The sequence below is a fragment of the Streptomyces olivaceoviridis genome (genome assembly GCF_014650115.1).
Taxonomy (GTDB): Bacteria; Actinomycetota; Actinomycetes; order Streptomycetales; family Streptomycetaceae; genus Streptomyces; species Streptomyces olivaceoviridis.
Map to the genome: position 1 here is coordinate 1 of NZ_BMUI01000045.1, position 46169 is coordinate 46169.

The 46169-nt window shown below is 72.5% G+C and carries 46 protein-coding genes and 1 pseudogene; 31 read left to right on the plus strand and 16 right to left on the minus strand.

Features of this window, described 5'->3' with window-relative positions:
• The first annotated feature begins 394 nt into the window (after positions 1-394).
• A complete protein-coding gene (locus IE273_RS40095) occupies positions 395-1117 on the plus strand; it encodes a dienelactone hydrolase family protein (RefSeq protein WP_189820037.1) in 723 nt (240 codons plus the stop codon).
• Between the two features lie 18 nt (positions 1118-1135).
• Here IE273_RS40095 and IE273_RS40100 read toward each other — a convergent pair whose 3' ends face one another.
• A complete protein-coding gene (locus IE273_RS40100; RefSeq protein WP_189820038.1) occupies positions 1136-1771 on the minus strand; it encodes a TetR/AcrR family transcriptional regulator in 636 nt (211 codons plus the stop codon).
• A 460-nt stretch (positions 1772-2231) separates the two neighbouring features.
• On the opposite strand from IE273_RS40100, the gene IE273_RS40105 reads away from it, so the two are divergent.
• The 5 genes from IE273_RS40105 (at position 2232) to IE273_RS40125 (ending at position 6034) form a co-directional block, all read left to right on the plus strand.
• Positions 2232-3068 (plus strand): alpha/beta fold hydrolase, encoded by an 837-nt coding sequence (locus IE273_RS40105; protein WP_189820039.1) that lies wholly within the window; start codon positions 2232-2234, stop codon positions 3066-3068.
• A gap of 682 nt (positions 3069-3750) precedes the next feature.
• Positions 3751-3936: a helix-turn-helix domain-containing protein gene (locus IE273_RS44385; RefSeq protein ID WP_229888065.1), complete on the plus strand. Its 186-nt coding sequence runs from the start codon at positions 3751-3753 to the stop codon at positions 3934-3936.
• Positions 3933-4676: a helix-turn-helix transcriptional regulator gene (locus IE273_RS40115; RefSeq protein ID WP_189820040.1), complete on the plus strand. Its 744-nt coding sequence runs from the start codon at positions 3933-3935 to the stop codon at positions 4674-4676. The genes IE273_RS44385 and IE273_RS40115 overlap by 4 nt, the downstream gene beginning before the upstream one ends.
• Before the next feature lie 207 nt (positions 4677-4883).
• Positions 4884-5117: a hypothetical protein gene (locus tag IE273_RS44390; RefSeq protein WP_229888066.1), complete on the plus strand. Its 234-nt coding sequence runs from the start codon at positions 4884-4886 to the stop codon at positions 5115-5117.
• 80 nt (positions 5118-5197) lie between these two features.
• Positions 5198-6034, plus strand: a complete 837-nt coding sequence (locus tag IE273_RS40125) for an alpha/beta fold hydrolase (protein ID WP_189820041.1) — start codon at positions 5198-5200, stop codon at positions 6032-6034.
• Positions 6035-6068: 34 nt separating this feature from the next.
• Here IE273_RS40125 and IE273_RS40130 read toward each other — a convergent pair whose 3' ends face one another.
• Entirely contained in the window at positions 6069-8789 is a 2721-nt protein-coding gene (locus IE273_RS40130) for an AAA family ATPase (RefSeq protein ID WP_229888067.1), read from the minus strand.
• 111 nt (positions 8790-8900) lie between these two features.
• Positions 8901-9746: an alpha/beta fold hydrolase gene (locus tag IE273_RS40135; RefSeq protein WP_189820042.1), complete on the minus strand. Its 846-nt coding sequence runs from the start codon at positions 9744-9746 to the stop codon at positions 8901-8903.
• Between the two features lie 499 nt (positions 9747-10245).
• Here IE273_RS40135 and IE273_RS40140 point away from each other — a divergent pair, with 499 nt between their 5' ends.
• Positions 10246-11511 (plus strand): flavin-dependent oxidoreductase, encoded by a 1266-nt coding sequence (locus IE273_RS40140; protein ID WP_189820043.1) that lies wholly within the window; start codon positions 10246-10248, stop codon positions 11509-11511.
• A 161-nt stretch (positions 11512-11672) separates the two neighbouring features.
• Complete coding sequence (locus IE273_RS40145; protein ID WP_189820044.1) at positions 11673-11921, plus strand: DUF2630 family protein; 249 nt, start codon at positions 11673-11675, stop codon at positions 11919-11921.
• Positions 11922-12111: 190 nt separating this feature from the next.
• Here the strand turns inward: IE273_RS40145 and IE273_RS40150 are convergent, their stop codons facing one another.
• Positions 12112-13500, minus strand: coding sequence for a dihydrolipoyl dehydrogenase family protein (locus tag IE273_RS40150; protein ID WP_189820045.1), 1389 nt, complete (start codon positions 13498-13500; stop codon positions 12112-12114).
• A 351-nt stretch (positions 13501-13851) separates the two neighbouring features.
• Here IE273_RS40150 and IE273_RS40155 point away from each other — a divergent pair, with 351 nt between their 5' ends.
• The 5 genes from IE273_RS40155 (at position 13852) to IE273_RS40175 (ending at position 19247) form a co-directional block, all read left to right on the plus strand.
• On the plus strand, positions 13852-15864 hold the full coding sequence (locus IE273_RS40155; RefSeq protein ID WP_189820046.1) for an AfsR/SARP family transcriptional regulator: 2013 nt from the start codon (positions 13852-13854) through the stop codon (positions 15862-15864).
• Positions 15865-16004: 140 nt separating this feature from the next.
• Positions 16005-16847 carry an alpha/beta fold hydrolase gene (locus tag IE273_RS40160; protein WP_189820047.1) on the plus strand — a complete coding sequence of 281 codons (843 nt, stop codon included), beginning with the start codon at positions 16005-16007 and terminating at the stop codon, positions 16845-16847.
• A 27-nt stretch (positions 16848-16874) separates the two neighbouring features.
• The gene (locus IE273_RS40165; protein WP_189820048.1) at positions 16875-17594 is read left to right on the plus strand and encodes a hypothetical protein; all 720 of its coding nucleotides are present in this window, start codon (positions 16875-16877) and stop codon (positions 17592-17594) included.
• 160 nt (positions 17595-17754) lie between these two features.
• Positions 17755-18777 carry a zinc-binding alcohol dehydrogenase family protein gene (locus IE273_RS40170; protein ID WP_189820049.1) on the plus strand — a complete coding sequence of 341 codons (1023 nt, stop codon included), beginning with the start codon at positions 17755-17757 and terminating at the stop codon, positions 18775-18777.
• Positions 18778-18962: 185 nt separating this feature from the next.
• Positions 18963-19247, plus strand: coding sequence for a hypothetical protein (locus tag IE273_RS40175; protein ID WP_189820050.1), 285 nt, complete (start codon positions 18963-18965; stop codon positions 19245-19247).
• Positions 19248-19622: 375 nt separating this feature from the next.
• Here the strand turns inward: IE273_RS40175 and IE273_RS40180 are convergent, their stop codons facing one another.
• Entirely contained in the window at positions 19623-20195 is a 573-nt protein-coding gene (locus IE273_RS40180) for a TetR/AcrR family transcriptional regulator (RefSeq protein WP_373309489.1), read from the minus strand.
• A 161-nt stretch (positions 20196-20356) separates the two neighbouring features.
• Between IE273_RS40180 and IE273_RS40185 the strand changes: the two genes are divergently transcribed.
• Together IE273_RS40185 and IE273_RS40190 are read left to right on the plus strand one after the other, a co-directional pair.
• Positions 20357-20782 carry a universal stress protein gene (locus IE273_RS40185; RefSeq protein ID WP_189820052.1) on the plus strand — a complete coding sequence of 142 codons (426 nt, stop codon included), beginning with the start codon at positions 20357-20359 and terminating at the stop codon, positions 20780-20782.
• A gap of 9 nt (positions 20783-20791) precedes the next feature.
• Positions 20792-21502 (plus strand): hypothetical protein, encoded by a 711-nt coding sequence (locus IE273_RS40190; RefSeq protein WP_189820053.1) that lies wholly within the window; start codon positions 20792-20794, stop codon positions 21500-21502.
• A 195-nt stretch (positions 21503-21697) separates the two neighbouring features.
• Here IE273_RS40190 and IE273_RS40195 read toward each other — a convergent pair.
• Together IE273_RS40195 and IE273_RS40200 are read right to left on the minus strand one after the other, a co-directional pair.
• Positions 21698-22081, minus strand: a pseudogene (locus IE273_RS40195) (glycosyl hydrolase); the annotation flags it as partial.
• Positions 22080-23540, minus strand: a complete 1461-nt coding sequence (locus tag IE273_RS40200) for a DHA2 family efflux MFS transporter permease subunit (protein ID WP_189820073.1) — start codon at positions 23538-23540, stop codon at positions 22080-22082. The pseudogene IE273_RS40195 and the gene IE273_RS40200, both read right to left, overlap by 2 nt.
• Positions 23541-23631: 91 nt before the next feature.
• Here IE273_RS40200 and IE273_RS40205 point away from each other — a divergent pair, with 91 nt between their 5' ends.
• Positions 23632-24063 carry a MarR family winged helix-turn-helix transcriptional regulator gene (locus tag IE273_RS40205; RefSeq protein ID WP_189820054.1) on the plus strand — a complete coding sequence of 144 codons (432 nt, stop codon included), beginning with the start codon at positions 23632-23634 and terminating at the stop codon, positions 24061-24063.
• A 148-nt stretch (positions 24064-24211) separates the two neighbouring features.
• On the opposite strand, the gene IE273_RS40210 is transcribed toward IE273_RS40205, so the two are convergent.
• Positions 24212-24967 carry a helix-turn-helix domain-containing protein gene (locus tag IE273_RS40210; protein WP_189820055.1) on the minus strand — a complete coding sequence of 252 codons (756 nt, stop codon included), beginning with the start codon at positions 24965-24967 and terminating at the stop codon, positions 24212-24214.
• A 235-nt stretch (positions 24968-25202) separates the two neighbouring features.
• On the opposite strand from IE273_RS40210, the gene IE273_RS40215 reads away from it, so the two are divergent.
• Positions 25203-25868: a DUF4097 family beta strand repeat-containing protein gene (locus tag IE273_RS40215; protein WP_189820056.1), complete on the plus strand. Its 666-nt coding sequence runs from the start codon at positions 25203-25205 to the stop codon at positions 25866-25868.
• Positions 25869-26051: 183 nt separating this feature from the next.
• Here IE273_RS40215 and IE273_RS40220 read toward each other — a convergent pair whose 3' ends face one another.
• Complete coding sequence (locus tag IE273_RS40220) at positions 26052-26576, minus strand: DinB family protein (protein WP_373309490.1); 525 nt, start codon at positions 26574-26576, stop codon at positions 26052-26054.
• A 252-nt stretch (positions 26577-26828) separates the two neighbouring features.
• On the opposite strand from IE273_RS40220, the gene IE273_RS40225 reads away from it, so the two are divergent.
• From IE273_RS40225 to IE273_RS40240, 4 genes are all read left to right on the plus strand, one after another.
• The gene (locus IE273_RS40225) at positions 26829-29675 is read left to right on the plus strand and encodes an ATP-binding protein (RefSeq protein WP_189820058.1); all 2847 of its coding nucleotides are present in this window, start codon (positions 26829-26831) and stop codon (positions 29673-29675) included.
• Positions 29676-29779: 104 nt separating this feature from the next.
• Positions 29780-30772, plus strand: a complete 993-nt coding sequence (locus IE273_RS40230; protein WP_189820059.1) for an AraC-like ligand-binding domain-containing protein — start codon at positions 29780-29782, stop codon at positions 30770-30772.
• Positions 30773-30820: 48 nt separating this feature from the next.
• The gene (locus IE273_RS40235; protein WP_189820060.1) at positions 30821-31438 is read left to right on the plus strand and encodes an alpha/beta fold hydrolase; all 618 of its coding nucleotides are present in this window, start codon (positions 30821-30823) and stop codon (positions 31436-31438) included.
• 84 nt (positions 31439-31522) lie between these two features.
• Entirely contained in the window at positions 31523-32182 is a 660-nt protein-coding gene (locus IE273_RS40240; RefSeq protein ID WP_189820061.1) for an RNA-binding protein, read from the plus strand.
• A gap of 27 nt (positions 32183-32209) precedes the next feature.
• On the opposite strand, the gene map is transcribed toward IE273_RS40240, so the two are convergent.
• Together map and IE273_RS40250 are read right to left on the minus strand one after the other, a co-directional pair.
• A complete protein-coding gene (gene map, locus IE273_RS40245) occupies positions 32210-32977 on the minus strand; it encodes a type I methionyl aminopeptidase (RefSeq protein WP_189820062.1) in 768 nt (255 codons plus the stop codon).
• Between the two features lie 74 nt (positions 32978-33051).
• A complete protein-coding gene (locus IE273_RS40250; RefSeq protein ID WP_189820074.1) occupies positions 33052-33852 on the minus strand; it encodes an alpha/beta fold hydrolase in 801 nt (266 codons plus the stop codon).
• 161 nt (positions 33853-34013) lie between these two features.
• Here IE273_RS40250 and IE273_RS40255 point away from each other — a divergent pair, with 161 nt between their 5' ends.
• Positions 34014-34904, plus strand: coding sequence for a helix-turn-helix domain-containing protein (locus IE273_RS40255; RefSeq protein ID WP_189820063.1), 891 nt, complete (start codon positions 34014-34016; stop codon positions 34902-34904).
• Between the two features lie 12 nt (positions 34905-34916).
• Here IE273_RS40255 and IE273_RS40260 read toward each other — a convergent pair whose 3' ends face one another.
• Genes IE273_RS40260 through IE273_RS45430 form a run of 4 tightly spaced genes read right to left on the minus strand, consistent with a single transcriptional unit; the run spans position 34917 to position 38150 of the window.
• Complete coding sequence (locus IE273_RS40260) at positions 34917-35810, minus strand: class I SAM-dependent methyltransferase (RefSeq protein WP_229888068.1); 894 nt, start codon at positions 35808-35810, stop codon at positions 34917-34919.
• Positions 35789-36487: a cysteine hydrolase family protein gene (locus tag IE273_RS40265; RefSeq protein WP_189820064.1), complete on the minus strand. Its 699-nt coding sequence runs from the start codon at positions 36485-36487 to the stop codon at positions 35789-35791. Before IE273_RS40265 ends, IE273_RS40260 begins: the two co-directional genes overlap by 22 nt.
• Positions 36484-37617, minus strand: coding sequence for an isocitrate/isopropylmalate family dehydrogenase (locus IE273_RS40270; RefSeq protein ID WP_229888069.1), 1134 nt, complete (start codon positions 37615-37617; stop codon positions 36484-36486). The genes IE273_RS40265 and IE273_RS40270 overlap by 4 nt, the downstream gene beginning before the upstream one ends.
• The gene (locus IE273_RS45430; protein WP_189820065.1) at positions 37614-38150 is read right to left on the minus strand and encodes an EF-hand domain-containing protein; all 537 of its coding nucleotides are present in this window, start codon (positions 38148-38150) and stop codon (positions 37614-37616) included. Before IE273_RS45430 ends, IE273_RS40270 begins: the two co-directional genes overlap by 4 nt.
• Positions 38151-38583: 433 nt before the next feature.
• Between IE273_RS45430 and IE273_RS40280 the strand changes: the two genes are divergently transcribed.
• The 8 genes from IE273_RS40280 to IE273_RS40315 all read left to right on the plus strand — a co-directional run bounded on the left by IE273_RS40280 (position 38584) and on the right by IE273_RS40315 (position 45100).
• Entirely contained in the window at positions 38584-39783 is a 1200-nt protein-coding gene (locus tag IE273_RS40280; protein WP_189820066.1) for a serine hydrolase domain-containing protein, read from the plus strand.
• Between the two features lie 168 nt (positions 39784-39951).
• Positions 39952-40509, plus strand: coding sequence for a pyridoxamine 5'-phosphate oxidase family protein (locus IE273_RS40285; RefSeq protein ID WP_189820067.1), 558 nt, complete (start codon positions 39952-39954; stop codon positions 40507-40509).
• A 398-nt stretch (positions 40510-40907) separates the two neighbouring features.
• Positions 40908-41492: a dihydrofolate reductase family protein gene (locus tag IE273_RS40290; RefSeq protein WP_189820068.1), complete on the plus strand. Its 585-nt coding sequence runs from the start codon at positions 40908-40910 to the stop codon at positions 41490-41492.
• 85 nt (positions 41493-41577) lie between these two features.
• Positions 41578-42492: an EamA family transporter gene (locus tag IE273_RS40295; protein WP_229888070.1), complete on the plus strand. Its 915-nt coding sequence runs from the start codon at positions 41578-41580 to the stop codon at positions 42490-42492.
• 111 nt (positions 42493-42603) lie between these two features.
• The gene (locus IE273_RS40300; protein WP_189820069.1) at positions 42604-43068 is read left to right on the plus strand and encodes a pyridoxamine 5'-phosphate oxidase family protein; all 465 of its coding nucleotides are present in this window, start codon (positions 42604-42606) and stop codon (positions 43066-43068) included.
• 73 nt (positions 43069-43141) lie between these two features.
• On the plus strand, positions 43142-43735 hold the full coding sequence (locus IE273_RS40305; RefSeq protein ID WP_189820070.1) for a DinB family protein: 594 nt from the start codon (positions 43142-43144) through the stop codon (positions 43733-43735).
• Between the two features lie 115 nt (positions 43736-43850).
• The gene (locus IE273_RS40310; protein WP_189820071.1) at positions 43851-44258 is read left to right on the plus strand and encodes a hypothetical protein; all 408 of its coding nucleotides are present in this window, start codon (positions 43851-43853) and stop codon (positions 44256-44258) included.
• Between the two features lie 194 nt (positions 44259-44452).
• Positions 44453-45100, plus strand: a complete 648-nt coding sequence (locus IE273_RS40315; RefSeq protein WP_229888071.1) for a DUF3566 domain-containing protein — start codon at positions 44453-44455, stop codon at positions 45098-45100.
• Positions 45101-45172: 72 nt separating this feature from the next.
• Here IE273_RS40315 and IE273_RS40320 read toward each other — a convergent pair whose 3' ends face one another.
• Positions 45173-45337, minus strand: coding sequence for an RNA polymerase subunit sigma (locus IE273_RS40320; protein WP_229888072.1), 165 nt, complete (start codon positions 45335-45337; stop codon positions 45173-45175).
• A 570-nt stretch (positions 45338-45907) separates the two neighbouring features.
• Between IE273_RS40320 and IE273_RS40325 the strand changes: the two genes are divergently transcribed.
• Positions 45908-46169, plus strand: a 262-nt coding sequence (locus tag IE273_RS40325; RefSeq protein WP_189820079.1) for an LLM class flavin-dependent oxidoreductase, incomplete at its 3' end; no start/stop codon positions are given.

Consider the following 46169-nt stretch of genomic DNA (forward strand, 5'->3'; position numbering starts at 1 on the left):
GGCCGGGTGGAACGCTTCCAGCGGCGCTACGGCCGTACCACCGCCGACCGCCACTGACTCCACGCGCCACGGCCCGGCACCGCACCCGCGGTGCCGGGCCGTTCCCGTACCCCGCGCGTACGCCTGCCCCCAGCGCCCCGGGGCCTGACGCTGCCCCACAGGTCACCGGATGCCGGGCCGGCCGCCCGCGGTGCTCCAGCGAAGCCACTGGGCCTGAACCCGTGAAAACCCTTTGGCGGACCACGGCGACCGTTGCTAGCCTCCCGGAGGCCGTGCGAAGGAACGAGGAGGTGGTACCCGTGAACGTATCGACATGGGTGCTCCCCTCCGGGGTCACGGTCGGGCGATAGGTCGTCCGGGAGCGCCGTTCCAGAGCCTCCCGAAAGGCACGACCGTGCACTTCACCTCCGAACAGCGCCTCGACGACGGAGTCGTCGAGCGCGCATTCACCCTCGGCGAGATCCCCGGCACCCTGTGGACGTCTGGATCCGCACCGGCCCCGCTGGTGCTGATGGCCCACAACAACGGCCTGCCCAAGGCGGAACCCCGGCTGGTGGCCCGGGCCCGGTACACCGCGGCGCGCGGCTACGCGGTGGCCACCATCGACGCCGCCGGGTGCGGTGACCGTCCCCGTTCCGCCGCCGACGAACAGGCCCGTGCCGACCTCCGGCGGGCGATGCGGGCCGGCGAACCGGTCGACGAGATCCTGGAGTCCTTCATCGGCCCGTTGGTCGAGAACGCGGTCCCGGAATGGCGGACCACTCTGGACGCCCTCCTCGAACTGCCCGGGATCGGCGGCCCGGTCGGGTACTCCGGGGGGTGGACCGCCCTCGGCATCCGGCTGGCGGTGGTCGAGCCGCGCATCACGGCCGCGGGCTTCTTCGCCGGGGGATACGTGCCCCGCGCCCAGCGCGAGGAGGCCCGGCAGGTCACCATTCCGCTGCTGTTCCTGCTGCAATGGGACGACGAGGGGAACCCCCGGCAACGGGCCCTGGACCTGTTCGACGCCTTCGGCAGCAAGGAGAAGACGCTGCACGCCAATCCGGGCGGGCACACCGGCACCCCGTGGTTCGAACTGGAGGACGGCTGCCGGTTCCTGGACCGGCACCTGAAGTGAGGCCGGGCCGTCCGGCCGTCACCGTCCCCGGCCCTGCCCGACGGGCGGGTTCTCGGCGCCGGAATCCCCGTGGAGCAGGGCGTCGAGGGAAGCGGTGAGGTCCGCGGTCAGTTGTTCCGCGCTCATGTCCGCCAGGGCTCCGGCGCGCACGACGTACCGGCTGAACGTGACGCCGACGAGCAGGGCGGCGACGAACGGCAGCCGGTGCCGCAGGTCGTGCTCGTCCAGGAGCCGGCGGTACACCTCGTCGGTGCGTTCCTGCATCGCCACGTACAGGGCGGCGGCGCTGCCGGTGTCGTCGGCGGCGCTGCGCAGCAGCGCCACGAACGTGTCGTTGCCGTCGGCGCTCTCCAAGCGGTGTACGTAGCCGCGGGCGATGCGCGCCGCGAGTGGTTCCCGGGTGTCCTCGGCCAGGGCGTCGACGTCCCGGGTGCCCGGGACGGCCGCGAGGAACAGGCTCTCCTTGGAGCCGAAATGGCGCAGCACCGATCCGTGGGTGACGCCGGCGCGCCGGGCGATGTCCCGCAGGGTGGCCCGGTGGTAGCCGCGCTCGGCGAAGGCCTGTGAGGCGGCCTCCAGAATGGCTCGGCGGTGCAGTTCCGGGTTGCGCGTACGGCGGGGTGGCGCGGGCGGGTCGGTGTCGGGTGCGGCCATGGGCCGAGCCTATCGTCACGGTCGTTCCCGTCGCCGTCGCCGACCGCTCCCCCGCTCGCGGTGACCGTTGCGCCGGTGTGATTCCGGGCCGGCCGCCGGGCCGGGGTGAAGCCGGCCGAGCCGGACGCGGCGAAGGAGTGGCGGGGAGCGACACCGGTCAGCGGGGAGCGGCATAGGTCATGTGACCGACCCAGGGCTCCCGGGCCGTACCGGGGCCGCCACCGACGGCCCCGGCGACGCGTCGACGCGGCCGAAGTCCGTCCTCGCCGGCGGGAGACACCCCTGGCACCGCGAGGGTCGGACACGTATCGCCGGCCTGCTGCGCGGGCCGCGATGTGGGCCGGGGGTCCGAGAGATAAGTCAATAGACGGATTCGGCCGTGCCCGCTGCCGGGAGACGGTGGGTTCGTCGCCCGGCGTGCGGTTCCCTCGCACCGCCCCACACCCGAAAGGCCACCACCATGCCCTACATCACCGTCGGCCAGGAGAACACCACCGACATCGAGCTCTACTACGAGGACCACGGCACCGGCCGACCCGTCGTCCTCATCCACGGCTACCCCCTCGACGGCCACTCCTGGGAGAAGCAGACCACCGCCCTCCTCGCCGCGGGCCACCGCGTCATCACCTACGACCGCCGCGGCTTCGGCCAGTCCAGCCAGCCCACCACCGGCTACGACTACGACACCTTCGCCGCCGACCTCAACACCCTCATCGAAACCCTCGACCTCCACGGCGCCACCCTCGTCGGCTTCTCCATGGGCACCGGCGAGGTCGCCCGCTACCTGGCCACCTACGGCTCCGCCCGCATCGCCCGGGCCGCCTTCCTCGCCTCCCTCGAACCCTTCCTCCTCAAGACCGACGACAACCCCGACGGCGCCGCCGACCAGGCCTTCTTCCAAGGCGTCTCCGACACCGCCAAGAACGACCGCTACGCCTACTACACCTCCTTCTACAACGACTTCTACAACCTCTCCGACAACCTCGGCACCCGCATCAGCGAAGAAGTCGTCCGCAACAGCTGGAACGTCGCCGCCAACGGCAGCGCCCACGCCGCCTGGGCCGCCCCCCTCACCTGGCCCACCGACTTCCGCGCCGACATCCCCGAGATCGACGTCCCCGCCCTCATCCTCCACGGCACCGCCGACAACATCCTGCCCATCGACTCCACCGCCCGTCCCTTCCACAAGGCCCTCCCGCACGCCGACTACGTCGAGATCGACGGCGCCCCCCACGGCCTGCTGTGGACCCACGCCGAGGAAGTCAACGACGCCCTCCTCACCTTCCTCGCCAAGTAGTCACCGCCGACGCCACGGTGGCCCACTCCGCGACCCGGCGGTGCGGGCCACCCGGGCACACCGCCGGGCCGCCCGGAGCCGGCACGGGCGGACAGTGGAACACGCCATCGAACGAACCGGAGATACGGCATGGAGCCGGACACCCCCCTCTGCGGCGCGCGCGCCGTGAGCGCGCCCCCGTTCGGCGACGGCGGTACGGCACGCCACGGAGGCGACGACCCGTTTCCCGCTGCCCTCGGCGGGCGGCCCGCGTCGACTCGTGCCCCGGGTGTCCACCGGTCGACGGTGGATCTCCGTGCCGCGCCGCGCACCCCCTCGGTGTCGGACGGCGCCCGGCACGCCGACATGGCGGGCGGGGGCGGTGACCTCGACACCTGCCGGCGCGCCCTCGGCCGGGCCGCGCAGGGCCAGGGGGCCGCGGTGGCGGTGCGGGGCGAGGCCGGCCTCGGCAAGAGCACGCTTCTGGCCGCCCACGACGGCCGGGACGACACGGGGGCGCTGATCCGCGCCGCCGCCGAGGCGGCCACGGCGGCCTCCCGCCCCTTCGCGCGTGGCAGACTCGCCCTCGACCACGGGACATGGCCGAAGCGGCAACGGGAGACGGCGGCGGCGCAGAGTCAACTGCGGTACGCCTACGACCTGTTCACCCGGCTGGGAGCCATCCCCTGGCAGGAGTCCGCGCGTGCCGAACTGCGGGCGGATCGTCCGGATGGCCGCCCGCGGGCTGTCCCACCAGGAGATCGCGGACCGGCTGGCCATCTCGCCACGGACGCTGGCTTCCCATCTGTACAAGGTGTTTCCACGGCTGGGCATCGGCTCCCGACGGGAACTCGACCGCGCGTCGCAGGAACTCGGTGATCACACATGACACGAAGTGCCGTCGAGGCACCGGTGCGGGAGCGTCCGGGGCCGGCTGCCGGCCGGCTGCGTGTGACGTCCGTGCCGGACGCGCCGGCGATGCGGGCCCCGGGAGGGGGTGAGGACCGGGACGCCCTCCCGGTGACGCTCACCCTGACGGCGAGCGACGTGCTGACGGAGGAGGGCGCGCGGGCCTGCCTCCGTGGGGCGTCGGGTGTGCGCGTGGTGCCCTGGGAGGACCGGCACGTTGCCGACGTGGCGGTGGTACTGGCCCACGAGGTCTCCCTGGCGACGCTCAAACGTGCCGAGGAGGCCGCCGGGCCGGACCAGGGGCGGGGAGTGCCGGTGCTGCTGGTGGTGGACTCGATCAGCGAGCGGCACCTGTTGTACGCGGTCGACCGCGGCGTGGTGGGTGTGCTGCTGCGCGGCGAGGTCGGTCACGCCGACATCGTGCGGGCGAGCCGCAGGGCTCTGCGCGGGGAGTCGCCGCTGCCGCCCACCCTGGTGCGCGCGCTGGTCGAGCGGCTGCGCTCGCTGCCCGGGCACCAGCCGGGTTCGTCGGACCTGTCCGCCCGGGAGGTGGACGTCCTGCGGCTGCTGGCCGAGGGGCTGAGCACCGCGGGGGTGGCGGCACGCCTCAACTACTCGGAGCGCACGATCAAGAACGTGCTGCACGATGTCATCACCCGGTGGGGCCTGCGCAACCGGACGCAGGCGGTGGCCTACGCCATCCGCAACGGCGCGCTGTGAGAGCCGCACCGCGCACCGCCGGCCGTCAAGCCACGCCGTGAGAACCGTACCGCCGGCCGATGGCCGTCGAGGCACGGTGTCGAACGCGCCGCGATCCCGTCGAAGCCGGAACACAGCGGAGCCCGGAACCCGGGCACTTCTCGGCCACGCTCGCCGAGCAGGACGACGCCCTGCGCTACGAGTCGGCACGCGCGCGTCTCGCCTTCGGTGAGTGGCTGCGCCGCCGGCACCGGGTGCTGGACGCGCGGTCTCCAGCGGGCCCGGGAGCTGTTCGGCACGCTCGGCGCGACCGCGCGGGAGCGGCGCGCGGCCTCCGAGCTGCCGGCCGCGGGCGAGGCGGTGGACACGTCCCGCCCCGCACGGGCGGAGCAGTACGGCCTGCCGCCCCGCGAGGCGACGGGGTCGAGTCCGGGGCCACAAAGTTTCCACAAGGACTGGTGACACTGAAGTCGCCCGGTCGGTGACGCGCATGTGCTCAGGCGCGTCGGGGCGCCCGTCCTTCCTGAACAGGAGTCCTTGGTATGTCCGCTTACGTGGCCGATGCGGCCGAGACCCGTTACGTCGAGGGACCTTCGGGGGAGCGTTTCGCCTACCGCAGGTTCGGCCGGGCGGGCGGCCGTCCGCTGGTGATGCACATGCGGCTGCGCGGCACCATCGACCACTGGGACCCCGCCTTCCTGGAACCGCTGGCCGCCGGGCGGGAGGTCATCGTCTTCGACAACCGGGGCGTCAACCTCTCCACCGGCAACCCGCCCGCCTCCATGGAGGACATGGTGGAGGGCTCGCTGGCCTTCCTCCACGCGCTCGGCCTGACGGACATCGACGTGCTGGGCTGGTCCATGGGCGGCATCGTCGCCCAGGGCGTGGCACTGGCGGATCCGGAGATCGTCCGTCACCTGGTGGTGGCGGGCAGTTCGGCGGGCGGTGTGCCGGACCTGCCGCCGCCCCCGGCCCGCACCCGGCAGACCATGAGCAAGCCGGTCAACGTCGCCGAGGACTTCCTGTACCTGTTCTTCCCCGAGACCGAGGAGGCGACCGCCGCGGGGCGGGCGTCCCTGGAGCGCCTGGAGTACCGGCTGAAGGACTCGCAGGCGGTCGTCGGCCCGGAGGCGGTACGCGGCCAGCTCGGTGCCATCGGCTCCTTCAAGGGTTTCTGGCACCGGCAGGAGGAACTGACCCTGCCGGTCCTGGTCGCCAACGGCGCCCACGACGTCATGATCCACGCCTACGCCAGCTACGCGATGTCACAGAAGCTCCCCCACGCCAAGGTGATCCTCTACAGCGACGCCGGGCACGGCTTCCTCTTCCAGCACCCCGACGACTTCGCCCACGAGATCAACCGCTTCCTGTCCGCCTGACCCGTGGCCCGCAGGGGCGCCGGCGGTGCGGGCGTCACATGGCGTTGGCTTCGTCGAAGGCCCTCAGCGCGTCGCGCAGGGCGGCCCGGGAGGTGATGCCCAGCTTGGGGAACACCCGGTAGAGGTGGGCGCCGGCGGTGCGGGGCGAGATGTTGAGCTGCCGGCCGATCTCCTTGTTGGACAGGCCGCTCGCCGCGAGTTCCGCGATGCGGCGCTCCTGCGCGCTCATCCTCACCCCGGCCCTGGCGTCGGCGACCCCGACGCCCACGCCGGCCGCGCGGAGCTCGTCCCGCGCGCGCTGTGCCCAGAGCGGGGCCTTCAACTGCTGCTCGAACAGTTCCAGCGCCACGCTCAACTGGACGCGCGCGGCCGTGTACTCCCGACGCCGGCGGAGCCACTCGCCGTACCACAGCCGGACACGGGCGTGTTCGAAGGTCCACAGGGAGGCGTCCGGCACCGCGAGGGCAGCCTCGTACGCCGCGCCCGCCTCGTCGTCGGGCGCGGCGACCGAGGCAGCCGCGGCGAGGATGAGCGCGTGGTGCGGTGAGATGGCGTCCAGACGTGCCTGCCGGCCCGCCTCGACATGGGCGCGGGCCTCCGCGGTTCTGCCGGTGCGCATCGCGGACTCCACGAGGTCCAGGAACACCCGTGAGAAATGCGGGAAGTGCGAGGGCAGTTCTCCCGGCGGGGTCAGCGCGGAGGTCAGCAGGTATGCCTCCTCGAAGTCGCCGCGGCCGACCGCGGCGCGGGCCCAGGTCTCGTTCACCGTGGACATCAGCAGCTGCATGCGGCGCGGCTGGGCCCACGCGGTGATGGTGTCGCAGTGCCGGCGCAGCGCCTCCTCGTCCCCGCGGCCGGACGCCACCATGGCCAGTCCGTACGTGAAGATGATGTGGATGAGGTTGTACTCGTGCTCGGTGGCGTCCGCGAAGCCCTGGGACGCGATCGCCTGGATCTTGTCCCATTCACCCCGCATGAACGCCTCGTGGGCGCGGGCGACCACGCCGAAGCGCAGGCCGTCGTACGCGCTGTGCCCGACGGCCTCCCGCCACACACCGTCGTAGTACGTGAAGCAGTCGAGGTACATGGCCGTGTAGATCAGCCAGTTGACGCGCCACAGGGGCGTGTCGCAAGACAGCGCGGCCGTCGCCCTGTCCAGTCGTTCCCGCACGTCATGAGCGGTCCGCGCGGGATCGGCGACGCAGTCGAAGCACATGCGCGCGGAGTCGGAGATCCGGTCGAGCGCGCGGTACACGGGCGGCCACAGTTCCGCACGGCCTCCCCACACCGCCGCGTTGAGCAGGACGTAGAACGCGTCGTCGAACGCGTCCACGTCCTTCGGGGCGGTGCTGCCGCGCGCCGCCTCCATGGCGGGGGGCAGGATGCGGTAGACCGCGTCGATGTCTCCCTCCCGGTGGAACTGCACGTAGCCCGCGGCTGCCGCGCCCCGCAGCGATTCCGCGGTCTGGCCGGCCAGTTCGTGGGCCGTTCCCAGGAGACCGGCGATGCCGGCGGCGAACGCGGCCTGCTCCAGGCGGCGGACGCGTTCGGTGGAGTCCTGGCTGAGTTCGGCGGCACGGCGGTACGCCGTGGCGGCCTCCGCGGCGCCGCCACGGGCCATGGCCCGCTCCGCGGCACGGGTGAGTTCGACGGCGACCGCCTCGTCGGGGTCGTCCGCGGCGTGGGCGAGGTGCAGGGCACGTCGCTCCGGCTCGGCCTTCAGCACCTCGGCCAGCGCACGGTGCGCGGCTCGGCGGCGTCCGGCCGGGGACATGTGCACCACACAGGAGCGGACCAGAGGATGCCGGAAGGTGACCTGCTCCGCGACGTGGTCGATACGGACCAGTCCGGTGCGCTCGCTCGTCTCCAGCAGACCGTCGTCCCACTCCTCGCCCCCGGCGTCGAAGGCGGCCCGGATGTCACCCAGATTTCCGGGGCGCTCTCCGTCCAGGGCGGTCAGCAACAGGGCGAAACGTGCCACGGAGCCGAGCCGCCGGATGCGGTCGGCGAACACGCTCTCCAGCCGGCTGTTGAGCGGCAGGTTGGTCGGCAGGGCTTCGGCGCCGTCCCGCTGGGCGTCGGTGAGCCGGCTCGGCAGCTCCACCAGGGCGAGCGGGTTGCCTTCGGCCTCGTCCAGCAGGCGCCGCCTGGTCGTCTCGGCCAGCCCCGGGTGACTGCTGTCGAGCAGCACCAGCGCGTCGGGGGCCGACAGCGGACCGACGTCGAGCACGTGCAGACCCGTGGGGTCGAGGAAGCCGTGCGCTCCGCTGCGCGCGGCCATGATGAAGGCCGCCCGGCAACTGCCGAGCCTGCGGGTGATGAACGTCAGCACCTCGGCGCTGGAGCGGTCGATCCAGTGCACGTCGTCCACCACCACGCACAGTGGCCACCGCTTGGACGCGGACTGGAGGAGCGCCAGCGCCGCCGCCGAGATGGCGAAGCGTCCCGGCGCCGAGCCCTCACGGATGGAGAGCGCCTGCTCCAGCACACCGCTCTGGAAGGCCGGCAGCGCCGCGAGGTGATCGAACAGCGGATAGAGGAGCTGGTGCAGCGCGGAGAACGCGAGTTCCTGTTCGCTCTCGACTCCGACGACCTGGAGCACGCGCAGTCCGCCCGCCCGGGCACGGGCGGTCACGGCGTCCAGCAGCGCTGTCTTCCCCACCCCGGGGTCGCCTTGCAGCAGCAGCGCTGCACCTTCGTTCTCCGCCTCGACCAGCAGCGCTTCGAGAGCGTGCGACTCGGACGTACGGCCCACCAACGACAAGGTTCCTCCCACGCCGGAGGACGGTTGCCCCTGCCGGCGCTCGTATGGTGCCTGACGGCGGGCGGGCGACGCATCAGTCGGTCGACTCGTATCGGCCGGGCTTCAGGGCGCTTCGGCCAGGAAGGCCAGCACGTCCCGCGCGACCTCCTCGTGGTGCTGGAACAGGAAGCCGTGACCGGCGTCGGGATACGTTCTCACCCGTGCGTCGGGCAGCAGGCCCGCGAGCAGGCGGGACGCGCCGGGCGGGGTGACGAGGTCGTTGTCCCCGTGCACCACCAGCGCGGGTTGTCTGATCGCGGGGAGCCTCTGCAGAGCGCCGTGGTCCGGGACGCCCCACTCGGTCATCGCCTCGTACTGCGCCTGCCGGGCCACTCGGCCGGCCGGCAGGTCCCGGTCGTGCTCCCGCTCGATGTGCCTGCCCAGGAACTCCAGGCCGCTGCGCTGACTGGACTCGGTGTGATGGAAGAAGAGGTACAGGTAGTCCTCCAGGCTCGGCTGGTCGACGTCGGCGCGGGCGAAGAAGTCGTCCGGCCGGCCGAGGATCCCCGGGCCGCCGCGCGGGGCGGTGGCCGCCAGCACCAGGCGGCGGACGGCGGCGGGGCGCAGCAGGGCCAGTTCCTGGGCCGTGTAGCCCCCCATCGAGAAGCCCAGCAGGTCCGCCTGCCGTATCCCGACGGCGTCCATGAAGGCGAGGGTGTCCACGGCCGTTTCCGCGATGGTGCGGGGGGTGCGGCCGGTGCTCAGACCGACCCCGGCGTTGTCGAAGGCGATGACGTCGCGTTCCGCCGCCAGGGCGTTGACCAGTGCCGGGTCCCAGCTGTCCAGGACGCCGCGGAAGTGGGGGAGCATGAGCAGCGGCGGTGGGGGGCCGGAGGGACCGCAGCGCCGATAGGCGTATCTGACGCCGTTGGGGGCGTCGACGACGTGGTTCGGTGCGTCGATGTACATGTCGGCTCCTTCGCCGGGGCCCTGCTTCCCGCTCGGCGGGGAGCAACGTATGCCGTCGAGTGTGATGACGGACCGGGGCCGGGGCATCGGGCATTTGACCATGCGGGAAGGTGTCGCCGGGGCGAGCGGAGGGGCGGTGTTCCGACGGGCGGCCGGACCGGGTCACCCTCCGGGGGCACGCGTCGGAGTGCTTGGCGGGCCGAACGTCGCCTGAGGGCCCGCCGTTCCTGCTCGCCGAGCCCGCCCCAGACGCCCGCCTCCTCCAGGGGCACCCGAGGTCGGTGGGGCGTCTGGCCCCGCGGCAGTTGCAGAGCGCGCTGTTGGCGGCGGGACTCACCCATCGGGCACCCACATCCGGGCGACATGTATGCGGTCAACACGTGTGCACTACCGAGCAAATGACCGGCCACTGCACATGCTTGCGCTCGGCTATGATCACACACATGCACTCCACCGACACATACCCGCCCTCACACATGTTCGGGACGGGGACAGGCCGATGAGAATCAGCATCGTGGGTGGGGGCATAGCCGGCCTGACCTGCGCCCTGAGCCTGCACGCCGCCGGATTCCAGCCGCGGGTCCGGGAGGCGGCACGGACCATCGAGGCCGTCGGCGTGGGGATCAACCTGCTGCCGCACGCCGTCCGGGAACTCGCCGAACTCGGCCTGGCCGACGAACTCGCCGCCATCGCGCTGCCCCCGCAGCGGCTGAGCTACCACGACCGGTCCGGCGCACCCGTGTGGGAGGAGCCGCTCGGACGCGCGGCCGGTTACGCCTGGCCGCAGTACTCCGTGCACCGGGGGCGGCTGCACATGATGCTGCTGGCGGCGGTGCGCGAGCGCCTGGGGCCGGACGCCGTCCGCACCGGCCTGCTGTTCCAGCGCTTCGAGGAGACGGCCGACGGCATCCGGACCCGCTTCCTGGACCGGGCGAGCGGTGAGCCGACGACGGAGGACGCCGACCTGCTGATCGGTTCCGACGGCATCGACTCCGCCGTCCGCGCCCAGCTGTACCCCGGTGAGGGGCCCTCCCACTGGAACGGCGTGCACATGTGGCGCGGGATCGCGCCGTTCCCGCACATCCTCGACGGCCGTTCGATCGTGGTGGCCGGCGGCACACCCGGCGAGAAATTCGTCGCCTACCCGATCGACGACCCGGCGACCGAGGGCGGCGAAGCCCTGATGAACTGGGTGCTGGAGGTGCGGCACACGCGCTCCGCCGAAGCGCTGGACCGCTCGAACCGCCGTATCACGCCGGCCGAGGCCCGCGCCGGCCTGGCGGGCTGGAGCCTGCCCTGGATCGACCTGGAGGCGCTGGCCGAGCGGTCCTCGGCTGTCTTCGAGTACCCCATGCTCGACCGGGACCCGTTGCCGCGGTGGAGCTTCGGACGGGTCACCCTGCTCGGCGACGCCGCACACCCGATGTTCCCGATGGGCATGAACGGCGGGTCCCAGTCCATCGTCGACGGCCGGGTGCTCGCCTGGTGCCTGGCCCGGGAGAGCGACCCCGAAGCCGCGCTGCGCCGCTACGACGAGATGCGCCGCCCGCTGGTCAACGCGATCGTGCTGGGCAACCGGGAACTGGGACCGGAGGCGATCATCGCGCGCGCCGCGGAGCACGGGGGTCCGCTGCCCGCCGACGAGGCCGAGAAGATCGCGCATGGCTACAAGGAGCTGACCCAGGCAGAGGTGGCCCAGGTCAACGGCCATGCGTCATGGACGGTCCCGGGTCACCCCACCGACGGCTTCCGTCCGAGCCGGTAAGTCGATCGACAGATCACCGAGGACGGGGGGAAGGGGAGAATCGGGGGCGAGGCGGCCCGCTGCCGCGTCGGGCCTGCGTCGGGTGACATGTCGTCACCCGACCGCGTTCGACGCGGCAGCGGGCAGGCCGCACACCCCCGATGAACCAGGAGACCACACCCATGGGAACCGACCAGCGCGTCCTGCACCGGATCACGGAGATGGCGGACGAGGAACGCAGACTGCGGGACGCCCTCGCCGGGGCCGGCGCGGACCGCGCCGCGGAGCGCGACCGACTCGGCGCGCTCGAACGGGAGTTGGACCAGTGCTGGGACCTGCTGCGGCAGCGGCGGGCCAGGGCCGAGTTCGGGGAGGACCCCGACGGGGCGCGGGTACGGCCGCAGTCCCAGGTGGAGAACTACCAGTCCTGACCGGGCCGTGGCTCACGGCAGGACGCGCGAGGCCGACGCGGGCCACGCGGTGTATCCGGAAGTTGGGTCGCTTGGGTCCCTGATGCCCCGTCCGGACGCCTGTGACGTGCACGATTGCCCGGCACGCCGACAGCGACCGAAGAGTTCTCGGTCGCTGTCGGCGATGCGATGCGGGGAGCGGCGCGGCTGCTCAGTCCGCCCAGGAGGCGAACAGCGCGTTGAGTCCCTCCGCCATGGTCGGGTGCGCGATCATCCCGTCCCGCAGACGGGTGAACGGCATCTCGGCCCACATGGCCGTCTGCACCACGGACAGCACCTCCGCCGATTCGGGGCCGAGCAGGGCCGCACCGAGGATCTGCTCGGTGTCCCGGTCGACCACCGCCTTCCACAGACCCCGCGTCTCCCGCAGTGTGCGCGCCCGCGGGATGGCCTTGACCGGCAGCTTCGCGACCCTGATGGAACGGCCCGTGGCGCGGGCCTGCTCCTCGGTGAGGCCGACGCGGGCGAGTTCCGGGTCGGTGAACAGGTTCCGGGGCACCAGCCGGCCGGCCGTACTGCGGGAACCGCCGGCGATGTTGGCCTTGACGATGCGGTAGTCGTCCAGCGACACGTGGGTGAACTGCGGGCTGCCGGCCACGTCGCCCACCGCCCAGGTGTGCGGGGCGTCGGTCGCGAGCCTGTCGTCCACCCGTACGAACCCGCGGTCGTCGGTCCGGACCCCCGCCGCCTCCAGGCCGAGGTCGCGCGTGACGGGGTCCCGGCCGGTCGCCGCGAGGATGTCGTCGGCGGTCAGGGTCCGCCCGTCCTCCAGCAGCACCCGCACCGTCTGCCGCTCCCGGACCACTTCCTTCACCGCGACGTCGGTGATCAGTTCGACGCCGTCCTCCCGGAGGTATGCCGCCAGGGCCGTGGCGATATCGCGGTCCTCGCTCCGCAGCAGGTGGGGGCCGCGTTCCAGGACCGTCACCCGGCTGCCGAACGCGGCGAACATGTGGGCGAACTCCAGTCCCACGTAACCGCCGCCGAGGACCAGGAGCCGGTCCGGGACACGGCGCAGGTCCATGATGCTCTCGCTGGTCAGCGGCTCCGCCTCGGCGAGTCCGGGGATGTTCGCGATGTGCGGCGTCGTCCCCGTGTTGATCACCACGTCGGTGCCGCGTACGACACGGCGGCCTCCGTCGTTGAGGTGGATCTCCACCGTGCGCTCCGCCACGAAGCGCGCGGTGCCCAGGACGAAGTCCATGCCGCTGTCCAGGAACTGCCGGTGGTTGAGCTCGACCATGTCGGAGACGACGCCGTCCTTGTGCGCGCGCAGCAGCTCCAGATCCACCTGCGGCGTCCCCAGCCGCAGCCCCAGCGACTCGGCGCTGCCGGCCCTGCGGGCCAGCCGGGCACTGGTCACCAGCGTCTTGGTGGGGATACAGGCGACGTTGATACAGGTGCCGCCGATCATGCCCCGCTCCACCATGACCACCCTGCCGCCGGCCCGCGCGGTGTCCATGGCGAGCGTCTTGCCGGCCTTGCCGCCACCCACCACCAGCAGGTCCACGTCCTCCACGAGTTCCTCCGCAACGTTCATTCCCTCTCCGTCCTCCTCGGCCGTGTACCAGTGGTGGGGCGGGGCGGCCGGCGCGTCGCCGGCCGCCCCGCCCCAGGTTCGCCGCTCTCCCGGCCGGACGCATCAGTCGAATGACCACCCGTCCCCGCGGCGCGAGGCGGGACACCCTTCCCTCCCGGCCGTGACGGGGGCGGGGCGGCGTGCCCGCCGGCCCGCCCGGGGCACGGGTCGCTGGGTCGTCACGGGTGGTGCGGCGGCCCCGACGGCGGGGGGCCGGGTGCCGTTCACCCCGGTGAGTCAACCGACTGATGACCGCCCAGCGGGCCCGCACCTACCTTTTCGGCGTCCGGACGGTGAAAGGAGGACGCCTCGATGCCCGTGACAATGACACCGCGTCGACGCATCGGCGGAGAACAGGGTCCGGTACCAGCGGTACGTTTCACGCTGCTGGGCCCGGTGCGGGCCTGGCGGGCCGAGGAGGAACTCCCGCTCGGCCCGCGCCAGCAACGCCTGCTCCTCGCGGCGCTGCTGGCGGGCGCGGGACGGCCCGTCCCGCTGACGGAACTCATCGGCCTGCTGTGGGACGGTGACCCGCCGGTCAGCGCGGTGAACGCGGTCCACCGGTACGTCGGCTCGCTGCGGCGGCTGCTCGAACCGGGGCTGCCGGTCAGGTCGTCCGGCCGGTGGCTCGTCCGGCAGGCGGGGAGCTACCTGCTGCGTGTCGACGCGGACGGTCTGGACCTGCTCAGGTTCCGCGACCTCGTCCGGCAGGCCCGCGCCACGGCCGCCACGGGTGACCTCCCGGCGGTCGTCGACATGTATCTGGAGGCGCTGGACCTGTGGCAGGGCCACTGCGCGGAGGACCTGGGCGCCGTCACCGCGGTGCACCCGGCCTTCGCCATGGTGGAACACGAATACGCTCCGGTCGTGTGCGAGGCGGCCACCGCGGCCCTGGGCTGCGGCCGGGCCGGCTCCGTGCTGCTCTCCGTGCGGCAGGCCGCCGACCGCTGCCCGCTCGACGAAGCGCTCCAGGCGTCCCTGCTGCTCGTGCTGGCCGCGGACGGCAAGCAGGCGGAAGCGATCATGCTGTACCAGACCGTCAGGGCCCGGCTGTCGGACGAACTCGGGGTCGATCCCGGCGCGGAACTGCGGGCCGCCCACCAGAGCGTGCTGCGTGGCAGTCCGCCGGAGGCACGGGTGCCGGCGTCCACCGGGTCCGCGGCACCGCCCGCCGCCCCGCCTCCGCGATCCGGGCCGCCGTGGATCGAACCGGCCCAGCTACCGCCGGACCTGCCCTTCTTCACCGGACGCGAGCGAGCCCTCGACCAGGCGCTGGACACCGCGCACCGGGTCGGCGACGGCCTGCGCGTCGTGGCTGTCGACGGCATCCCCGGGGTCGGCAAGACCGCGCTGACGGTCCACTTCGCCCACCGCGTGGCGGCGGACTTCCCCGACGGGCAGCTCTACACGGATCTGGGCGGCTTCGCGGCGCACGGTGACCCCGCGGATCCGGGTGAGGTGCTGCACGGGTTCCTGGAAGCCCTGGGCGTGGACCGGCACCGTATCCCCGCCTCCCCGGCGGCCCGGTCGGCGCTCTTCCGCAGCGTCCTGTCCGGGCGTCGCGTGCTCGTGGTGCTCGACAACGCGTTCGACGCGGACCAGGTGCGACCACTGCTGCCCGGAACCTCCGAGTGCATGGTCGTGGTGACCGGCCGGAGCCGGCTGATCGGTCTGGCCGCCGCACACGGAGCACGGCTGCTCTCCCTGGACCTGCCCTCGGTGGCCGAGGCGACGGCGTGCTTCCTCCGACGTGTCGGCCCCGCGCGGACCGACGTCGACGTGGCCGTCGTCGAGGAGATCGTGGCGCGCTGCGGCCGGCTGCCGCTCGCCCTGGCCCTCGTGGCCGCCCGCGCGGCGAGCCGCCCCGAGCAGCCGCTGACCCGGCTGGCCGCCGAACTGGCCGCCGCGCAGGGCGGTCTCGGCGGCTTCGACGAGGAGGACAGCGCCAACGCCGTGCGCGGTGTCTTCTCCTGGTCCTACCGGACGCTCGGTGCCGAGGCCAAGCGGCTCTTCCGGCTGCTGCCCCTGCACCGGGCCTCCGACGTGAGCACGGCCGGCCTGGCGAGTGCGGCCGGTATCTCGCGGGACGCGGCGGCCACGGCTGCCGGTGAGCTGGTGCGCGCCCGTCTGCTGGAGGTCCGGGGCCGTGACCGGTACGGCGCGCACGACCTGGTACTGGCCTACGCGGCCGAGCTCGACGGTCCGGGGGAAGCGGACCGTCCAGCCGCTCCGCGACGCTCGTACGTGCACTCCCGTCGGTCCGCGCCGCCCGTGGCACGGCCGCTGCCCGGCCGAGCCGACGCACACCTGGAGGGGGTCCTGTGACACCACAAAGTTTCCACTCCCCGTTCCGCATGCTGTGCGCGGGCAGCGCGTGGCCCGCTCCGGAACGGACGGCGAGCCCGCGGAAAGCCGCCCCGGCTTCACCACCCCCAGGATTCCGATCCCGTTCCGGCAGGAGAGACATGTCCGCTGTCACCCACCACACCGCTCCTACGCAGTTCGTCGAGGCCGACGGTGTCCGCTACGCCTACCGCCGGCTCGGCTCCGGCGGCGAGGTGCCCCTCGTCATGCTCCAGCACTTCACCGGCAACCTCGACAACTGGGACCCCGCCCTCGTCGACGCACTCGCCGCCGAACGCGAGGTCGTCCTGGTCGACTACCCCGGCGTCGCCTCCTCCACCGGCGCCCCCGCCACCACCGTCGCGCAGATGGCACAGCAGATCATCACCTTCACCGCCGCCCTCGGCCTGGAACAGATCGACCTGCTCGGCTTCTCCATCGGCGGCTTCGCCGCCCAGGACATCGCGCTGGTCAGGCCCCGCCTGGTCCGCCGTCTCGTCCTCGCCGGAACCGGCCCCAAGGGCGCCCCCGGCATGCACGGCTGGCGGGGGGACATCGAGACGCACGCCCGCGCCGAGGTGCCCACCGGCGAGGACCTGCTCCACATCTTCTTCGCCCACACCGAGACCGGCCAGGCCAAGGGCGTGGAGTTCCTCGGCCGGTTCACGGCCCGCACCGAGGGCCGGGACGTGCCCAGCAGCCTCGCCTCACGCGACGCCCAGTACGACGCCGTACTGGAGTGGGGCATCCCCGACCACTCCGCCTTGCAGCGCCTCACCGGCATCCAGTGCCCCACGCTCATCATCCAGGGCGACGACGACCTGATGATCCCCACGAAGAACAGCTACCTGATGGCCGGCCTGATCCCGGACGCGCGGATCCGGATCTACCCCGACGCCGCCCACGCCTCGCTGTTCCAGTACCCCGCCGAAGCCGCCGAGGACGTCAACGCCTTCCTCGGCTGATCCCCGCCACCTCATCAGGAGAACACCATGTCCGACCTGCTCAGCACCATCTTCGACGCCTACGGCGGGCGCACCCGCTGGGAAGAGGCCCGCCGGATCACCGCCCGGCAGTTCTTCGGCGGCGCCCTGTGGGGCATGAAGGGCCACCCCGGCGCCCTCGACGACGTCGACGTCACCGTCGACCTGCGCCGCCAGTACGTCACCCAGAAGCCGTTCTTCCACCCCGACCACCACACCGCGTTCTCCGCCGACCGCGTGGCGGTGGAGGACTCCGACGGCAACGTGGTCGAGGAACTGACCGATCCCCGCGCCTCCTTCGCCGGCCACGACCTGATGACGCCGTGGACGAGGCTCCAGCTCGCCTACTTCTCCGGCAGCGCCATGTGGACGTATCTCGCCGAGCCGCTCTCGCTCACCTACCCCGGCGTGCGTACGGAGGAGATCGGCCCGTGGACGGAGGACGGGGAGAAGTTCCGGCGCCTGCACATCACCTTCCCCGACAGCATCGCCACCCTCAGCACCGAGCAGACCGTGTACGTCGACGCGCAGGGCCTGATCCGCCGACGCGACTACAGCGTGGAGATCGCCGGCAACACCCCCGCCGCGCACTACGTCTCCGGCCACCAGGAAGTCTCCGGACTGGTCGTCCCCACCACACGGATGATCTACAGCCGCGACGACAACGGCAACAAGGTCCCCGAGCCGCTCGTCGTCTTGGTCCGGCTCGAAGACGTCGCGGTGTCCTGACCCGCCGGCGCACCTCCGCCGCGGTGGACCCGGTCGGGACGGGCACCACCGCGGCGCTCCGGTGCACGGCGGCGTGCTCGGTACCGAGCCGCAGAGTCCGGGGCCGTCCGAACGGCCCCCGCCCTCATCACGACCCATCCGACCAGGAGAACCCTGCGACATGACCACCACCATGCGCGCCGTCGCCTACCGCGCGTCCCTGCCGGTGACCGACGACGAGAGCCTCCTCGACGTCAGGCTGCCCGTGCCCGAACCCGGCCCCCGGGACCTCCTCGTCCAGGTCGAGGCCGTCGCCGTCAACCCGGTCGACCACAAGGTCCGCAAGAACCAGGACCCGAACGGCCGTGAGCGCGTGCTGGGCTGGGACGCCGCCGGCACGGTCGTCGCGACCGGCTCCCAGGTGGAGAACTTCAGGCCCGGCGACGAGGTGTTCTACGCCGGAGCACTCGACCGGCCGGGTGCCAACTCCGAGTACCACGCGGTCGACGAGCGTCTCGCCGCCCTGAAGCCGACCACGCTGACCTTCACCGAGGCCGCGTCGCTGCCCCTGACCTCGCTCACCGCGTGGGAAGGTCTGTTCGAGCGGATGGGACTGCACCACGACCTGATCGACGAGACGGGTTCCCTGCTGGTGACGGCGGCGGCCGGCGGTGTCGGAGCCGTGGTCGGTCAACTGGCCCGCGGGCTCACCGATCTGACGGTGATCGGGACGGCGTCCCGGCCGGAGACGGTCGACTTCGCCCGCCGCATGGGCGCCCACCACGTCGTGGACCACCACCAGGCGTTGCTGCCGCAGCTCGCGGAGGTGGCCCCCAACGGCATCGACCATGTCTTCAGCACCGCGGGGACCGACCGCGACCTGGCGGCCTACGCCGAGGCCCTCAACCCGTTCGGGCAGATCGTCGCGATCGACGACGTCGAGGACCTGCCCGTCGGCCTGCTGAAGCCGAAGAGCATCGGCTTCCACTGGGAGTTCATGTTCACCCGCTCCCTGTTCCGGACCGTGGACATGGACCGGCAGGGCGAGATCCTCACCCAGGTGGCCCGCCTCGTGGACGCCGGTGTCATGGTCAGCACCGCGACCCGGGACCTGGGCCCCGTCAACGCGGCGAATCTGCGGGAGACCCACGGCATCATGGAATCCGGCACCGCCATCGGCAAGATCACCCTCACCGGCTTCTGAAACAGCCGGCAGAGGTGTCGCCGCATGCCCGGTCCTGACGGTTCGGGCAGGAGAGTTGCACGTTGGTGCCTCGTCCACGGCGGACCCAGGTGTCATGAGCTCCTAGGGGGGAACGTGAGCGAAGCGGCTTCGGGCACATGAGGCGTGCTTTCCGCAAGCGCCGCCGGAGAGGGACTCGTGACGACGTGAACATCGTGATCGAAGCTGGTGTGACGGCGGGCATCGCCGAGGACGGGGTGCTCACGTTGCTGTCGCCCCACGGCGCTCCCCACGTCTACGCGCCCGAGGCTTGCGCCATGTGGATCGCCCTGCGACTGCACGGTGGGGACGTCCAGGCCGCCGCCGCGGTGCTCGGGAGCGCGTGGAACGCCGACGTCCCGGCGGTTCGCCGGCTGCTCCTGGAGCAGGTGGCCGACTGGCAGCGGGCCGGCCTGGTGAAGACGTCTCCCGAACCCGTCCACGCCTCCTGACGGTGGAGCCCACGGCAGCACCGGCCTTGCCCGCGTGCGCCTCGGCGAACTGCCGGCGGCCGGCACCTCGTTCGCCCCAGGGCACGGACGGCTGGCGGATCCGGCCGTCCCGCGGGTGCCGGGCGTCCCGTCGCGGGCCGTAGTTCAGCCTCGACTGCCCGCCGGAGCGGACGGCAGCCGGCGCAGCGTCACCAACTGCCGTACGGCGTGCGGGCCGTGGGCCATGAAGAGGCCGGCCGGTCGCACGCGCTGCGCACACTGCGCCAACAGGACGCCTGCCGTGCGCTCCTGGGCGGACGAAGCGCGCCCCCTGCCGGTCGAGCGGGCACCGGTGCGGTGGTGCCGATCGCCCCGTTCACCGGAAGAACGCGGCTGTCACGCTCTGATCGCGTTGAGGGCCAGGTCGAGGGAGCGCATGGCCGCGCTCTCGTCCCGCGTCGCCTTGCCGCGCAGGCTCGCGCCCTCGAAGGCGTCGATCAGGAAGGCGGCGAGGTCACACGCGGGTTCCCGGGACGTGATCTCCCCCGACCGCTGCCCCTCCTCGATCACCGGGGCCAGCTCGCCGACCCACGCGGCGATGCTGCGGCATACGACCGTGCCGACCTCCTCGCCGACCATGGGTCCCTCGCTCGCCATGGTCATCAGCAGGCATCCGTACTCGACGCCGGTGGAAATGGTGCGCGAGTCCTGGGCGGCGAAGTGTGCGCGCAGCCGCTCCACCGCCGACAGGCCCTCGGCGGCGAGCATGCTCACATCCGTCCCGCGGCTGTAGCGGCGGACGATCTCGGCGGCGAGTTCCTGCTTGCTCTTGAAGTGGTTGTAGAAGGAGCCCTTGGGCACACCCGCGGCATGGGTGATGTCCGCGACGCTGGCGCCGTTGAAGCCCTGACGACGGAACACGGTCTCCGCGTGTTCGATCAGCTTTCCCCTGACGCTCACCTGAGGCATGGCACTCAATATGGCCGGTCGGCTTACGGTTGTCAAAGTTGATGTTGACTTCTAAGACGACCAGTCATATTGTCGCCGTGGGGGTCTGTCCACCCTCCTCGCCCTACCGTCACCACACCGCCCGAGCCCCGGCCGCAGCGGTCGCAGAGAGGAAGAACTCCGTGTTCGAACGCATCCTGGTGGCCATCGACCCCAGCGCCGCCCGGAAGACGGCACTCCAGATGGCCGGTGAGCTGGCCCGCCCGGCGAACGCGACGGTCCACGTGCTGCACGTCGTGCCCTCCATGGTCGCCGGCGACACCGTCGTGAAGCTGGAGGAAGAAGCACAGGGCGAGGCGATCCTGGAGGAGGCCCTGGCCACCCTCCGCGACCTCGGTGTCGAGGCCGAGGGGCAGCTGGCGCACAGCCTGACGAACCAGGTGCCCGCCGCCATCTCCGCCGCGGTGGAGGACTTCAAGGCGGACCTGCTGGTCGTCAGCCCCCACCACCGTGGCGCGGTCGCGGCCTTCTTCAACCCGCGGGTCAGCGACGCCGTCGCGCACGCAGGCGGAATCGCCGTCCTGCTGGCTCCCGAGGTGAGCCGGTAACACCGAACGGTGGTGATGGCACGGCGCTGGTACGCCTCTTCTCCCGTGGTGGACGGTCTGCCGTTGCTGGCGGAACCGGAGTTCTGGGCCGCCCATCCGGTCGACCTGTACGACGGAGCGCTGGTGGAGTCCTTCGGCGTGGACCCGGCGGACGCCGAAGGCATGCTGGAGCGCTTGGGTGACAAGGCTGCCCGGCCGGCGTTCCGGATCCCGCTCGCGGGCGGGCACGGCATCCTCGTGCACTACAACAGCGGCGAGGAGTACACGTCCACCGACTACTTCATCGTCCATCCCGACTGGCGGACCGACGGCCTGGTCCTCTCCAGCACGGACGAGGACCGCATCGGCCCCGGCCTGTGCTGGCCCGAACTCGCCGCGCTGCTCGACGCCCCGGGGGACGGGGAGGGAGTGACCGATCCGCACGCCCGGCTTCTGCTGTTGCTGCCCGTCCTGGGCGACACGGACGTCCCGGCCGGAGCCGTCGCCCGGGTGCGGCAGGCGCTGATCGCCCAAGGCGCCCCGGACGACTGTGGGGCCCTGGCCCGCCGGCTCCTTCAGGGGCACCCCATGTGGGGAGCCGCCACCTGGTCGTACGACGAGGACGAGCGCGCCTGGATCTGCGCGGGCGAACACAGCCCCCGCAAGACGCCCCTCGGTGATCACCTCCCGGACGCACAGCGCACGGCCCTGGAGGACTGCCTCACGCCGGCGGCCGGCTGATCCGGCCAGGCGGCACTGGGTTCCGGCACCGTCGGCGCCCTGGCCTGCCGTGAACTTCTCGCGAGTCCGCCACTCCCTCCGTGGCGGGAGCGGCACGGGTCACGTTCGTCCCCGACATGACGCTCACCCCGTACGCGCGGGAGGGGCGGCCCCGGACGCCCCGGGCCACCCCTCCCCTTCACCGCGCGGGACGCGTCAGCCGAGGTCGCGCACCTTGATGGTGTGGATGCCGCGGCCGTGGGTGGCCGCGTACAGGGTCCTGCCTTCGGGGCTCAGCTTCAGCTGGAGCACGGCGACGGCCGGGAGGCCGCCGACCCGCTGCCACTTGGTACGGCCGGGCGCGCGGTAGACGACGCCCAGGTCGGTGGGGACGGCGAGGCCGCCGTTCGGCGTGACGACCGCGGAGTCGGCCGGCACGTCGGGCAGGTCGGCGGAGATGTCCTTCCAGGTGGTTCCTCCGTCGGTGGACTCGAAGACGTGGCCGACGCCGGCGCCGGGGCCCTCGGTCCAGTGCCGGGAGAAGCCGTTGACCGCGAGGAAGACGTGGTCGGCGTTCTCCGGGTCGACGGCGAAGCCGCTAGCCGACCCGGTCGCGTCGGCGACGGCGGACAGCGGGCCGGTCGGTCCCGGTCCCGCTGCCGCGGGCGGCGGCGCGGGCCGGGCCGTCGGGCAGGGTGAAGGTGAAGACCGCCGTCGCCGCCGCGATCGCGGCGAGGGCGAGATACGCGTGCTGGTACGCGCTGACGGGTGGTGCCGCGCCGGTGTCCGGCGGGGTGCCGAGGACGAGGGCCGTGGTCACCGCGGCCGGCGCCAGCGCGCCGCCGGTCTGGCGGACGACGGTGTTCAGCATGGTGGCCTGCGCGAGGTCCGTGCGGTCGACGGTGGCCAGGGAGGCGACCGTGGTCGGTATGAAGAAGCAGCCGATGGCGGCCCCGAACAGGAACATGTAGCCCCGGAAGGTCCACACGCCGGTGTCCGCGTCGCAGGTGGCGAGGAGCACCAGCACCGCGCTGACCCCGGTCAGGCCGCAGCCGACGATCAGGCGCGGACCGACCCTGGCGTACAGGACGCCGACGATCTGCACGGTCAGCAGGACGCCGAACGCCTCGGGGAAGGTGGTCAGTCCCGACTCCAGCGCCGTACGGCCCTGGGCCTGCTGGAGGAAGAGAGGGCTCAGGTACAGGGCGCCCATGATGGGGACAAGGCCGACCAGATTGATCAGGTTGGTGTCCCGGAAGAGCCGGTCGGCGAACAGCCCGAGCCGCAGCAGGGGGTGAGCGGTGCGCAGTTCGACGGCGACGGCGGCGGCCAGCAGCACCGCGCCGAGGACGAGGGAGACGAGGACGGCGGCGGAGGTCCAGCCGCGGTTGGGTCCCTCGCTGACGCCGAACATCGCGCTGCCCAGCGCCCCCGCGCTCAGCAGCAGGCCCGGCAGGTCGAAGCGGCCTGGCCGGCCGCCACGGTCGCCGGCCAGGAACAGGGCGCCGAACAGTACGGCCGGCAGGCCGACCGGCAGATTGACGTAGAAGACCCACCGCCAGGACAGGTGGTCCACCAGCAGCCCGCCCAGCACGGGGGCGGCGGCCGGGGCGATCTGCTGCGGAATGATCATGTAGCGGGAGATGCGCACCTGCTCGGCGGAGGTGAACGTGCCGAACAGCAGCGCGGTGGAGGCCGGGAAGAGGACGCCGGCCGACAACCCCTGTACGGCACGGTAGACGACGAGCTGGCCGAGTCCCGCCGCCGCCCCGCACAGCAGCGACGAGCCGAGGAAACCGGCCAGGGCGGTCAGCAGGACGCGTTTGCCGCCGAATCGCTCGACCAGCCAGGCCGAGGCCGGTATGGCCATGGCCAGGCAGACGGGATAGACGACGACCACCCCGTCCAACGCGGCGGTGGTCAGCCGGAACTGACGGGCGATCGAGGGCAGGGCCACCGTCGTGATCGCTCCGTCGACGATCGCGATGAACGTCACGCTGACGCACACGACGGGGACGACCAGACGCTGGCTGATGCGGGCGGGCAGTGCGGACAGCACGGAGTGACGTCGGCGCATATGCTGAGCATACGCACTATGTGCTTACTCAGCATATGGCTTCCATACTGCGGGACAGGGGAGACTGGGCACCATGGCAGTGCAGGGCAGCAGCGACATCCTGGTCGACGAGCTCTACGAGACGACGTACCGGCTACGGCAGTTCGTGGAGGCCCGGTTGAGGGAGAAGGGGGCCTCCGTGGCCCGGCTGCGCGCCATGCGCATGCTGGCCTCCGCCCCGAAGCCGCTGCGGATGCGGGACCTGAGCGAGATAGCGGGCATCGCGGCCCGTACCGCCACCACGATCGTGGACAGCCTGGAGCGCGACGGGCTCGTGGAGCGGGTACGCCACCCACAGGACCGGCGCGCCTTCCTGGTGCGGCTCACCGACGAGGGGCTGCGCTGCCACCGCGAGGCGGAGGAGATCGACCGCCTCGCCCTCGCCGAGGCGACCGCCGCCCTGAACGCGGACGACCGCGCACAACTGCGGGCGCTGCTGGGGCGCATCCGCGACCACACCGCCTGACGGAGTCGCCCCGACCGGGTGCGGGTACCGCGCGCCCACCCGCCTTCCGCTACCCGCGCGCCGCTGGAGCGCCGGCTCGCCGGGCAGTCCGGCTGCCCGGCGGGAGGGGTGGGATCCCGGTGGTCACCCCGCCGTACCGCCCGGACGGCTATCCGTGGTGCGGGCCGGGTCGGGTGGTGTCGTTCGGGGTGGTGGCGGGTTTGGTGTGGAGAACTTCGCGGGCCTGTTCGGCGGCGCGGGTGATGCTCTCGCTGATGAAGTCGAGAAAGCGGGCGATGTTCTCCAGACGGGCGGCGGCGGGGGTGTGGGACCCGAGGACGGTGACGCCCCGGCGTGCGGTTTCGACGAGCTGGTCGTTGGCGCGGGCGCTGGCGATCGTCGCCTGGTAGAAGAGTTCGTCGTCGACGACGTAGCGGTCGCGGCGGCGTTCGTCGCGCTCCCGGCGGACCAGGCTCTGGCCCTCCAGGAAGGTGATCGCCTTGGAGACGGACGCCGGGCTGACCTGGAGGCGCTGGGCGAGTCCGGACGCGGTGAGGCTGCCCGCGTCGGTGGTGAACAGGCAGGTCAGCACCCGGGCCGTCATCTTGGGCAGCCCCGAGGCCATGAGGACGGTGGTGAGCGCCTCCTCGTACTCGGCCACGGCCTCCGCGTCGCGTCCGTGCGACTGGGGGACCGACTGCGGGTCCAGGGAGGAGGCGGGCCTGCGCCGGCGTGCGCGGCGTTCGGTGGCGCGGTGGGCCAGCTCGGCGCGGTAGGCGGCGGGGCCGCCGTTGCGCATCACCTCACGGGTGATCGTGGAGGTCGGACGGCCGAGGCGCCGGGCGATCTCTGCGTAGGCGAGACCGTCGGCCAGCCCCAGCGCGATCTGCTGGCGTTCCTGCTGAGTGAGCCTGCCTCCCGGCAACGGGGCCTCCTCGGGGGTCGTGCACGGCGGTTACCGGGCCCACCATAGCGTTCACCACTGCTCCATTGCAATGAAGACGGAGGGGTGTCGTTGCGTTACCAATGGAGCCGTTGCAACACTTTAATGCCTTCTAGCTGCACGAATGCAGATCAGATGCAACAAGTACGTTGTTGAGAATTGGAAAGCAACGTAGCGTTTCCGTTGTCGGAAACAAGAACGAACACGGGAGAGCACGATGCAGAAGTTCGACACCGCCGCCCCGGTCACCGCCGTCGTCGACATCCCCGCCGGCCGCGTCCAGTTCATCGCCTCGGACCGCGCCGACACCACGGTCGAGGTCCGGCCCGCCGACCCGTCCAAGAGCCGTGACGCCAAGGCCGCCGAGCAGACCACCGTCACCTACACCGACGGTGTCCTGCGGATCACGGCCCCGGCCGGCGGCAACCAGCTCTTCGGTCCCTCCGGCTCCCTGGAGGTCACCGTCCAGCTGCCCGCCGGCTCCGGCATCGAGGGCAAGGCCGCCGGCGCCGAGTTCCGGGGCGTCGGACGCCTCGGGGACGTCGCCTTCGACGGGGCGTACCGCCGGATCAAGGTCGACGAGGCCGCGAGCGTCCGCCTCACCGCGCTCGACGGCGACGTGGAGGTCGGCCGGCTGAACGGTTCGGCGGACATCAGCACCGCCAGGGGCGACATCCGGATCAGCGAGGCCGCGCACGGGACGGTCGTGCTCCGCACCCAGTCCGGCGACATCTCGGTCACCGCCGCCGACGGCGTCTCGGCGACCCTGGACGCCGAGACCGGCCGCGGTCGCGTACACAACGCCCTCAGGAACGACGGCACCGCCGCACTGGACATCCGCGCCACCACCTCCCACGGTGACATCTCCGCGCGCAGCCTCTGAAGGAGTGGCGCCAGGACCGTCCGGCCGCCGCCGAGGACCCGGCCGGCGGTCCCGGTGCCCACGGGGCGCGCCACGACGGCCGCTCCGTGCCCTCCTTCTCCGACCACCATGGCCGCCAGGCATGGCGGACCACTCGCCGGCGGGCGGCGCCCGTGCCACGGCTCGGGCCAGGTCGTCAAGTCGTCAAGTCGTCAGGACCAGCCAGCGCCGGCCGTCGATGAGTTCCCGGGCCGCGTCGAGGTGGCCGGCGTGGCACGCCGTCTCGGTGATGACGTGCAGCAGGACGTCGCGCAGGGTGTGCAGGTGCGGTTCACCGAACAGGTCGTGGGGCCACCAGGCCAACCCGGCGTCGGCAGGGGTGCCGGTGATCACGGCATCGGCGAGTTCCGTCTCCTGCCTGTACCGGTCGAGCACGTCGACGGCCGAGACCTCCGGGGCCACCTGCCACGCTTCGTCGCCGCTCGTCAGACCACGGATGACCTCCTCGTCCCCGGTGAGGACCGCGCGGAACCAGAACCGCTCCACGTCCAGCGCGAGGTGCTGGACCAGTCCCAGGCAGTGCCATCCGGAGGGCAGCACGGGCCGGCGCAGATCCTTCGCGTCGAGCCCGTCGAGGATGCCGAGGACGTGGCGCCGCTGTCCGTCCAGGGCCCGGAGAAGTGCCCTGACCTCAGCGTCCGGAGTTGTCTCACGCAGACTTTCGGTCACGGTCACCCAGGATCGCCGAAACCCCGTGGCCGTGCGGTCAGTTCCCCGAAGTCGCCCTCCACTCCGGGAGGAGGTGGGACATCCGACTCCGTTGCCGCTGCGGACGCCATCCCCCCAGGCTCGGCGATCATTGTCACAGTGCGCACCACGGCGGCGCTGACCTGCGGCTTTGTAGGGTGGTGAGGGCGGGGTGTGCCGCGTCCGTGCGGCGGGCCGGGGCCCTGCCCGCTTCGATGCCTGGTGGAGGGCCGTGTGGACCGCTTCCTACAGCCGCGGATGTCGGCTCGTGCCGACGGCGTGCAACCACGTGTACGGGGCCGTGACGAGGAGCTCGCCTTCCTCGGCGCACGTTTCGACGCGTTGGCCGAAGGCCGCGGCGGTGTCGTGTGCATCGAGGGTCTTCCCGGGAGCGGCAAGACGCGTCTGCTCGCGGAAGTGCAGCGCATGGCGGTCGAGCGCAGGCTGCGTCTGTTCCGGGGAGGCGCGGATCCCGACGGCCAGTTCGTTCCGCTCGGGCCGCTGCTGGACGGGCTGTCGACGGGCTCGGGTTCGTTGTTCGACGTGGACAGGCTGCGGAGTCTGGCCGCGGCCCCCGAGCAGCGGTTCTGGTTGTTGCAGGAGTTGCAGGACCGGCTGGAGCAGGTGGCGCTGGACACGCCCTTGGTGATCACGATGGACGACGTCCAGTGGCTGGACGACGTGACCCTGCTGGCGCTGCGGACCTTGTCGGTCCGGTTGTCGGCCCACGCCATCCTGTGGGTGGTGACCGTACGCAGCACCGTGGTCGCGCCGGGCGTCCGTACGATGATCGACCACCTGGAGAGCATCGGGGGACACCGGCTCCCGCTCGGTCCGCTGCCGGACACCGCGGTCACGGGGATCGCGGAGGACGTGCTGGGAGCCGTGCCCGACGAGGCCACACTGAGTGTGGTGCGGCGGGCCGAGGGCGTGCCCCTGCTGGTGGTGGAGCTGTTGCGCGGCTTGCGCGAGGAGCGGGCCGTCACCGTCACCGACGGCGTGGCGGTGCTGACGGGGCCGGCCCTGCCGACGGGTTTCCAGGGTTCGGTGCGCCGGCATCTCGACCAGATCTCCCCACAGGCCAGGGAGGTCGTACGGGCCGCCGCCGCGGTGGGCCGTACGGTCACCGTCGGTCTCCTGGCCGAGTTGCTCGGCACGCCGACCGCGGCACTGATCGGGCCGGTTCAGGAGGCTCTGGACGCGTCGCTGTTCGTCGAGGAGGGCGAGCGTCTGCTGTTCCGTCACGACCTGTTCCGCGAAGCCGTGGAAGGCAGCCTTCCGGTGGCGGTGCGCAAAGCGGTGCGGCGGCACGCGGCCGACGTCCTGCTGCGGCGTGGCGCGCCGGTGACCGAGGTGGCCGCCCTGCTCGCGGACAGTGCCGAGGCGGGTGACCGGGTGGCCGTGGAACTGCTGCGGCAGGCCGCCGCGGAACTGTCGGCGTCCGCTCCGTCGTCGGCCCTGGCGCTCAGCCGGCGGGCCCTGGAGCTCACGGACGGAGGGGCCGCGGAGCGTCCTGTGATCATCGCGGAGACGGTGCTGCTGTTCTGGCAGGCCGGGCAGGCGGCCGAGGGGCGGGCGCTCGCCGCCGCCGCGCTGCCGGGAACGATGGCGCCGGAGGCCGAGGCGCAGGTCCGTCTGGGGCTGGCCCGGGTGTCGAGTCAGTACGACTTCACGGAAGCCGTCCGTCAGGCGCGTGCCGGAGCCGCCCTGGCCGGTGCGGCACCCGCGTTGCGGGCCCAGTTGCTGGCCCTGGAGTGTCTGAACCTCTCGATGGTCGGGGACTTCCGGGCGACCGCCGACGCGGTGGCCGAGGCGCTGGACGCCGCCGACGACGCGGGGGACGGGGCCGCCCGGGCGACCGCGGTGGCGGTCGATTCGGTGGTGTGGTTCTACCGGCTGGACTGGGACCGGGCCTTCGCCCTCGCCGAGGACGCGGCCCGGCTGGCCGCCGACGTGGGTATCGCGCACTCCTTGTGGGTGCCGGAGGCCCTGTGGAAGGCGTTCCTGCTGAACGCGGCGGCCCGCGTGGAGGAGGCGCTGGAGGAGTCCGCGTCCGGCGTCCGCGAGACCCGGCGGCAGGGCCAGGCCGCGGCGATGAGTCTGTGGCTGAGCAACCGGTGCCGGGTACTGCTGGACGCCGGCCGGCTGGAGGACGCGCGAGCGGAGGCGGAGGCGGCGGCGGCCATGGTCCAGGACCTCGGCCTGGGCAACTTCGCCGACGCGACCGTCCTCTACACGCTGCTGCGCGTCGCCGTGCACACCGACGACCGCGAGGCGGTGCGGGCCTACGCCGCCGATGTGCGCGACCGCATGATCGCCGATCCCGCGCTCCTGGTGCGCAATGTGGGGTCCTGGCTGCTGGCGCTGGTCGCGGACTACGAGGGCCGTCCCGATCGGGCCATGGAGGTCCTGTCCGAGGCGGTCAGCACGTTCGGCCTGGTGGGTCCCTCGCTGGCGAGTCCGGACGATCCCGCCGACACCGTCGTCTTCGTCCGCCTGGCGCTGCGGGCGGGGGCGACCGGGCGCGCCGCCGAAGCGGTGGCGACGGCCGAGCTGCGGGCGGAGCGCAATCCCCGCTTCCCGGTCCTGGCGGCCGTCGCCGCGCACGCCCGCGGGCTGCTCGACAACGACCTGGCCGTCCTGCTGCGCGCCGTCGAGCTGTACGAGGGCGTTCCCCGGCTGCTGCCCCGGGCGTCCGCGCTCGAAGACGCGGGCCGCAAGCTCGCCTCGCGGCGCGCCGCCGAGGCCGTCCCGCACCTGGACGCCGCGCTCAACCTCTACACGCAGGCGGGCGCCGAACGGGATGCCGCGCGCGTCCGGCGCCGGCTGCGTGCCGTGGGTGCCCCCCGGCGCCGTACGTCGTCCCGGAGGCTCGCCGCCGCCTGGCCCGAGCTGACCGCCTCGGAGGTGGCGGTGGTCCGGCTGGTGGCCCAGGGGCTGACGAACGGCCGGACCGCCGAGCACCTGGGCATCTCCCCGCACACGGTCAGCTCGCACCTGCGGCACGCGTTCACCAAGCTGGACATCACCTCGCGGGTCGAACTCGCCCGGCTCGCCGCCGAGCGGGAACACGCTGAGTAGTCGCTCCGTATCCCACGACCGCTTCCGCGATCGGCGCGGATCGTGGGAAGCGCGCGGTACGCGCCGGTCGTGAAGCTCGTCTGGAAAGAAAGCGAGACGACTTCATGGCTTTGCCTCCGTCCGTCCCGGACGCGTGCGACGACGCGGACAGCTTCTACACCACTGACGCGCTGCCGCCCGGTGCGGACAGGCAGGGCTACTGGCGCGACGCATGGTCCCGGACCTTCGGGACCGTCAGCCTCTCCCTCCCGCACGACGCGTACTCGGGCACCATCCACACCACACCGCTCGGCCCTCTGCGGAGCGTCACCGTGACCGGCGACCGCCTGTCCGTGCGGCGCGGCCCCCAGCACATCGCCGCCGGGCCGGAGAGCGCGCACGTGGTGGTGAACGTCCTGGCGACAGGCGTCGCCCGGATCGAGCAGGACGGCCGGGACACCCGCCTGGGCCCGGGGGACGTCGTGGTCTACGACACGGCGCGCCCCCTCCGCCTGGACATCCCGGAGTCGTTCCAGGCGCATTCCCTCGTCCTGCGCCGACGCGACCTGGGCCTGAGCGCGCGACAGACAGCCGACATCACGGCCACCCCGCTCGGCCCCGGCACACCGGTGGGCACCTTGATGTCTCCGTTCATCACCAGGCTCGTCGACAAGGCGGGCACACTTCCCTCGCGCACCCGTGAGCTGGTGGCCCACACCACGCTGAATCTGCTCGCCACGCTGATCGACGAACGGATCGGCAGCACGCGCCAGGGACCTCGGGGCGGCGGCAACCGCGCCCTGCTGGAACGCGTCCGGACGTTCATCGACGAACACCTCACCGATCCCGCGCTCTCCCCCGTGATGATCGCCCGCGCCCATCACATCTCGCCGCGCTACCTGCACAAGCTCTTCGAGGGGGAGAGCACCACCGTGAGCGGCTTCGTCCGGCAGCGCCGGCTGGAGGCGAGCCGACGCGACATGACGCGCCACGCCGGCAGGACGATCGCCACCGTGGCACATCAGTACGGCTTCGCCAGCGCCTCCCACTTCAGCAGAGCGTTCCGCGCGCAGTACGGCGTCTCCCCCGCCGAGTGGCGCACCGCCCAGCAGTCGTGACTCGACCGGAACGGCGGCACCGTCCCCCCACCCATGCCAAGGAGTGACGTGGTCACGACTCCCACCGCCCTTCTTCTCCATGGGGCCTTCACCGACGCGAGCATCTGGCTGCGCGTCGTCGCACGGTTGCACCACCACGCCGTCCCGGTGACAGCTCCCGCGAACCCCCTCGGGGGCCTGGCGGCCGATGCCGCGTACATCTCCTCCGTCGCCTCGCGGATCGCCGGCCCCGTCGTGCTCGTCGGCCACGCGTACGGCGGCACGGTCATCTCCGCCGCCGGCACGGCGCCGAACGTCGTCGGACTGGTCTACATCGCGGCGTACGCCCTGGCGGAAGGTGAAAGCGTGCGCGACCTGGAGCGACGCTTCCCCTCCCCCACCGTGGCCGGCCACCTCGAAGAGATGGCGCACCCGCTCGGCACAGGGCATCCCTTCGCCGAAGTCGCCCGCACCGAGGCCGCACCGGCCGCGGCGTGGCGGACCCGGCCGTCCTGGATGCTGCTGGCCGGCGCCGACCCGGCCAGCAGCCCCGAAGCCGTGCGCTTCTGCGCCAGGCGGGCCGAGGCGACACTCCTCGAAATAGGCGGTGCCACACACGCCGTTCCCCTGACGCACCCGGCAGACGTCGCCGAACTGATCCGTGACGCGGTACGGGCGACGACCTGAATCGCACCCGGGGCGCACGCACGCGGTGGTCCCTGACCGTTGCCCGGTCCCCTGGCAGCGGACGATCATTGGTACGGTCACGCCATGGCTACCGCAGAGCGATCAGTGAGCGGCCCGGTCACCGCGGCCGACGTCGAACGTGCCGTCCGCTCGGCGCTCGCCACTCTGCGTGCGGCCGAGGCGCGGGACTGGAGTGTCACGGCCGGTTCCCTGGAGTGGGACTGCTGGGAGACCGTCGAGCACCTCGCCGACGACCTGTTCTCCTACGCCGTCCAACTCGGCCCGGCGAACCCGCTCCTGGACACCCATGTGCCCTTCGCGTGGAGCCGGAGGAGGCCGGGCGGCCCGGCGAACGCCGTCTTCGCGGACCGCGAGGCCGGTACGGCGGGTCTGCTGCACGTGCTGGACGCCAGTGGCGCCTTGCTGACCGCGATCGTCCGCACCGCACCGCCCACGGTGCGGGCACACCACGTCTTCGGTGCCTCCGACCCCGAGGGTTTCGCCGCGATGGGCGTCGTCGAGACCCTGGTGCACACCCACGACGTCGCCGAGGGCCTGGGGCTGGAGTGGACACCGCCCGCCGACCTGTGCGACCGCGTGCTGGCCCGGCTCTTCCCCGACGCCCCGGCCGATACCGACCGGTGGCGGACCCTCCTCTGGGCGACCGGTCGCTCAGCGCTTCCCGGCCGGCCGCGCCTGACCACGTGGCGCTGGTACGGCACGCCCCGCGTCGACGCTCAGTAGTGCGGTGGCGTCCCGCTCACGGGGGCGTCAGGGCAGGGTCAGGACGCGGGGGCCCTGGTCGGTGATGGCGACGGTGTGCTCGATGTGGGCGGCCCTGCTGCCGTCGGTGGTGCGCAGGGTCCAGCCGTCGGCATCGGTGCGGTAGGTGTTCCGCCCGCCGGCCATGAGCATGGGTTCGATGGCGAGGACCAGTCCGTGACGGAGGGGGAAGCCGCGGCCGGGGCGGCCACGGTTGGGGACGTGGGGGTCTTCGTGCATGCGCCGGCCGATGCCGTGGCCGCCGAAGTCGGCGGGCATGCCGCAGCCCGCCTTGCGGGCGACGGTGTCGATGGCGTGGGAGATGTCGCCGATGCGACCGCCCACCCGGGCGGCGGCGATGCCGGCGTCGAGGGCTTCCTGGGTGGCGTCGATCAGGTCGACGTCGCCGGGGCGCGGCGTTCCGACGGTGAAGCTGATGGCCGCGTCGCCCGTCCAGCCGTCGAGTTCGGCGCCGCAGTCGATGCTCACCAGGTCGCCGTCGCGCAGCCGGTAGCCGGTGGGGATGCCGTGCGACACCGCATCGTTGACGGACGCGCAGATCACGGCCGGGAAGGCGACCGGGGCGAAGGACGGCCGGTATCCGAGGAACGGGGAGCCGGCTCCGGCGTCGGCCAGAACCGCCCGTGCCGCTTCGTCCAGTTCTCGCAGGGACACCCCCACACCGGCCGCCTCCCGGACCGCGGCCAGGGCGCGGGCCACCACACGCCCGGCTTCCCGCATCGCGTCCAGTGCGGCATCGGTCTTGATCTCCACCATGTCTTCGTCTCCCCGGAGCACGTCGACCCAATACTTATACCGGTATTAGTATCACGGTCGGGGGCGACGGCTCCTCATCGCCGTGAGGGGGCGACGGCGCCGCGGGTGGTTGCCAGGAAGTCGACCAGGGCATCGGCGATCGCCTCGGGGGCCTCCAGGGGAAGGAGGTGCCCGGCGCCGGGGACGGTGGTGAGGGTCGCATGCGGGACGTAGGGCAGCAGGCATGCGCGCAGCACAGCGGGTGGCTCCACCTTGTCGTGCTCGCCGGCCAGCACCGCCACGGGGACTCGGATGTGACGGGCCTGTTCGGTGATGTCCTGCGCGATCCCCCGCAACGGCCACTCCGTGCGGGCCTCGGGGGCGGCGGCGAGGCTGTCCCGCACGATCGCGTCCCGTACCGGCGCCGGCACGGACACGGCGGTCAGGACGTGGTCCAGGGCGTGGCCGACGGACTCGGGCGAGTCGTAGGCGTGGGACAGCGCCTGGCGGTACTCCTCGGTCACGGCCGGGGCGGGCCGCGCGGGAGCGGGCGCGACCAGGACCGCGCCGATCAGGCCGGCGGGACGGCGGGCCGCGACCAGTTGGCCGACCTTGCCGCCCATGGAGTGACCGACGAGGACGAAGGGGCCCGTCACGCATTCCTCGACCACGCGGAGGAGGTCGTCGGCGAGCCGGTCGAGGTGATACGGCCCCGGCAGCTGCCGGGAGGTGCCCCAGCCGCGCTGGTCGAAGCGGACCGTCGCCTGCTCGGGCGGCAGGCGCCGGACCACCTCGTCCCACGTGCCGGCCGAGCCTCCCCAGTAGTGCGCGAACACGAGCGTGGGCCCGCGCTCGCCCTCGATCCGGGCCTCCAGGGAGCCGCCGGCCACGGCCACGGTCTTTGTAGTATTCGACACTCGTCCATCTCCTCGATGTCGCGCAGGCGGTGACTCCCGTAGGGCTCTCGCCCGTCCGGGGCTGGGCACCTGCCGTCAGGTACGGGGACGACGCTATGCCGGTGGAGCACTTCCTCCTGGTGGAAAGAGACTGATCTGTTGTGGAAAACGGTCACGCTGTCGTGCGGCAGTTGCGGTACCTCCCCGCTGTCGGAGCCACCCACGGCGTGGAGGCGCTCAGCTTCGCCGCCCTGCGGGAGACGGACACCGACCGGCGTCGGACCCGGTTGCAGCGCCCCGACTTCCACGTCCTCGCCCTGATCACCGGCGGACGCGGCGCGCACGAAGCGGACTTCCGCCCCTACGAGCTGCGCGAGGGCGACGTCGTGTGGATCAGGCCCGGTGTCGTGCACCGGTGGAGCGACGTCGAGCGTGTCGAAGGCCCCTTGATCCTGTTCCAGCCGGGCTTCCTGCCCGATCCCGCTCTCGAATCGGTGGGTGCCTCCTCTCCCGTCTGCTGGCACCTGCCGCTGGACGCCCTCGCGCTCGCGGAGCTGGCCGCCGGTCACCTTCAGCGTGAGCAGCACGCGGCCGTGCGAGCGCCGCGTCTGGCGTCCTCCGCGCTGCTCGCCCATCTGCTGGCGGCACTGCTGTTGCGCGTCCTGCCCACGACGTCCCCACCGGCTTCTCCAGACACGACCGGGGGCCGACGGCTGGAGGTCTTCGATGCCTACCGCACCGCGGTCGAGGAGCACTTCGCCGACTGGCACCAGGTCTCCGACTACGCCCACGCACTCGGCTACGACCCGCGGACACTCACCCGGGCGACCCGTGCCGCCACCGGAACCGGCGCCAAGACATACCTCGACCAGCGCATCCTGCTCGAAGCGAAACGGCTGCTCGCCCACACCGGCCTGTCCGTCGGCGGCTGCGCGCACCGCCTCGGATTCCGCGACGCCGGAAACTTCACCACCTTCTTCCGGCGCCAGACCGGCCTGACCCCCACCTCTTGGACGGCCACCCTCCGCTCCGGCCACCCTGACAGCAGCTGACGGGCCCCGGCGCTAGCCGGGGGCCGAGGCGAAGATCCAGCGGTTGGTCGCCAGGGCGTCGTCCGGCTGCGGGCGGGGGCCGCGGCCGTGCAGGGCGGTGAAGTGGTACGGGGTGCGGACCGTCACCGTCCAGCCGCGTTCAGCGAGTCGGCCCGCCGAGTCAGGGCGTGGCTCGCCGTCGAACAGGGCGAGCAGGTCGATGCCGAGCCGCTGTCTCGCCGCGGTGTAGACCGGGCCGGCCCGTACCCGTGACGACTCGGTGACGGGCTTGATCTCGTAGGCCAGGGTGCTGCCCGGCGCGCTCAGCCGGTCGATCGTGGCGATGAGGCGGTGCTCGGCCGCCGCGGGGAGGTAGAGCAGCAGCCCCTCCGCCAGCCACGCGGTGGGCTCGGCCGGGTCGAAGCCCGCGTCCAGCAGTGCCCCGGTCCAGTCGAGCCGGAGGTCGGCCGCGAGGGCGCGGCGGCCGGCCGTGGGGGTGGCTCCGGCCTGGTCGAGCACCGCTTGTTTGAACGCCAGCACACCTGCGGTGTCCACCTCGTGGACCTGACAGCCCGGCGGCCAGTCCAGCCGGAACGCCCGGCAGTCCAGGCCCGCGCCCAGCAGCACCACCTGGCGGGCGCCCCGGCGGACCGAGTGGAGCAGGTGGTCGTCCAGGACGCGGGTGCGCAGGCCGAAGTAGCGGCCGAGGCGGCCCCACAGCGGATCGGCGTCACCGGTGGGCACCTGCTCCGGGCGGACCGGCCAGCCCGCCGAGGCCGGTGCCGCGCGCACGAAGTGCTCCGCGAACCGGTCCCGGGCCAGGGCGTCAGCGCGATGGGTCTCGATCGCGCGGGCCGCGGCCACCAGAAGGGCGGTGCGGCCCACGCCCTCCGTCACACCGGTGGTCAGCCCGGTGGCAGGACGCACGACTCCTCCTCCTCGGTTCGGGGCACGGGCGCGGTCCACGCCCGCGGGTCGTGCGCGGTGGTGGTCCGGGCGCCGTAGACGACGCGCATGAACCGCAGTACGGCGTCGTACGGCAGGTGCAGCGCGGCGGTGCAGTCCGTCAGGACGGTCACGTGGAAGCCCTTCTGGAACGCCGTACGGGCGGTGGTGTCCACGCACACGTCCGCGTACAGCCCGGCGAGGACCAGGTGACCCACGCCCCGCGCGGCGAGGTGTTCCGCGAAGCCGTCGCCGAGGAAGGCGTCGAAGCAGGCGCGTTTGGTGAAGACCCGCTCGCCCGGGGCCGGGGCGACCGCGTGGAACTCCGCTCCCCAGGAGCCGTCCAGGCACTTGGGCTGCTTGCCGAGGACGCTGTCCCGCAGCCGCCAGGCGGCCCCCTGGTGCTCGGGGTCGCCGACGAACCGTACGAAGATCACCTCCACACCGCGCTCGCGGGCCTGGTCCGCCGCCCGGACGCAGCCGGCGACGGCCGCCTCCAGCACCGCCGGGTCCCTGTCCTGGCCGAAGCGGGACTTGTCCGTGCGGAAGCGGGACGTGTCCTTGCCGAAGCGGGCCTGGGCCGTCGGGCCGGTGCAGAAGTCGTTCTGCACGTCCACGACGACCAGGGCCGTCGCCCCGTCCGGTTCCCCGGCGGTCACGATCCGCCGACCAGGGCGGCGTCCTTCGGCGTCCCGTCGGCTCCGGGCATGTCGAGGCAGTCGAGCAGGGCGTCGACCACGGCGGTGGTGGAGTACCGCCCGCCGAGGTCGGGGGTGCGAACGCCCCGCTCGTCGAGCATGCGCAGGGCTCGCTCGGTGGCCCGTACCGCTCCGGGGCGTCCGGCGTGGCGTTCCGCGACGAGCGCCGCCGCGCGGATCGTCGCCACCGGGTTGACCAGGTCACGCCCGGCGAGGTCGTCGGCGGACCCGTGCACCGTCTGGTACTCGACCAGGCCGGACAGGCCGGGGTCGAGGCAGACGTTCTCGGTGCAGCGGTTCTCCTGCCGGTCGGAGCCGAACCGGTCGAGCAGCATGACGTGCATGATGTCGGCCCACTCGTTCCCGGCGACGATGAGCGTGCGGTCGGGCAGGCCGTGGGTGAGCAGGTTGCGGTTGACCGTGTCCGGCTGGAACAGGTCGATGCGTATGCCGAGCCGGTCCGCGAGGTCGGCCACCCAGGCGTCGAGGGCACCGTCCAGCAGATGGAACTTGTACGCCATGACGATGCGGTCGAGGCGCCCGTCCGGCCATTCCCTCCTGGCTCGCCGCAGGGCGTGGCCGACGACGGCCTCGGTGATCTCCCGGCTGAAGGTCATGGTGCGGGTGACCTCGCCGGGCGTGTGCCGGTTCTCCCCGGTGTAGAAACCCTGGGCCTGGTCCCGCACGAGGAGCAGGGAACGCCCGGCGTCGGTGAGCAGGTCGACCTTCACGGCGCGCAGCCGCTGCCGGACGAGGTAGAGGGACTGGGCGTTGATGGCGGTGCGGAAGACCGCCTCGGTGCCCCGCTCGGCCCGGGTGCGGCAGAACCGCTCGTAGTGGTCCGCGTCCTCGGCGGTCAGTGCCCGGATCCTGGCGACGTCCCGTTCGGCGCGGAGCGACACGTAGGAGTGGTAGAGGCGGGGGGAGCGCTCGATCGCCACGCCGTGCGGGTGACCGGCGGTGAGCGCGCCGAGCACGCGCTCGAAGACGTCCGCGACCTCGGGACCGGTACCCCGGCCCACCGCGAGGCCGATGACGGGCTTGGGGGTGCGTAACTCCTCCGCTGGTACGGCGGTTCGGGGGCGGATCACCGGAGTGTGCCCGCGGTGAGGTGGTCGCCGGGGATACCGGCCTTCTCGGGGCGGTAGTAGTCCCGGATGCCGTCCGCCCAGGTGATCGCGGGGATACGGTCGCCGTCGACCGGCTCGAAGGCGTCGAACAGGACGTCGATGTTGGGACGCCGGAAGCCGATGGCCGTCATCAGCGCGGTGAAATGGGGGCGCTCGACGAAGCCGTCGCCGTCCGGGTCGCCCATGGTGGCCAGGGCGTCCGCGAACTCGTCGACCGTCGCGTCGAACCGCTCGGGGTTGAGCACCACGGCGGTGAACTCCTCGGCGCTGATCCGCCCGTCGCCGTTGGCGTCCAGCTCCCGGACGAGTGTCTCCCAGTAGCGGCGGAAGGCACCGAGCATCGCGCTTCTCGCGATGTCGCCGGCCTCGGGCACCGCCGCGACGACCCGCTTGCCCATCAGCTCGAAGTCATCGGATTCCAGGACGCCGTTGCCGTCGGCGTCGAACAGGGAGAAGACGAGCTGGACGCGGTCGTTCGCCTCGGTGGTGGGCATGGTGTGTCACCTCTGCTGTAGCGCTGTCCGACGGGACGCCGCCGGATCCCGGGCCCCGGCGGCCCCTCCACTATCGGCTCGCCGCCGGGGGCCCGGCGGGGAAGTCCGGGTGGGTGCACACGAAAGAAGGGAATCGGGTGGCCGGCGCATGAAGCGGTACGGTCCTGGAAAGCGGTGCCTTCCCGGTGGGGGCGGGGGTGCCTGGGGCGTGGCGGACGACGGTGAGCTCTTCTGTACGTGTGCCCGTCGCCGGCCCCGCGTGCCCGGTCGGCGTCGCCGGGCGGCACGAGGGATTCGTCCCTCGACGCCGCCGCGGTGAGGTCCTCGCCGAGGCCGTCGCGGAGAGTGTCCGCGCCACAGCCACGGCGGAGCGGTGATTTCCCGCCGGCTCCGGAGTCGTACACAGGAGGACCACCCGAGCGGAAGGCCACCGATGAACACGCTGCGCGAGACCCTGCACCGGTATGTCGACGAGGGGCAGGTGCCGGGCGCCGTCGGCCTGGTCGCCCACGGGGACGACGTGGAGGTGGTGACCGCAGGCTCGCTGGACACCGGCGGCACGGCGCCGATGGCGCGGGACTCGCTCTTCCGTGTCGCGTCCCTCACCAAGCCCGTCACAGCGGCGGCGGTGCTGATGCTCGTGGAGGAGGGGCGGCTCGCCCTGGACGCGCCGGTCGAGCGGTGGCTGCCGGAGCTGGCGAAGCCGAACGTGGTGCGCACCCCTGACGCCCCGGTCGACGACGTCGTCCCGGCGGCCCGCCCGATCACGGTCGAGGACCTGCTCAGCTCCCGCACCGGCTGGGGGTTCCCCGACGACTTCTCCCTCCCGGCGGTGCGGTCCCTGTTCACGGTGCAGAAGGACGGCCGCGCCCTTCAGGACTGGCCGGACCCGGACACCTGGCTGGCTCTCCTCGCGCGGGTGCCGATGCTGCGCCACCCGGGAGACGCCTGGCTGTACGGCACCTCCTCCGACCTCCAGGGGATCCTGGTCGCCCGCGCGTCGGGCCGTACGCTCCCCGACTTCCTCGCGGAACGCGTCTTCGAGCCGCTGGGCATGAAGGACACGGCCTTCGAGGTCCCGGAGGGGAAGCGGCACCGCTTCACCTCGTCCTACACCCCGTCCCCGGACGGAACCCTGGAACCGGCGGACACCCCCGACGGGCTGTGGAGCCGCCTCCCGCGCTTCCACTCGGGCGGCGGGGGTCTCGTCTCCACGGCCGACGACTGGCTGGCCTTCGCGCGCATGCTGGTGAACGGAGGTGAGGCGGGCGGCCGGCGCCTCCTGACCCGCACCTCGGTCGGCCGTATGACCACCGACCACCTCACGGCGGAGCAGCGCGCCCGCGCCACGCTCTTCCTGGAGGGCCAGGGCTGGGGCTACGGCGGCCAGGTCGACGTCACCCCGGCCGACCCCTGGAACGTCCCCGGCCGCTACGGCTGGGTGGGCGGCACGGGCACGACGGCGCACATCGTCCCGGCCACGGGAACGGTCGCGATCCTCCTGACGCAGGTGGCGATGGAGAACCCGACGCCGACGCCGCTGATGCGGGACTTCTGGAGGAGCGTGGCCGGACGATCGTCAACACCTCGGCCCGGAGGTCTCCCTGGCGAACAGGCGGCTCAGCCCGAGTGACGGCTCCTGGCCGGCCGCGACGAACCGCTGCGCCGATTCGCCGCGCTGCCCGGCGGCGCCTCCGGCACGGGAGGTGGGGCAGGCGGCCGGGGGCGATGATGCCTGCGGGGGCTTCAGGTCTCCCTCAGGTCTCTGTCAGGTGTTCCGGAGAGAGAAGGGAGATCCGCCATGGCCGCACCAGGCCCCGCGACTCACCCCACGGCCGAGCTCGACGCCCGCTACAGCTCCGCGACCAACCCCCGCCCGGGTGCCGCGGACGTCACCGCCACCGAGTGGGCCGAGGCCCGGCGGAAGCTGGAGGCCGCCGAGATCTTCTGGGTCTCCACGGTGCGGCCCGACGGCCGGCTGCACGTCACCCCCGTCATCGCCACCTGGCACGACGGGGTGCTGTACTTCGCCACCGGTCCCGGGGAGCAGAAGGCGAGGAACCTCGCCCACGACGCGCACTGCGCGCTGACCACCGGGGGGAACTCCCTCACCCAGGGGCTCGACCTGGTCGTCGAGGGCACGGCGGAGCCCGTCACCGACCGGGCGGCCCTGGAGAAGGTGATCACGGCGTACGAGGCGAAGTACGGGCCGCACATCACCTCGCCCGAGGGCCCCTTCCACGGCATCGGCGACGCGTTCCGCAGGGGCGACGCGGTGGTGTTCGCGCTGACCCCGGCCACGGCGTACGGCTTCGGCCGGAACGACGGGGTCTACTCGCACACACGGTGGACGTTCTGAGCGACGGCGGAGACCGGCGGCGCCGAGAACGGTCCGCTCCGGCGGACCGGGCCGCCCTGTCCCGGACCCGGTACCGGTCACTTCCGGGTGCGGTCCAGGAAGCCGGCGATCAGGGGGGCGATCTCCGGCACCTGGCCGCCGGGCCGTCGCCGACGGCACCATGTACGACATCGGGACTCCCCGTCGTGATCAACGTACAACGTCCTGAGGGGCTTGCGGCAAGGCCCGGGGGATGTCGCAGAATCGTCGGCCGTGGCCGGAACCCGGGCCACGATCCGGGGGACGGGGAACGGGGGATGCGCGAAGTGCGCGTGTTGTCGTCGACGAGAGACCTCACCCGATGTGCGTCAGTCGACCCACGTCACCCGGCACACGTCACTCGACCCGCAAGGACATGCATGCGCAAGCTCACCTACTTCGTCGCCGGCACCATCGACGGTTTCATCGCGGGCCCCGACGGCGAGTACGACTTCTTCGCCCCGTACCTCACCGAGGACTACCTCCCGCACCTCACGGTCGACTTCCCGGAGACCCTGTCCACTCCGGCGCGCGCGGCCCTCGGCGTCGCGGACGCCCCCAACACGCACTTCGACACCGTCGTCATGGGCCGCGGCACCTACGAGCCGGGCCTCGCCGCGGGTCTCACCAGCCCTTACGCGCATCTGCGGCAGATCGTCGTCTCCCGCTCGCTGGGCGTCGGCCCTGACGCGTCCGTCGAGGTCACCACCGAGGACCCGGCCGCGCTGGTCCGCCGGCTCAAGCAGGAGGAGGGCCTGGGCGTCTGGCTCTGCGGCGGTGCCGACCTGGCGGGCCAACTCCTCCCCGAGATCGACGAGTTGGTCATCAAGCAGTACCCGGTCGTGGCCGGTTCCGGAATTCCCCTCTTCCGCGCCGAGTTCTCGCCGCGCGCCTTCAAGCTCACCGGCAGCCGCGTGTTCGACAACGGGACCATCGTCCTCACCTACACGAAGGCGTCCGCCTAGAAGGCCACTCGGCGCGGCCGGGCGCGACCGGGCACGGCCGGGAAAACCACGTGCCGCGACGCGCCCGGCCGTCGACAATCCCCGGATGGCCACCATGAACGTCGACACGGCCGAAGGCGGCCCGTCCCCCCGGTTCTCCCTGACCACGCCGGCCGGACGTGGCTTCGGTGCGATCCCGCCGACGGCGCTGGTCATTCTCGGCATCGTCAGCGTGCAGGTGGGCTCGGCACCGGCCAAGCACCTGTTCAGCGCGGTGGGCAGCTTCGGGACGGTCGCGCTACGGCTGTTCTTCGCGGCGGCGGTGCTGCTGGTGGTGTGGCGGCCGTCGCCGCGTATGCGCCGTCGCGCGTGGACGGTCGTGGTCGGCTACGGCGTGGTCCTCGGCCTGATGAACCTGTGTTTCTACCTGGCCCTGTCCCGGATCCCGCTGGGGATCGCGGTGACCACCGAGTTCCTCGGGCCGCTGGTGGTGGCGCTGGCCGGGTCGCGGAGATGGCTGGACGCGTTCTGGGCCCTGCTCGCGGCAGGCGGTGTGGTCCTGCTGATGGAGGGACGCGGCGACCTCGATCTCGTCGGGTTTCTGTTCGCCCTCGCCGCGGGAACGTGCTGGGGCCTGTACATCCTGGTCGGCGCGGCACTGGGCCGCCACACCACGGAGGGCGGCGGCCTGGCCCTGGGCATGGCCGTCGCGGCGCTGGTGGCTGTGCCGTTCGGCGTGGCCGACAGCGGAACGGCGCTGATCCAGCCGTGGGTCCTGCTCGCGGGGTTCGGCGTGGCACTGTTGTCGTCGGTGATCCCGTACTCGCTGGATCTGGAAGCACTGCGCAGGATCCCACCGCGCGTGTTCGGCATCCTGATGAGCCTCGAACCGGCGATGGCGGCCCTCATCGGCCTCGTCGTGCTGCACGAGTCGCTGCACTGGTCGCAGTGGCCGGCGGTGCTGTGCGTGGTGGCCGCGTCGGCGGGCGCCACCCTCGGCACCCGTCCGGACGCCTGGTAGGCCGGCCCAAGAGCCGAGGGGTCAGCCGAGCGCCGAGGGGTTCATCGGTCGCTGGGCGTAGGTCCTGCGCCTCAGGCGCGCTTCGTGCCTGCTCGGCTAGGGTCGGCCCGCATGGAGACCACGGGAAGCGTTCGCCGCCGGACGGCGGAGCGTATGCGCGACACTCTGGAGCGGCTCGTCACCGAGCGGGACATGTGGGTGTCGACGGCTCACCCTGATCACGGGCCGCACCAGGTGCCGCTGTGGTTCTGGTGGGACGGGCGAGCGGTGTGGGTGTGCACCAGCGCCACTTCCGCGACGGTGCGCAACGTCCGCGAAGAGCCGCGCGTGCGCCTGTCGCTACCGGACACCTTCGACGTGGTGCTCCTCCAGGGTGAGGCGGAGTGCTTCCCGGACCAGGAGGTGCCCAAAGACGCGGCGGAGGCGTTCGCCGACAAGTTCGGGTGGGACCCACGTGTGGAAGAGGGATCCTTCGTGTACGTGCGCGTGGTCCCGAGGACTGTGCGCGCCTGGCGCGGTGAGCCGGAACTACGCGGTCGAGTCGTCATGCGCGACGGGGTGTGGCTGGAGCGCTAGCCGCCTGGGCCCCGGGCGCGGGGAGTGGTGGAAAGGCGGTGTGGGGGGATCGCGCGGGCGGCAGACTTGCCGCATGATCACACCGGATCCCAAAGCAGACCTTCATCGCTACCTCCAGTCCGCCCGTGATGCCCTGCTGTGGAAGCTCGACGGGCTCTCGGAGTACGACATCCGCCGCCCGCTGACGCCTACCGGCACCAACCTCCTCGGCCTGGTGAAACACGCGGCCGGCGTGGAGTTGGGATATCTCGGCGACACCTTCGGACGGCCGTCCGGCGAGCCGCTGCCCTGGCTCGACGAAGGCGCTGAATCCAACGCGGACATGTGGGCCACCGCCGACGAGTCACGCGAGTTCGTCGTGGAGTTGTACCGCCGGGCGTGGCGGCACGCTGACGCGACGGTGGAGGCGCTGGCGCTGGACACGGTCGGCAGGGTGCCGTGGTGGCCCGACGGCAAGGACGAGGTGACGTTGCACCACGCCGTGGTGCGCGTGATCGCCGATACACACCGGCACGCCGGGCACGCCGACATCGTCCGCGAACTCCTGGACGGTGCCGTGGGCATGAACAAGGGCAACGACGCCGTGGCGCCCGGCGACCCGGCGTGGTGGGAAACCTATCGAAGCCGGCTGGAGCACGCGGCCCGGGAAGCCGACCGAGGCGCCTGACCCGCGCCGGCCACGCACACCCGAGCACCCCGCTTCGGCACGCGACAGGCGACAGGCGGCAGGCGACAGGCGACAGGCGGTGACATGGCGGGGTGTGTCGGTGGGGAGCATCGGCGTGGAGTGGCCGTCCGCGACGGTGCGCCTCTTCGCCTCCCCCGCGGCCCACACCCGCGCGGAGTGGGAGACCGGGCGGGCCTTCGGCTACGCGATCACCACAGGTGGCGTGGTGACCGGCAGTTGCCGCCTGTATCGCCGTAGCGGTGCGGGCGGACTCCGCATCGGCTACCGGCTCCGCCCCCGCTGGACGGGATCGGACGCGTACCGGCCCCTGAGCGGCTGGGGCACCGAGGCGCCGGGCGTCGCCGCGTCGGTCGTCGCCGCGCCGGTCGTCGCCGCGCCGGGCGGGATTCAGTCCTTCGGGGCAGGTGTCCGTCGTACGGCCGACACACTCGTACGCCCATTCGGCGGTGTCGTCCGGGGGCGTTCCGGTGTCGTTCGGCGGGTGGGGTCCGGCCCGCTGTGAGGCGGTTCCCGTGCCGTCGCGGCCGGTTCCCGGGGCCGGTCTCCGGGACCTCGTCCGGGTGCGGGGGCGCTCCTGTCGCCCATACGGTCGGATGCACGGACCAGCAGGCCCCAGAGGCCGCCGGGCGGTCGACGGAGGCCCGTTCGATGGCGGAGGGCACTGCGAAGGCTGCCGGGCCAGTCAGGGAGACAGGCATGAGTCGAGCCAAGCGCAGGCCCCCCGTCATCGCCGGAGAGCAGGCGGCGGTGACGCAGGGCGGCGGAGCCCGCAGCTCCCCCGAGAACGGATCCACCGCACCTCCCCACCCCGCGGAGCGGTCGGTTCCGGTGAAGGAACCGGAGGCGTCGGAGGAGTCGGGAGAGTCGGAGGAGTCCGGTGTTGCCGAGGGCGCCGGGCCCGCACCCGCGTCCGGCGCGGCTGCCGCCCCCGGGCCCCGGACGATCCGGATGCGGATATCCGAGGGGGATCCCTGGTCGGTGATGGTGACGAGCTTCCTGCTCCTCGCGGGGGTCGGCATCCTGGCGTTCGCCACCACCGTCGTCCTCTGGATCCTGATGGAGGCCATGGCGCCGGACGTCCTGCCGGACCTGGGCACCGTCGTCGCCATCGCGATCGGCGTCGTCACCGTGGAAGTCGTCCTGGGCACCGGCCTGGCGACGCTGGGCACCTTCCTCTACAACCTGTCGTCGCTGTACAGCGGGGGCGTCGAGGTGTCCGTGACCGACGATCTGGACCTGTCCCCGGATGCTGCCCGGGTCCTGCCTGCCCTGGCCAGGGCCCGGGCCCGTGTGCGCCGCTCCCTGCGCGGGCGCACCCCCCGGCCGCGGTCGTGGTCGCGGTGACGTGCGCGGGGCCGAACGTCCTCCGGGCGACGACGACCGGGTACGACGTGAGCCGCGTACGCCCCGGCCTCTTCAGCGGCTGATCCGGCGCGCAACCGCCACCCCGGCGAGCTTGTCCGGGTCGCGGACGGCGTAGACGCCGGTGATCTTCCCGTCGGTGATCTTCCCGTCGGTGATCTTCCCGTCGGTGATCTCGACCGGGGAGACGGCGTCGGGGCGGTCGCCGCCGTGGACCACCGTCGGGCGCGTTGGTGCGGGTGACCACCTCGATCGGCGGGCCTGCCGGCCGTCCCCCGCGGAAGGTCCGCATGAGGACCGCGGCCCCCTTCTCCGCTCCCACCACCGGCCGCCGCGCCGCGATGGTCCTGCCGCCGCCGTCCGCGGTCCAGGTGACGTCCGGTGCGAGCAGCGAGAGCAGCCCTTCCAGGTCACCGGTCGCCGCCGCGGTCATGAACTGCTCGGTGATCCGCGCGGTCTTCGCCGCGTCGACGGGCTCGAAGCGCTTAGGCCGCGCCCGTCCGTGCTCCCGGGGCGGTGCGCCACCTGGCGCGCCGCCACCACGGACTTGCCCCCCCGCCGCCGCCAGGTCAGGCCCTCAGGACACCGCCGCCCACCCGGACGTGACACGACATGGCGTGACGCACGACACAACCTCCGGCAAGGCCGCCGAGCAGTCCGGACGCGCGGGCGCGCACACCGTGCACTACAGGTCATAGAGCTGTGCACGGACAAGTCATTCGGGGCGAATCAGCGCCATAGCGTCGAGGGACCAGGCCCGTCGAGTCCGAGGACATCCCCTTGACATCAGTGCAAAACTCCGCGACACCCACCCAGTTCGGGATCTTTTCGGTCGGCGATGTCACGCCGGACCCCACGACGGGGCGGACCCCGACCGAGCGCGAGCGGATCAAGGCCATGGTCGCCATCGCGCTGAAGGCGGAGGAGGTCGGCCTGGACGTCTTCGCGATGGGTGAGCACCACAACCCGCCGTTCGTGCCGTCCTCGCCGACGACGATGCTCGGCTACATCGCCGCCCGCACGGAGCGGCTGGTGCTGTCGACGTCGACCA

Bases quoted from the DNA above. Each gene is read 5' to 3' on its own strand.
- IE273_RS40100 (WP_189820038.1), bottom strand. From the start codon at position 1,771: ATGGCCGCACCCGACACCGACCCGCCCGCGCCACCCCGCCGTACGCGC.
- IE273_RS40105 (WP_189820039.1), top strand. From the start codon at position 2,232: ATGCCCTACATCACCGTCGGCCAGGAGAACACCACCGACATCGAGCTC.
- IE273_RS40115 (WP_189820040.1), top strand. From the start codon at position 3,933: ATGACACGAAGTGCCGTCGAGGCACCGGTGCGGGAGCGTCCGGGGCCG.
- IE273_RS40125 (WP_189820041.1), top strand. From the start codon at position 5,198: ATGTCCGCTTACGTGGCCGATGCGGCCGAGACCCGTTACGTCGAGGGA.
- IE273_RS40135 (WP_189820042.1), bottom strand. From the start codon at position 9,746: ATGTACATCGACGCACCGAACCACGTCGTCGACGCCCCCAACGGCGTC.
- IE273_RS40140 (WP_189820043.1), top strand. From the start codon at position 10,246: ATGAGAATCAGCATCGTGGGTGGGGGCATAGCCGGCCTGACCTGCGCC.
- IE273_RS40145 (WP_189820044.1), top strand. From the start codon at position 11,673: ATGGGAACCGACCAGCGCGTCCTGCACCGGATCACGGAGATGGCGGAC.
- IE273_RS40150 (WP_189820045.1), bottom strand. From the start codon at position 13,500: ATGAACGTTGCGGAGGAACTCGTGGAGGACGTGGACCTGCTGGTGGTG.
- IE273_RS40155 (WP_189820046.1), top strand. From the start codon at position 13,852: ATGCCCGTGACAATGACACCGCGTCGACGCATCGGCGGAGAACAGGGT.
- IE273_RS40160 (WP_189820047.1), top strand. From the start codon at position 16,005: ATGTCCGCTGTCACCCACCACACCGCTCCTACGCAGTTCGTCGAGGCC.
- IE273_RS40165 (WP_189820048.1), top strand. From the start codon at position 16,875: ATGTCCGACCTGCTCAGCACCATCTTCGACGCCTACGGCGGGCGCACC.
- IE273_RS40170 (WP_189820049.1), top strand. From the start codon at position 17,755: ATGACCACCACCATGCGCGCCGTCGCCTACCGCGCGTCCCTGCCGGTG.
- IE273_RS40180 (WP_373309489.1), bottom strand. From the start codon at position 20,195: ATGCCTCAGGTGAGCGTCAGGGGAAAGCTGATCGAACACGCGGAGACC.
- IE273_RS40205 (WP_189820054.1), top strand. From the start codon at position 23,632: ATGGCAGTGCAGGGCAGCAGCGACATCCTGGTCGACGAGCTCTACGAG.
- IE273_RS40215 (WP_189820056.1), top strand. From the start codon at position 25,203: ATGCAGAAGTTCGACACCGCCGCCCCGGTCACCGCCGTCGTCGACATC.
- IE273_RS40230 (WP_189820059.1), top strand. From the start codon at position 29,780: ATGGCTTTGCCTCCGTCCGTCCCGGACGCGTGCGACGACGCGGACAGC.
- IE273_RS40240 (WP_189820061.1), top strand. From the start codon at position 31,523: ATGGCTACCGCAGAGCGATCAGTGAGCGGCCCGGTCACCGCGGCCGAC.
- map (WP_189820062.1), bottom strand. From the start codon at position 32,977: ATGGTGGAGATCAAGACCGATGCCGCACTGGACGCGATGCGGGAAGCC.
- IE273_RS45430 (WP_189820065.1), bottom strand. From the start codon at position 38,150: ATGCCCACCACCGAGGCGAACGACCGCGTCCAGCTCGTCTTCTCCCTG.
- IE273_RS40280 (WP_189820066.1), top strand. From the start codon at position 38,584: ATGAACACGCTGCGCGAGACCCTGCACCGGTATGTCGACGAGGGGCAG.
- IE273_RS40285 (WP_189820067.1), top strand. From the start codon at position 39,952: ATGGCCGCACCAGGCCCCGCGACTCACCCCACGGCCGAGCTCGACGCC.
- IE273_RS40290 (WP_189820068.1), top strand. From the start codon at position 40,908: ATGCGCAAGCTCACCTACTTCGTCGCCGGCACCATCGACGGTTTCATC.
- IE273_RS40295 (WP_229888070.1), top strand. From the start codon at position 41,578: ATGGCCACCATGAACGTCGACACGGCCGAAGGCGGCCCGTCCCCCCGG.
- IE273_RS40300 (WP_189820069.1), top strand. From the start codon at position 42,604: ATGGAGACCACGGGAAGCGTTCGCCGCCGGACGGCGGAGCGTATGCGC.
- IE273_RS40305 (WP_189820070.1), top strand. From the start codon at position 43,142: ATGATCACACCGGATCCCAAAGCAGACCTTCATCGCTACCTCCAGTCC.
- IE273_RS40315 (WP_229888071.1), top strand. From the start codon at position 44,453: ATGAGTCGAGCCAAGCGCAGGCCCCCCGTCATCGCCGGAGAGCAGGCG.